The following is a 45032-nucleotide window of genomic DNA, read 5'->3' as shown; positions in this document are numbered from 1 at the left end:
CATCGGCATTCCCCACTGATTTGAATCCATCAAATCACAGCAAGGTCGATGCCAGCGTTTTTACACAGCCTGGGCCAATAGCGGTCCATCGTCAGCAGTTGCAGGCGATCATAAGCAGTCTCTGGCCCCCAGGAGGGAGAGTTGCCTTGGTCATACGGCCGGCCAGTGGGAGCGCATCGAGCGCGCGACCAAGACGCCCCCTTACTTGCTGTACCAACTGGGGCCGAGTCGTGAGCACCGCCCCGAACATGTGGGCTGGGCCCGCATCCTGCTGCGAGCTGATCACCCCTGGTGGGAGGTGTTGGGCGAACTGGATGGCATCGAAGGCTTGGACTAGGAACCCTACCCACTGACATTTGAAGTCAGCCTTAGCCCAGCAAGCGCAGTGCTGATGACAATTTTTAGAGGCCTCTCACGCCAATACACAGAAGCTCCGTTGTGAGCTTGACCTTCTGCATGGGGATCTCCGTCTTCAGGTTTTGCACGCCTTTTATACGAGCCAAGTGCTTCGCCTGGAACAGCCGGTACTCCACCGACAGCTTGCTGATGAAGGCGTACTTCAGCCGGACTCCTTAGAAAGGGCGTTTTCAGACCATCCCTAAAAGGCTGATAGTCACTCATGAGTAATTCTCATGTCTGCGTTCGTATTTAATCCGTTATCAGAAATGATAAGGGCTGCCAGTATTTCAAACGCACGCAGTTCTCCTATCAGTAAGCGCTGAACCTGACTGAACCTGGGTAACCCCCCAGCAGATGCACCGCTCGGTCATTGCTTACTAGCGTGCTTGTACGCCGTCGATCCGAGAGGGAATACACGATGAAGACGCTTCTGGCTTCCGCTGCATTGGCATGCGCCACAACGCTTCCCGCTTATGCTGAAACCATCGAAATCGCTGCCAGTGGGGTGAACCCGACCCGAGCAGGCAATCCCGCCCAGTTCACCGGCCAGGTATTGGTGGACGCACTGACAACCCCAAGCAGCGCAGAGTTTGCAGGTTCTGGGCTGGTCTCCTTCGCTCCAGGTGCACGAACTGCTTGGCACACACATCCAGCTGGACAGTGGCTTTATGTGACTGTGGGTAGCGGCTGGGTTCAGCAAGAGGGCCAGCCAGTTCGTGAAATCAAATCCGGTGATGCGGTTTGGATTCCTGCCGGAGTCAAGCACTGGCATGGCGCAACGGATCAGAACACGATGAGCCACGTTGCAGTGACGCCGTTCCACGAAGGAAAAAACGTTGAGTGGTTAGAACAAGTTAGCGACGCCATCTACCTGAAGCGCTGATCGCTCGGCACCTATTCGATCAAAGAAAGGCACTGACATGAACGCTCATACTCTGCTCGGCATCTCCGTTTCCGTGCTGCTTTGCGCGTGCTCCAGCACTCAGGATACAGCGATGAGCAGCGCCTCGCTCAGCGTCACCGCCGCCTCGCTGGAGGACATCCATTCCGTCTCGCCCGGGTTGGCACGCATCAAGAGTCAAACCATTGATTCTGAGGTATGGAGCCGCCCAGGCCTCTCTCTCCGAGACCGGAGCATCGTCACCTTGTCAGCGCTGATTGCCCGCAATCAGGTCGACACTCTACCCAGTCAGATTGAGTTGGCGTTCAAGAATGGCGTCACGCCAGCTGAAGTGTCTGAAATTATCACACACCTTGCCTTTTACTCAGGCATTGGTAACGCCATGAGCGCCGTGCTCGCGACGCAGCCAGTGTTCGCACAGCACGGCATTGATTCAACCCAGCTACCAGCAGCCCAAGGCAATTTGCTGCCCATGAATGAGCAATCTGAAGCAGAGCGAGCAGCTCGTGTTGAGGCCAGTTTCGGTGCCATAGCACCGGGCGTAGTGGCGCTCACCACGGACGCTCTATTTCGCGATCTATGGCTTCGGCCGGGCCTGAGCCCGCGCGATCGCGGACTAGTCACCGTCAGCGCGCTTGTAGCCGCAGGCAATCTTGCACAGGTGCCTGTTCACCTGAACAAGGCCATGGACAACGGCTTGACCCGCGTTGAAGCCTCAGAAGCCCTAACGCAACTGGCTTTTTATGCCGGCTGGCCAAACGTGTTCTCCGCCATGTCGGTGGTGAAAGACGTCTTCGCCATGCGTCCAGATGCGCAACAGGATCAATAGGAGTTACTCATGAAAGTGCCAGTAATCCTCCTTGCCGCAAGTGCCGCCACAGGAATTGCGACCCTTGCATTGGCGCAGGGTAACGACCGCGTAGAGTTCCCGCAGCACTACAAAGACGGCGTCCACTATACAACCGTCGAGCGAGGGAACATCCGGGAGGAGCTCTACGTTAACCGAGAAGCTATCGAGGCAGCGAAGAACGGAGGGCCATTGCCAAGCGGCACCGTCATTACGATGGAGGACTATCGCGATGGTCGTCTGTTCCGCTACGTCGTCATGGAAAAGCGCGAGGGCTGGGGCGAACGCTATGCCCAGGACATACGTAATGGCGACTGGGAGTTCCAGTCTTTCCAGCCTGATCGAACCGTTAATCAGTCGGAAAACGTTACGCGCTGCATGAGTTGCCACAAGGCAAAGTCGAGCAGCGATTTTCTGTTCACCCTCGACCGCATGCAAAGCGTTCAGTTGGGCCAAGCTCCGTCATCACTTCTCCATGCCGCGTTACTACCCGAAGAAGGCGAGCCTCTATTCGCAGCTAGTGCTCCTGAACAAGGGGCGAAGTGACAACTGATGCCAGCGGCGCCGCCAAACCCCATTCATTCCTATACGTCCGCACCTCAGTAGGTGCAGAAGGAGATTTTTTATGTCTGATACACCTAAACCAAAATCGCTATCGACTGGTCGCAAGTTCCTAGCGGGAGTTGCCGCCCTAGCAGCAGTCGCGCTGACGAGCGAGCCAAGTCCAGCCTACGCGGCAAGCCCCGACATGTCGCGCGGCGCCGACAACTTCTATAAGAGCAACGAAGTCACCTCTGAGGAGGTGCGCTACAAGAATACATACGGCTTAGAAGTCGTCGGCACGTTGTTCAAACCCAAGACCATCGTCAGCGGTATGAAATACCCTGCCTTGGTGGTGGGCCACCCGTATGGGGCTGTTCGCCAGCAGGCCGCCAATCTTTACGCCACCAAAATGGCCGAGCAGGGGTTTGTCACCCTGACGTTTGACCAGTCGTACTGGGGGCAAAGCGCCGGCACTCCCCGTGGTGCTGTTCTCCCTGACGTTTACGTAGAGAACTTCAGTGCGGCTGTAGATTTCCTGGGCACACGTGACTTCGTATCGCGCGAGAAGATCGGTGTGATCGGTGTTTGTGCCAGCGGTGGGTTCTCTCTGGCGGCAGCCAAAGTCGATCCACGGATTAAAGCCGTCGCGACAGTCAGCATGTATGACATGGGCGAATATTTCCGGACCGGGATAAAACACGAACGTGCGCTGGAAACTCGAAACAGCGATCTATTGATCGCGGCGGAGAATCGTTACAAAGAGTTCGAAACCGGAGAGCCCATTTACGGGCCAGGCCAGAACGACCCAGTGTTTCTAGAGGCCGCTGAGTCGAACGACTTCTATCAGACCGAGCGCGGCAAGGTTCCCTCCAACAACCGCAGAACCACACCCGCGACCTACGCGAAGTTCATCAACTTCTATCCGTTCAATGGAATCGAGTCCATCTCACCACGCCCGATCCTTTTCGTCGTCGGTGAGATCGCTCCGTCGCGCGGATACACCGAGGCAGCCTATAAGCTGGCCGCCGAGCCAAAGGAAATGGTCGTCATCAAAGGAGCCAATCGGATTGATCTCTATGACCGGACCGAAATGATTCCGTGGGCCAAGCTGACCGCCTTCTTCGATCAGCACCTTGGCGCTGCCGCAAAAAAGTGACCCAGTTGCCTACCAGGTGGACTTCAGTGCCACCTGGTCAAGTGTTCTGTCCAGGGCCTGCAATACGCAGCAGGCTCGCAGAAGATCAATGCAATAGGAGCGCCCGAATGCTGACGAAGGTGAAGATCACGACAGGCGAGCATGTGCTCACCGCTACCTTGCTCGACAATGCCACAACAAAGGCGTTTGTCGCCAAGCTCCCCCTAACCTTGCCCATGATGGATCTCTATTCGCGCGAACTGGTGTATCGCTTCCCGGAGGCGTTGCCTGCCAACGAGACGAAGACTAGCGGCTATGAAGTGGGAGATATCGTCTATTGGGCCCCTCGCCATAGCTTCGTCATCATGTATGCGCAGAACGGCGAGCGGATCAGTGATTTGCAGAAAGTCGGAACAGTCGACTCGGATGTAGACGTACTCAGGCATGTCGGGGATGTCGATGTCACGTTTGAGCTGTTGAAGGACTGAAGACACTCGCCCTGAGCCGAGCTTGCGTGAGAAACATCAGCGTGATGCTAGGCGGTCAGCTTGGGCAGCGGGTCGTCAAACGGGCACTCGTACTAATGAGATTTTCTCATGTCCGAGTCCCAGCTTAGCTGGATTATCAAACACTCAATCCGTTGCGAAAATGGGCTTCTCGGCAAAAGCCTCCTTCACGGCCTCGCTTTGTAGCACTGTTCGCTCCGGGTTTCGCCGTCTCAGCACGGCGACTGAATAGGTGTCACGAGGCTCGGTGCAGATTGTATACAGAGTTCATTCATGACACACAAAACATCTCTACCGTCGGAATCATCAGGCTCGGTCATCGTTGTTCTGTGGCCAATCATGGCTGCGGTTCTGGCCGGCTTTCTAATCATCGGCCTGGCTCTTCCGGTGCTCCCCCTGCATGTCAGGAGTGACCTCGGATATGGCACCTTTGTTATCGGTTTGGTGGCTGGGGCTCAGTTCGCGGCATCACTGCTCTCGCGGGTATGGGCCGGTTCCTTCTCGGATAAGTACGGCACCAAAAGCGGTGTCATCACGGGGCTGATTGCGGCCTCGGTGTCTGGTCTGCTCTACCTTCTCTCCCTGGCCTTCGTCAGCATGCCGACTATGTCTGTCACGATTCTGCTCATAGGCCGCGCCCTGCTCGGTGGCGCAGAAAGCTTCATCATCACTGCGGGGATTAGCTGGGGGCTTGGCCTCGTCCATAAAGGGCACGCAGGCAAGGTAATTTCCTGGGTAGGTACCGCAATGTTCGCTGCCATGGCCTTGGGCGGCCCATTCGGTACCATGATGTTCTCCTCCTATGGCTTCGTGTCGATCGCCATCGTCACCGCTCTGCTTCCTCTTCTGGTGCTAATCGGCCTACTGCGCTTGCCTGCGTTGCCATCGCTGCCGCAGAAGGCGGATACCACGCTTTGGTCTGTCATGGGGGCTGTTTGGCTACCCGGACTGGGAGCAGCTACAGCAAGCATCGGCTACTGCGCGATCCTGGCATTCAGTTCGTTGTTTTACGCGGAGCAACACTGGCAACCCATCTGGCTTGCATTTACTGCCTTCGGCGTCGCCCTCATCGCCTCGCGCATGATTGCCGGCCATCTGCCCGACAGATTCGGCGGTGCGCAGGTGGCTCTGGTGTTCGTGCTTGTTCAGGCGGCAGGGCTGGCCTTCATGTGGATCGCCACTAGTCCGCTCCTCGCGTCGGCTGGCGCAGCGATAGCAGGCTTCGGCTATTCGCTGGTCTATCCAGGATTAGGCGTAGAGGCTGTGCGCGGTACCTCTGCGGAGAGCCGTGGACTTGCCATGGGCATGTATACAGCGTTCCTTGATGTCGCCATGGCCGTCGGAAGCCCGGCCTTGGGATGGGTCGCTGCTCGGGCTGGGCTGGGCGCCGTCTTCATCGTCAGCGCCTTAGTCGTGCTTTGCACAGCTGGTGTCGCAGTTCGCTTGCTACAGCGTCCAGCTGCAGCCTCATGATTAATCAGGGCTGAAATCGCAGCTCTTCGATCAGCAGCTTCATCGCTTGTGAGGGCTGCCGCCTGCTGGGGTAGTACAAGTGATACCCAGACCAGAGGGGACACCAGTCCTCGAGGATACGTACAAGGTCGCCGTTGGCAACATAAGCCTCCACCATGGGCTCGGGTACATACGCGAGCCCGAAACCAGCCAGTGCCCCGTCAAGCACCTCATAGATGCTATTGGCTACCAATTGGCCATCCACCCTAACCGTAAACTCTCGTCCGCCCTCTTTCTTGAACTCCCAGGCATACAGGCCACCATGGGTGGGCAATCGAAGATTTACACAGCGGTGATGAACCAGATCATGGGGTGACGTGGGGGGTGGGTTTTCGGCGAAGTAGCCCTTTGTCGCAACCAAGGCAAAGCGCATATCGGGACTGACCCTGACTGCAATCATGTCCTGAGCGAGTGACTCGCCGAAGCGCACGCCTGCGTCGAAGCGATCTGCCGCAATATCGCCTTTGGCGTAGTCGCTAACCAGCTCAACCTTGATGTCGGGGTACCTGGGAAGGAACTTCGCCAGTTTCGGCCAGAGGATCGTCTTAATCGCATAGTCCGTAGCCGTGATACGGATGGTTCCACTTGGCTTGTCTCGGAAATCGCTCAGCGCCTGGACCTGGGCATCGATCTCGGCCATCTGCGGGGAAATGTTCTGATACAGGCGCTCGCCAGCTTCAGTGGGCGATACACTGCGGGTCGTACGCGTCAACAGCCGAATCCCAAGATTGGTCTCAAGGTTGCGGATGCTATGGCTCAGCGCCGATTGAGAGACCCCTAGCTGAGCTGCAGCACGAGTGAAGTTTCCTTCACGGGCAACGGTCACAAAGGCCAGCAAACCGCTGTAGTGGTCACGCGCCATTCGTGAGTCTCCTTCATATGTGCGTCCCTATTCTACCAGCTTATCGAATCACTGATCTCCAGCCAAAATGACAAGCACACGCTCCCTCAACAGGCCTCCGAGCAAGCCATTGAGGGGGGCAGGTCTTCAGTCACTTACACCGAGCGATAAAGCACATGCGCCCCAAAATCATCTGCCACATGATCGGCTCCATCGACGGTCGGCTTCTGTCCAATCGTTGGACTCCACTCACAGAAAAGGCGGAGCCAAATACGGTGCTCAGGGTGTACGACGAAGCTGCGCAGCGTTTGAACGCAGACGGGTGGATCGTTGGCAGGAAAACCATGGCCGACCTTGTGAGCGGTACTACTCACTTGCACAGTACTACCGACACTTCAGCGCCCCGCACTGCCTACATCGGTAATCGCCAGAATCGGCCACTGGCTGTTGCGGTAGATCCCAGTGGCAAGCTCCACTACGGCACGGATCACATCGGGAACGAACACCTGGTCGCAATCGTGAGTGAGCAGGTTGCAGATGACTATCTGGCGGAACTGCGTGAGGATGGCGTGTCCTATTTATTTGCCGGCACTGATGGCCTCGATCTTGAGGCCGCAATAGCGACACTAGGCAGCAGTTTTGGCGTCGAAACCCTGCTACTTGAGGGTGGCGGCACGATCAATGGCGCCTTCCTCAAGGCTGATTTGATAGATGAAATCAGCCTTTTGATATACCCAGGCATCGATGGCTTGGCGGGCATTCCCAGTATCTTCGAGTATCACGGCACATCAGCCGATGAGCTGCCAGCGATGGGCCGCTGTCTGCGTATGCTCTGCGTTGAAACCCTGGCAGCGGACATTCTGTGGGTTCGTTACGCCGTGGATCGACTGCCCGCTCCGTAGACACTCGTTTTTATGCTTAACGCTAGGCCATGCCTGGCGTTACTGGCTGTGGGCTGCCTACCATCCGGAAGTAAGCAGCGCTTTTTGGACGTCTGCTGAGTGCTGGACTCAAGCTGTCAGCGATATATGGCTACAGGCTCACCTACTACATCATGATTGATTGTGATGCCCAGTCCTGGAGCCTGAGGAGCGCGAATACGCCCGTCAATAATAGGGACGTCAACGAAAGCGGTCTCCGGGGTGTACATGTCGCGTAGGTCCAGAACACAGCGCAGGTTTCTATGAGAAATAGATTGCCCGAGGTGCACCAAGGAAGCGAATGCAACTCGCGAACCAGCAGTCTCCTGAACGCTCATGGTCAAGCCCGCCGTGATACACATGTCTCGCTGTCGGCGCGCCCGGGTTAATCCACCCTGTTTGGAGACTTTCAAACCGATACCGTCAGCCGCATCTTCAATGATCAGCTGCAGGAGCGAGGCGTCTTCCATCGCCAGTTCATCCATGATCAACGGCACACTCGTCTTACTGCGCAACGACATGTGCTCGCGCCATGTCGCGCAGGGGGCTTCCAGCACGAAATCCAGGCCGGATGGCAGCAGACTGAGCATCCTCAACGCATGCTCTACCGTGAGTCCGCCGTTACAGTCGATGATGAAGTACTCTTCCGGTCGAGCATCCGCCAGGGACGCCGCAATACGGGCGGCATCAAGGGCAGGGCCACCCTCTTCCTGCGACGCGCCTACCTTGACCGAGTGCCCCAGATACCCCTGCTTGCGGGTTTCTGCGATACGGCGACGCATGTCCTCAGGATCACCGGCATACGTGGAATCGATGATCGGCATTGACAGCCCAGTACTGCCGCCGAGCAGTTCGCATACAGGCAGATTTACTGACTTGCCGAGGATGTCCCAACAGGCGATATCGATCGCAGCCTTGGCGTGTAAATGACCGAGCAAAGTGGCATCCATGACCTCGTTGATGCGGTCGACCTGACGTGGGTCGCGCCCAATGAGCATGTCGGCCATCTCGGCAATGCCTGCCCTTACGCCTAGCGCATGCGCAGCAATATAGTTGGGGCCGAAAGGAGTCGACTCGCCCCATCCCTCCAATCCGTTGTCAGTTCGGATGCACACCAATGTCGCATCAAATTGTGTGTACGTTCGCCCCCCCGAAAGCTTGTATACGCCGCCGGCATAAGGAAGATTGACTTGGTATACCTCGATCTCAGCGATTTTCATGGCCATACTCCTGTGGTGGGACGAGAACTAGTTTTCCGGTATGGCGTTTTTCAACGAAGTCCGCTTGGGCCTGCACAATCTCAGACAGTGGGTAGACTTTGCTGACCAAGGGGCGGATGCGGGATGCCTCGATGTGCTCGACCAAGCTGTCGAAGACTTGGTCGTCCTGCCAGGTACATCCGAAGAAGGTGAGGTCTTTGAGGTACAGCGTGCGCAGGTCTAGTTCCACCAGAGGACCCGCGATGGCACCGGCGACGGCGTAACGTCCGCCGGTCCTGAGCACTTGCAACAGCGATGGCCAGTCAGGGCCGCCCACTAGGTCGAGCACGACCGACACGCTGTTTTTGCCGAGGCTTTCAATCAAATCAGCACCCCGGTCCACAACTTGGTCTGCGCCAAGTGAGAGTATTTCTTCACGCTTGGTATTGCTGGCAATCGCAATCACCCGTGCCCCGCGGCATTTGACGAGTTGTACAGCAGCAGAGCCAACGCCGCCGCTCGCCCCTGTGATCAGTACTGTATCGCTGCCTTTGACAGAGGCCCGTTGTACTAGCACCTCGGCGGTGGAATATGAGCAGGGGAAGGAGGCCAACTCAACATCGCTTAATTCACTGTTGATAGCCCAGATGTCGGCGTCGGGAGCCACCGTGTACTGTGCAAAAGCACCATTGATATCAGAGCCATAGGTCCAACATTCGAACGGGCGCCCGTCTACAGGCGTTCTGAGCATGTTGCGTACCAAGACGCGTTGGCCAATTCGAGAAGGGTCGACATCCTCGCCAACTGCCACAACGCGGCCACAACAATCAGCGCCCTGGATCAGGGGGAATTGCAACGCTATACCCGACCAAGAGGCATCTTCATTGTCGACTTGGTCGAAACCTGTGGAGTTGCCAGCCTGAGTCGCACTTTTAACTTGCTTTGAGTACCAACCAATGCGGGTGTTGATATCTGTATTATTAACGGCGGTAGCGCCAACTCGGATAAGAACCTCACCCCGATTGGGCCGTGGCACCTTTACGTCGCTTCTATATTCCAGCTTTTCCGGACCACCGTGACCGGTTAAGAGTACCGCGTGCATGGTTTCGGGTATGTCAAACCGCATGAGCTTATCCTTGTGCATAAATGGAAGATTATTCACTTCGCATGAAGTGTGAATGTGAGCAATCAACACGCACCGGCAATTCACGAACATGCGAAAGCGACCCGTGTTCGAAAACTGCACAAGACGGTACTAAGTTTGTGTTAAATGCTACAGGGAGCTTATAGACTAAGCTTAGAGGAGGGAGTGACCATCACCAGTGACGGTTTTTATATTGCTTGGAATGAAATGCGGGATACGGGCGAGCCCGGCTGAGGTGTGATCTCGCGACTTGCGGTAAATCTTAGTTTTTACAATCACTATCACAGCACTTCTCCCTTGGTAGGTCGATCTCGCCAGCTCTGCTCGCACTCAAGCACCATGTCGTTTTTTTGACATCTGGAAGTTGATCAGACCTTCACACTGGCAAAGGTAGCTTCACCCTGTGCTCGACTCAGGGCCAAACTTGACGTGGATATTTGCTTCCTCGAAAAGCTATCTGGTGCGGGCATTAGCGCCAGCACATCGGCATTTGAAGTGGAACGTTCGTCGCGGGGCGTCATACCAAAATAGCCGCGATAGCATTTTGAGAAATGTGGCGCGGAAACAAAGCCACACACAGCACCTATTTCGAAAATGGACATCGACGTTTGCTTCAATAGCTGACGCGCCCGGACCAATCGCAGCTGGAGGTGATAGCGTGACGGCGAACAGCCTAAATACTTAAGGAACAACCGCTCCAAGTGACGACGCGAGACGCCGATGTGAGCAGCCAGCTCACTGAGATCGATGGGCTCTTCCAGGTTGGCCTTCATCAGCATGACGACTTCCTGCAGCTTGGGTTGATCTGTGCCGAGGGTATGCCTGAGAGGCACCCGTTGATGGTCCTGTTCATTTCGGATGCGCTCATAAACGAACATCTCGGAAATGCCAGCTGCCAGGTCACGGCCATGCGAGCGAGCGATCATGTGCAGCATCATGTCCATCGGCGTGGTACCACCCGAGGAGGTGAAGCGATTTCGGTCTATGGAAAAAAGATGTGTGGTGACCTCCACCCTCGGGAAGACCTCCTGCATCGCCGCGAGGTACTCCCAATGCACGCTACACATACGACCATCCAGCAAACTGGCCTTGCCCAATGCCCAACTGCCCGTGCAAACGGCACCCAATCCACGCCCCATACGAGCCTGATTCTGGAGCCAGCTCAGATGCTCCTTGCTCACGCGGTGCTGGATATCCACCCCACCGCACACTACAACAATATCGAGGATCGGAGCCGCTTCCATGCTGCAATCCGGGGTTATCTGCAGTCCATCACTGGCACATACGGCCCCACCAGCCTTGCTCAGGGTGAACCATTGGTACAGCTCCTTGCCCGCAAGCTGATTGGCCATGCGCAACGGCTCAATAGCTGAAGCCAGGGAGATGAGGGTGAAATCATCCAAAAGCAGGAATCCGATGGATTGCGGGGCTTCCTGTGAGATTGGACAAATCGCCTGATCCAGATATGTCACTCGTTCGGCCCTCGATGATGCTGCGCGGTCTGTACCCTTGGTATTTGAATTATGTGGAGAGACTCACCTCTCACCCGTGCACTCCAAGGGACGACGCCCAGATACCAGTGCCTCAGATCTCACTCCGACAAACACCGCCCAATTACTGACACCGTAAGAGCGAACTGATAGAGAGCCCGTGGCCCAGCATGATCCATCAGCGCACCACATGTGGCCCCAGTACCGAACATCACGACCAACATGCCGGCTACGGGAACTCTGAGTAGCTGGTCTAAGTTCTCGTTCGCGAGGGCGATAGCAAGCGAATAGAAGCAAAACTGCACACGTAGACTTCTCCCATATGGCTGAACTCATCAGTCGATCAGGAAACTCTCATCAAACGGATATGAAGTCAGATTCTCGCAACCATCCTCGGTGACAAGTATCTGGTTCTCCAACTTGATTCCGTCCTTACCCCCCACTGCCCCGACATAAGCCTCAACACAAAGGGCCATTCCAGGCTGCAGCTCACCCTCGTAACCGTAGGACTCCACATCCTCGGGATAGCGAATGCAGGGGTATTCATCGCACAACCCAACTCCGTGGAACATGACACCGTAACGTTGGGCTCGAAACTCTTCAGGCAGCCGGTGGCCTTTCGCTGTAAGCTCGGCGAACTTCATACCTGGTTTCACGAGGCTGGTATTGGTAGTGATGTGCTCGTGAGCTACGCGATAGAGGCGCTTCTGTTCCTTGGTCGGCTCCAGGCCCCCGCAGATCCAACTGCGCGAGATATCCACACACATTCCATAAACGCCGATTAGATCGGTATCGAAAGAAAGCAGGTCACCGTCGCCGATAATCCGTGGGCCCGATTCCTGAAACCAGGGATTGGTACGTGGGCCAGAGCTCAGAATCCGCGTTTCAATCCACTCTCCGCCACGACGAATGTTCCCGGCATGCAGGACGGCCCATACATCATTCTCGGTAGCTCCGGCCCTCAAGGCCTTGTGCATCTCCGCAACCGACGCTTCGCACGAAGCGATGGCACAGCGCATAGCTTTGATTTCGTCAGGGCTTTTAATGACCCGCGCAAACTCGGTTACCTCCTGGCCATTGGAAACCTCAATGCCTAACTTCTCGAGCGCACGCAAACCGGCCATTTCGATCCGATCGACAGCTAGGCGGCGGTTACTTCCCGCGTGTTCTCGCAACAAGCTATCGACCTGCTGGGCGAATTTCGTGGCGTGTTCTTCGGTGCGATTGCCCGACTCAAAGTAAAAGAATGCCGCGCCCCCCCGGAGCTCGCGAACCAGCGGCAGGTGCGCAGAGAGGTGATCACAGTTATGGAAATCCCACAGCACCATGTAGCCATCAGCCGAGACGAAGCAAGCGCGCGCTGGGTTATGGGTAATCCAGAGCTGCATGTTAGTCGTGTCAGTGGCGTAGCGAATATTTAGGGGATCAAACAGCAGGATTCCCCCGAGGTCGCGGGCCACAAGCTGTTCCCGTATCCGCCGCAAGCGGTATTCGCGCATCGTAGGCAGGTGGGGGGCTTCGAGCCCCAGCTCAGCCCATTCGGCCATTGCCAAGGGCGTCGGGCCAATCTCCACCCGATCATTATTGTCTTCTGATCCATCGGGTTTAAGTCCGGTGGACACCCGCTTGCTGGGATCAATCTTGCGCTGATGCGAAGGAATCGAGAATGGAGATGTACTCATCATTAGTTTCCACTGCAGATCACGGCGGTTGTATTTCAGTGGGTTTTGATATATGGCTTATTTAGCGAAAAGTTCCAGTACTACTAAAGGAAGCCCGCAACTTTCCCAACAGGATTATTGGCGGGCTTCTTTTCATAGCTCGATTAGCGCTTGGCCTGAATTTTATCCAGAGCCTCAATGGACTTGCTAATCAGGGGCAGGTACAGCTTGGTCTGGACTTTCTTCATTTTTTCAACATTGGAATAAGACGGTGTGTAGCCTTCGAAATTCTCGAATACCCAGCAGGTACCGACGCTCCACAGAATCATCTTTTGGATGAGTTCACGGCTCAGGCCAATGGCTAGGCCGAGAGCGTAAGCTTCTTCTACAAAGATGTAGTTGGTGTGCTCCATGAACCCGACCAGCGTGTTGGCAAGTTCAAGTTGCTCCGAAGTGGGGGTAAACGCCGGAGCCTTGATGTAGTCTGGCAGTTTGGGAGTCTGACGACCGTGTTGGTCGATCACAACTTCTCCGGACGGGGTGTAGGACTTGTCGATGCCGTAACGCGACGGCGCCTTGAAGTTTGGAATCCGGATTTCGATGTCGTTCGCAGTCTCGGTGAGCTTGATAACCTTCAGGTGGTTGTCCTGCTGGTTATAAACATTTCCGGCAGCAGCGTAGCGCCAGTTGATTACACGGCCGAGTTCCAGGCTCACACCCAACTCATTAGCCAGCGACTCGGTGAGGCTCATGTCCTTCACGCCAATTTCGAGGGTGCAGGACGAGTCGTAGCTACCGTCCAGCAGCAGCGGCATGAACTGGCCCGAAGCTACGGAGTGCCCTTTGGACTTCTTGGCGAATTCCCACATCCAGTAGTTCGGGATACCGGCTTCTTGGGAAATGGCGAAACAGTCACCAACGATCGAGACCGGTCCGTAGAAGAGCAGGTTGGTCAGCAATTTGGTCGTTTGTGCGGTACCGATCTTGTCACCGGTAAAGAACGAAATCTTGGTGACAGTGTTCAGTACTTCCAGGGCCTCGTCATAGCCTTCTTTGTCACCAGCGCAGTAGATGCTGCTGTTGGCAAAGTCCACGCCCATGTGGGACAGGTTGCTGACGGGGCCTTCGATGCTGTACACACCGCGGGCTTTGGCCTCGCTCGCGAGGTAGACAGTGTTGTGATAGTCAGTGGTCGAGGTATCCACCCAGGTGCTGCCAGGCGCCATGCCAGCGAGCGCACCATTCTCACCCATCATGTTCTCCAGGACATGCTCCGGCAGCGGAAGGCAGGTGATTACGATGTGGCTGTCAGTAGCAGCTTCCTTGGGCGAGTCAGTCCAGGTCGCGCCAGCGGCAACGACAGAATCAGCGGTGGACTTGTACTTGTCGTAGACCTTGACCAGGTAACCCTTCTTGAGGAGTTCTTCGATCATCGGGCGACCCATACGACCAGTGCCGATGAAGCCAACAGTTTTCTTATTGCTCATAATAATCTCTCAAACCTAGCAAAATAATGGGTGAAAAGGTCTGGTGCGTTTTACTTTACAGCTAGTTTTGCCTCGTTGATCCACTGGTCGAATTCACTCTGATGCGCTTTAACCCACTCCTCTGCGTGTTTACGAATAGCCGCCTGGCTGTTTTGCCCATCTCTCATTTTGAGGTTCTGCGCATTGATATCGTCGACGGATATCTTGATGCTCTCGAAGAGTTTTTTGGCCGCCGGGTTTTCTTCGATGAACTTCTTATTGGCAACGACATATTGATCGTTTACCGGGAAGCCCAAGTTGCGGCCATCAGGCAAGGTAGTCGGGATGCCCTTCATATCTTCTGGAAGTGCGGTGTGAGACACAGTCAGCCATTCAACGTCTTTGCCCGGAACGAGCACACCGCTCACCCAAAGAGGAGTCCAGGTGTAATACAGGATGGGTTTGCCTTCCTTGAAACGGGAAATGGTATTGGCCATCAGGGCAAAGTAAGAGCCCTGGTTGTGATGGACCGTTGCTCTCAGCCCGTATGCATCCAGCTGCTTCTCAACGATCTTCTCGCAGCCCCAACCAGGCTCACAGCCAGTAAGATCGGCTTTCCCGTCACCATCGATATCGAAGAGCTTGGCGATCTCTGGATTCTTGAGTTGATCAATACTCTTGATTCCATATTTATCCATGGTCTTCTTGTCGATCAGATAGCCTTGCAGGGCACCCTCAGAAAGAGGGCCGAGCTTCACCATCATCGAGTCGCCGCCTGCTTTCTCATAGAAAGTATTGTGCTGCGGAATCCACGCATCGGCGTTGAAGTCGACGTCTCCATTAGCGATGGATAGAAAAGCAATCGGAGTCTGGACCTGGCTCACATCCTTGACTTTATAACCAAGCTTCTCCAGGCCAATCGTGACGACTTGATACTGGAAAATTTCTTCATCGAGTGGGATACCGACCGGGGTGGCGGTGCGCCCTTCTCCCGGCAACGCTGCACACATCGCACTGTGGGACAAAGTAGCCGCGCTAATAGCTGCAACCAGGATCAGGGTTTTCTTGGAACCAATTGCCGACTTGATCAGATCTTTCATGGTGCTCTCCCGCTGTTATGCTTGTTGTTTGCTTGGATACACGGCAGTTTTCTAAGATTTCAGTAGCTGGACGCTTTTTTCAGTCTGAAACAGGCCAGAATCAAACCGATAAAGCCTCCTTCATACCAATGTTTGCGCCCTTTTTTTTCAAACGGCTTGCTCAGTTCCTGAGTAAGCCGATCCAGCATGATGGCGAGCAGGACAATGCCCAGTCCGCCAACTGCTGCTATTCCCATATCCAGACGGCCGATGCCGCGCAGAACCATGAGTCCCAATCCACCAACCGAGATCATTGAAGCGATCACCACCATCGAAAGAGAGAGCATCAAAGTCTGGTTAACTCCGGCCATGATGGTGGGAGCGGCCATCGGAAGTTGAACCTTCACGAGCATCTGCATAGGGCTCGCGCCAAAGGCGATCCCGGCCTCGGACACTTCTGTAGGAACCTGGCGGATGCCGAGGTTGGTCAGGCGAATCAGGGGCGGCATGGCAAAAATGATCGTGACGATCACGCCCGGAACGTTGCCAATACCCATGACCATGACAATGGGCACCAAATAAACGAATGCAGGAATGGTTTGCATACCATCGAGAATGGGGCGAGCGATGGCTTCCAGGCGGTCACTCTTGGCCGTCAGGATGCCCAGCGGAATACCGATGACCATGCACAACAGCACCGAGGTGATGACCAGGGCCAACGTAGTCATCGCGGGATCCCAGCCGCCGATCGCGCCCACACCGAACATCAGCGCAAAGAGGGTAAAACCCAGACGGGGCCCAGAAACTTGCCAGCCGAGCAGTCCGAGGAAGACCAGCATGACCAACGGCGGCACCGAAAGCAGGCCGCTCTCAATGCCATTCAGTAGGTAGTCGATCGGAACCCTGACCACCTGAAAGAACGGCCTGAAATGCTCGGCTGCCCAGTTCACGCCGGATGAGACCCAGTCGCCGAGGGGTATTGATACATAGTCAAATGGGTTAGGAATTTTATCGGACGCGCTCATGAAAATTTCCTGCTGCAGATTCGGTGTGGACGGTATTCCGGTTCTACGAAATTGGCTTCTCGGGACTCGGTGAGTTCCTCTGTACATTGGCAACTATCGCCCTGAATTCCATTCAGGAGGTCCCTAGTAGTGACGACACCCAACGTTTGACCGTCGGCCGCAATCACAATTGGGCTGTCGCTGGACACCGCTAAACGAATGAGGTCGCTAAGGTCGGCGTCAGGTGCAGCAACCGGACAGCCGAGCGGTAGCTCGCCATGCCTTGTGCTGTAGCGCTCAACCGATTGCATCACCGAACTAGCGGAAACCAAATGCAGACGAGAAATACCCTCCACGAACTTAGCCACGTAGTCGTCTGCAGGATTGGTGATGATTTCTTCAGGAGTGCCAACCTGAACGACTCGCCCATCTTTCATGATGGCAATGCGATTACCGATTCGAATCGCCTCATCGAGGTCATGAGTGATGAAGAGAGTGGTCTTCTTCATCACGGCAGCTAACTCTAGGAATTGATCCTGTAGCTGCCGGCGAATCAGGGGATCAAGAGCGCTGAATGGCTCATCCATAAGAAGGACGCGAGGGTCTGCTGCCATCGCACGCGCTAGGCCGACTCGCTGCTGCATACCGCCGGATAGCTCAATTGGGAAGCGATCTTCCCACCCCGCCAGTGAAACCAGAGCCAACTTCTCGTCGGCGATCCGGTCACGGGTGGCTTTATCTACCCCCCGGAGCTCGAGACTGAAAGCCACGTTGTCGCGGACAGTGCGGTGCGGAAGCAGAGCTGTATGCTGAAAGACCATGCCGATTTTCTCAGCGCGCACCCGACGCAGCGCCTTGGCGCTGAGTTTACTGATGTCCGTACCGTCAATGAGAATCTCGCCAGACGTGGGCTCGATCAAGCGGTTGATGTGCCGCACCAGAGTGGACTTTCCGGAGCCCGACAACCCCATGATGCAGAAGATTTCGCCTTCTTTAACGCTGAAGTTGGCATCAGCCACCCCCACAACGCACTTGTACTGGTCTAGGACCTGCTCTTTGCCTAGCCCCTTGGACTTGATAGCGGCAAGAGCCTCGTTGGCCCGAGAGCCGAAAATCTTCCAAATGTTGCGGCATTCGATTGCCGTCGCCACGGGAGCGGTAGAGGTCATCTTCAAACCCTCCTCCAGCACGTAGGTGCCCTAGTTATTTTTTTGATGGGTTAGTACAGCCACGCCGGTTTCCATCATCGCGCCAGATGCGCTTGCGGTACGTCGACGATCAATTTGTAGATCGATGACAGATGATTGTCAACCATTATCAATGAGGCTATTCTCCATTCCAAGCAACCGGGTTTGCTCCTTGGCTCCGTCACGCGGATGCCCGAGCCCCTTGCATGACAGATGCTCCGCCTCGGTGGCGCACTCAAAACCAAGCGAATCGGGAACAGTGCAAATGAAGATTACGAATCTGCGTACCGTGTTAGTCGAGGTACCGCTGGAGAAGCCGATGATCACGGCCATTCACGTGACTCGATCGGTTGGCTGCGTGTTGGTCTATCTGGAAACCGATACCGGACTTGTAGGGGAGAACTACATCTTTTCTCTCAACTCGGCCCGTCTCAGCATCTTCGACACAATGATCAAATCCCTGGCGCACCACGTGGTGGGTCAGGACCCCCACTATGTAGAGCGGATGTGGGAGGGCATGTGGCGTGAGATCAATCCCATTGGTCACGAGGGTATAACCATTGGCGCAATGGCCGCGCTTGATACCGCCTGCTGGGATCTCATCGGCAAGGCCGCCGGGCAGCCGGTCTACAAGCTATTCGGCGGCCACCGAGACTCAGTGAAGGCCTATGCGAGCAGCGGCCTATGGCTTTCGCAGAGCATCGACGAGCTGGTTGATGAGGCGAGGATATTCCTGGCTCAAGGCTTCCGCTCCATGAAGATCCGCCTGGGGAAACCCAGCATGGAAGAGGATGTGGCTCGTGTTGCCGCCGTGCGTGAGGAGATTGGTCCGGACATCGAATTGCTGGCAGACGGTAATCAGGCCTTCGCGGTTCATGATGCAATTCGGCTTGGTCGCCTACTAGAACCCTACAACCTAGGCTGGTTCGAAGAGCCCGTAGCATCCTATGACCACCAAGGCCATGCCGCTGTGGCGGCAGCGCTGGACGTACCGATCGCTTCCGGCGAGACCGAATGGACCCGCCATGGCATTCGCGCAATGATCGAGGCGAAGGCTGCCGACATTCTGATGCCTGACCTGCAGCGAATTGGCGGGCTTACCGAGTTCCGGCGTGCGGCCAGCCTTGCAGCCGCGCATAACATGCCCATCTCCACTCACATCTTTACTGAACAGAGCCTAAGCATCGCCGGATCGGCCCCCAACTGCATTTCTGTAGAGCACGTCTCCTGGTTCTCCCCTCTATACAAAGAAAAGATGGAGATCGTCGACGGCGAAATCATTATCCCCCAACGTCCCGGCCTGGGCTTCACCTTGGATGCTGATGCTGTGGATCGCTTCCGCGTCCGCTGACCTCAATCCTGCAAACAGAGGACGCTTTCATGGCATTGCTGTTCAGTTACGCCGGCGCCAACACCGAAACCTGGCACCTCGAGCTCGAAAAGCACATCCCCGATCTGGACTTCCGGGTGTTTCCCGATGTTGGCGATCCGGCGGAGATCGAGTATGCGGCGCTATGGATGCATCCGCTCGGCGACCTTCGCCGCTACCCGAACCTCAAGATGATTCTGTCGCTTGGTGCTGGCGTGGAACACATCATTCGCGACCCAGACCTGCCTGAAGGAGTGCCCATCGTTCGACTGGTTGATGACTTGGTCGTCCGTGACATGGCCATGCACGCAGTGCATTGGGTCATTCATTTCCATCGCAACTACCACCTCTACCAACAGGACCAACCGCAGAAGCTCTGGCGTCGCCATCCACACCTCGCCCCGAACCGGCGCCGGATTGGGCTCCTCGGCATGGGCGCAATGGGGGCCGTCACCGCGAAGTTCATTCGTGACTTGGGCTTCTCAGTTGCAGGCTGGGCGCGAGACCCAGTAAACATCGAGGGCGTGGAGTTCTTTCACGGCGATGACCATTTCGAGGAATTCCTGCAGCGCACGGATATCTTGATCAACGTACTGCCCCTCACTCCCGACACAGTGGGTCTGCTCAACTCCGCGCGCTTCGCGCAGCTTCCAGCAGGTGCCTGCGTAATCAACATCAGCCGCGGACCTATCCTGGTAGAGGAAGACTTGGTAGCCGCACTCGACAGCGGTCACTTGGAGGCTGCTGCACTGGACGTATTCTGTAGCGAGCCCTTGGCTACCGATAGCCCACTTTGGAGTCACCCGAAGGTATTCGTCACCCCCCATATTGCTGGCATCAATTACGCCCACTCGGCGGCCAAATTGATGACCGACAACATAAAGCGCGTGCGATCCGGCGAGCTGCCATTTCCGATCTACGATCCAGTGCGCGGTTACTGAGCCAGAGAGGACTGATATGAACGGCAAGTTGACTGGAAAGGTTGCGATAGTCACCGGCGGCACCCGAGGTATCGGCCGCGCCATCGCCGAGCGCTTTGCTAGCGAAGGTGCCCAAGTCGTTGTGGCAGGCCGTAGTGAACCCCAAGCACAAAATGACGGCGGCAACATCCTGTTCTACCAAGCCGACATTGCCAACGCAGGCGACGTTCAAGCGTTGGTGAACTTCACCACCCAGCGTTTCGGACGCTTGGACATCCTGGTCAACAATGCTTCAGTCCAACTGGAAAAAACCCTTGGCGAGACCAGCGAAGAAGAGTGGGATTCGCTCATGAGCATCAACCTCAAGGGCGTGTTTCTGTGCTCCAAGGCAGCCCTGAGACCAATGCGAAAAACCGGCTATGGAGTCATCGTTAACATTGGTTCCTACGATGGCTTCGCCGCCGATCCAGGACTCGCCGCTTACTGCGCATCGAAAGGTGGTGTGCACGCACTGACCAAAGCCATTGCAGTGGATTACGGCGCCGATGGCATTCGTTGTAATGCAATTTGTCCGGGCTGGATTCGCACCGAGATGATGGATGCCTACCTGAGCAGCCAGGCAGACGCGGATAGCGCTGAAGAAGCAGTGATAGCCCAGCATCCAGTCGGCCGTCTTGGCGCGCCTCAGGACATCGCAAATCTGGCGTCCTGGTTGGTGTCGGACGAGGCCTCCTTTGCTACCGGCCAACTGTTCGTCCTGGACGGCGGTTTGACTGCTCATGCGCCCTTCATTCAGGGACGCAAGTTGTGATGCAAGCAATCCATTAGGAGACAACCATATGCCGACTATCCGCATTCAAGCTATCGCCCCGAAAGACTGCGATGTCAGTCAATTGCTGACCCGATGCACCGCCGCTGCAGCAGGAGCCCTCTCCATTCCACAGAACCATTGCTGGGTGATCTTCCAGGCGCTCGAACCCGGTACCTATGCCGAAGGCGACTGTGTATGGACTGATGCCAATGCCGGGAATGCTGCGCCGTTGATTTCCATCGCAGCCCTGGAAGGTCGCACAGCCGAACTCAAGGCGGCGATCCTGACAGCCACTGCCGGCGTAGTTGCAGACGTATTCAAGGTTCCTCAGGAACAAGTCTTTGCCGAGTACCGCGACATTCCCAAAGGGCACGCATTGAGCGGCGGGCAGATTTACTGACGGCGCCATCCCCTGAGCCCATTCACTCAAGTCACCTCCAGGACACTTAGCTCTCCGTAGCCCAATTTAGGGTTCAAGTGTTCAGTGGTAGTTGAGGGGGACAGGCAAGGCTATAGAAGTTAGCGAGTCAACCTTGCCTAGCGCAACCATAAGTCCTCTGTTGTCTTGAACAAGCAGGGCGGCAACTCACGCATAGCCATTGGCGCGCCGCACAGCCGCAGTAAGCGTTTCTCCACCAAAACAATACGATTTAAGGAGCGAGGATGAACATCAAGCACAAACTCACCCTGGCATTCGCTGCAATCGCAGGCCTCCCTGTGATTCTGGTCGCGTTGCTGGTGATCCTCAATCTGCGCGACGACGCGCGGCAAGCGTTTCTCGACAGCAGCGGCCGCGAGATTCGCCAGGTCGACAATGCCATGCAGCTCTATTTCGAGGGTATTTCGCAGAACGTCGAGTACCTCGCCAACCATCCTGTGCTTAAGACCATAGATGCGAACCTCAAGCGCTACACCAGCGCTGATCCACGACAAATTCCAGAGGGCGAGCAGGACCGCGCGGTGCGTCAACTGTTCTCCGGTCTGGCGGCTAGCCACCAGGCCTATGCCTACCTGGCTCTGGGTACTCAAGAGGGTGGATACAGCGTCTGGCCAGTCGATCGGAGTCTGGCCAACTACGACCCGCGCAGCCGCCCGTGGTACCAGCGCGCCATGGCTCAACCCGGCAAGACACTGCGCACCGAAGCCTATTACTGGGAGGCCGACGATGTGGTACTCGTGAGCACCGTACGTAGTGTCTCCAATCAGCTTGGAAACCAGGGAGGTGTAGTGACCATCGATGTCTCGCTCAAGCAACTCACCGACATCGTGCGGCAAATCAAACTGGGCGAAAGCGGCTATCTGATGCTGATGGAAAACAACGGTACTGTCCTGGTGGACCCGAATGACCCAGGTCACAACTTCAAAAAACTTGGGGAGCTAGGCGATGGCTACGCGCAGCTAGCGGCAGCGAAGCCTGGCCTGGTAGAAGTGGAGCTAGGCGGCGAGCACTACATGGCCAACGTGTATGCCTCGGGTCCGTTGGGTTGGCAGTTCGTCGGCCTGATTCGCGAGAGCGAGGTGATGGCCGGCGCCAACCAACTGACCTGGGCAATTGGCCTGATCGCCATAATTGCCGCGCTGGCCTTCGCCTTCGTTGGCGCCTTTTTCGCGGGCCTGATCGTGCGCCCCATTCGCGCGGTGGCCAGCGGCCTGGAAGGCATCGCTCAGGGTGAGGGCGATCTCACCACAAGCCTGACCGTGCGTGGGCGCGATGAAACTGCACAGTTGGCCGGCTGGTTCAATCAGTTTCTCAACGCCATCCGTCTATTAATCCAGCGTATCGGTCAGGCCGCAGCACAGATTCACAGCACGTCCAGCAGCTCTACCAAACTGTCCTTGGAAATGGCTGAGGCGGCGTCGCGTCAACGGGAGGCCGTGGATCTGGTGTCTACCGCCTTTCACGAGATGGTGATGACCGCCAACGAGGTCGCGCGCTCCTGCAGCCAAGCTGCCAATTCCGCCGACAGCGGGCAACGCCAGGCCCACGACGGCCAGCTCCAAATCGACGATGCAGTGGCCAGTGTCAGCCGCCTAAGTCACGAGATCGAGCATTCGGCCACGGCCATGCAGCAGCTGGAGCAGGACAGCAATGATATCCAGTCGATCCTCGGCACCATCAGCTCGATTGCCGAGCAGACCAATCTGCTGGCCCTGAACGCAGCCATCGAAGCCGCCCGTGCCGGCGATCAAGGACGTGGCTTCGCCGTCGTCGCCGACGAGGTGCGCGCGCTGGCCAAGCGCACGGCCGACTCCACTGCGGAAATCGACACCCTGTTGGGCAATCTTGCCCGGCGCACCCACGATATGGGCAAACAGATGCACGCCAGCCTGGAAGTTTCGCAGCAGACCGTCAGCTCCATCGACCATGCGCGGGTGAGCTTCGAACAGATCCGAGAGTCGGTGGACGTGATCCGCGACATGAACACACAAATCGCTACTGCCGCCGAAGAGCAGCATCAGGTCGCCGAGGACATCAACCGGCATATCGCCCAAATCCATCGGGACGCCCAGTTAGTCGCCGAGCTGGCTGACTCCAACAGCGGCGATGCGAAAAACCTAACGGTTTTGAGTGAAGAATTGAACCGGCTGGTGATGCAGTTCAGAACCTGACGATGACCCCGTAATCAAAAAAGGCCGCATCGTGCGGCCCTTTTAGTGCTTACCTCTGCCTCTTCTCCCGCACTAACAGTGGAAAAGAGGAAACCTTACGCCTGGCTTTCCATCTGCCGCATATTGCTGATCAGCGCGTCGCCGTGCTTTGCATTATGCTCTTTGGCCAAGCGCTCCGCACCGTCCGCGTCGCCGGAAAGAATCGCGTCGACCAGAGCCTCATGACGGTGACCAATGTTTTGGTAATCCGAGTATCCAGAATCGCACGATGCGATGAAGACGCGAATTTGCTGCTCCGTCAGCTTGTAGTGCTCTTGCAGGCGACGATGGCCAGACAGCGCCACGATGAGCTTATGGAATTCGAAATCTGCGTTGGCGATGTCTTTGGGGTCGCCCACCTCGGAGGCTTGGCACAGGCGCTGATACGCAGCCTGCAGAAGTTTCGCTCCCGCCGGCTCAATTCTCTCGGCTGCAAGGCGTGCAGCCAGCCCATCCAGAACCCGGCGTAGATTGTGCAATTCCCAAGCGTCTTGAGCATCGATAGCGATCACGCTCCAACCGGTGTAGAGGACCTGGGTAACCAATCCCTCGTTGCTCAGTTTATGAAGCGCGGCACGGACGGTGCCCCGTGAGACATTGAACTGCTCGGCGAGCTTGGCTTCTGTCAGCCGAGATCCAGCTTCCAGGTTGCCACTCACGATCATCTCGCGAAGAATATTCGCCGTCTGCACATCAAAGCTTTGCTTTGAAATCGTACTGCTTCCAGGCATTTGGTGACTCCAATAAAAAGGCAGTAAGCGGAAACGTTCACTAGGGCAACTCAGCGCCGAAAACTAGGTGTCTCGTAAGGCTGCATTGGCCAATGCAACGGGCATCCCCGTCGATTATCGCGGTCTCGGTCAGCAAGGAGCTGCGCCCCATGGACGTCATTATACGGCGAGGATTATCGTATAATTGTTAACAATTGTCACGCCATGCATCGCAATTATCGCCATTTGCAACCCCGTCTGCTTGGACGATGCCGCTCCCGCATAATCCTCGACAGCCGGTTTCAAGCAAAAAAAAAGCCCTGGGAGCCAGGGCTTAAAATGCATGCCACTTACGTGGTGTAGCGAGCATGCGAGCCAATAAGGTTTAGCCGCGCAGAGGCTTGCCGTTGGCGTCTTCCAGCAGCTTGACTGCCATCAGGTGCGGCGCTTTTTCGCCGAACTGGCCAACCGCTTCCGCGTAGAGTTTTTCCACCTGCTCGCACATCGGCAATTCAGCCGATACCTGACCAGCCAGCTCCAGGGTCAGGCGCATGTCCTTGAGGGCTAGGCCAAGGTCGAAAGTCGGATCGTAGTCGCCGTTGAGAATGCAGGGACCATAGCGATCGGCCACGTAGCTGCGACCGGTGCTGTTCTGAATGATGGCGAGCATCTTGTCAGCCGGCACCCCACCTTTCACACCGAGCATAAGTGCTTCGGACAGCGCGACGGAGTGCAGGTAGCAGAGCACCACCTGTGCGATCTTGGCGACGTAACCGGCACCAGAATCGCCCAGATATTCGATACGTTTGCCAATGGCTGCGAAGATCGGTTTGCACTCTTCGAAGACCTTTTCATCACCCCCGATCAGGATCGTCAGGGTGCCGGCGGCAGCGCCTTCGGAGCCGCCGGAGATCGGCGCATCGAGGGTACGGATACCCTTCGCGTCGGTCAGCGCACGTACTTCGCGCCAGGAATCCAGGTTGTTGGTGCTCAGCTCAATCCAGATAGCACCTTCGCGCATGCTGGCAACCAAACCATCTTCTGCGCCGGCAACTTTCTTAATGATGGTCGGCGACGGCAATGAGGTCATCACCACGTCGGCGTCTCGAACGGCAGCCTGAATGCTGTCGGCCCACTGCGCCCCCGCTTGCTCCAGCGCCTCCGCTTTACTGCGGTCGACGTCGTGAATGGTGAGATTGAAGCCGGCTTTCACCAGATTAGCGGCCATCGGACCGCCCATGTTACCCAAACCAATAAAAGCGATTTTCATAACGCGCTCTCTCAAGAATCAGACTGCCGTTTTTATTGATCAGTACTTGTAAGACGGATCGACTCGATCGACCTGGCGCAGCAGAGCCGGCCACTCGTATTTCCCCGGAACGAAGGCGGCGTATTGCTTGGCAGCCTTTTCCCACATGGCAGGGGAAGTTTCAGCCAGCGGCAGGCCAGTGGCGGCAACTTGCAGCATGTTGGCGCAGGCACGCACCAAGTAGTGCATGTTCATGAAGGCTTCACCTGCGGTCTCGCCTACGGTCAGGAAGCCGTGGTTACGCATGATCAGGCACTTATTCTCCCCTAGGTTATCGGCGATACGCAGGCTTTCGTCGGTATCGACCGACAGGCCTTCCCAATCGTGATAACCGATCTTGCCGTAGAGCATCGAGGAGTCCTGCACATAGTGCACGACATCCCGAATAGCGGTGGCGGCGAGGCCAGCCGGTGCGTGGGAGTGGAAGACGAACAAGGCGTTCGGGATGGTCATGTGAATACCGCGGTGAATCACGAAACCTGCGGTGTTCACCTCGGGCGGACCGTCCAGCACGTTACCGTGCTCGTCGATCTTGATCAGGTTGGACGCATTGATCTCAGTGTTGTGCAGACCGAAATGGTTCATCAGGAAGTGGTGATCGGTACCCGGCACACGCGCGGTAATGTGGTTCCAGACGATGTCGTCGTATCCGTACATGTGAGCCAGGCGATGCATCGCCGCCAGGTCGACACGGACATTCCACTCTTCTTGGGTAAAACGCGGCTTGGCCGACGTGGCCCGCTCGAACTCTGCCATCGATTAATCCTCCGCTGGTTGTCACTGCACATAGATCCGCTCTCAAGGCGGGATGGGCAAAAACTACCACCGTGGTTAATGGTTGACAATCATTTATCAACAAATAATTATCTCTGGCGACTTATGTTGCCACGGCCCTGAAGTCGCCGTGAGACGACCTTCTGTTGTGCGTCAGAACAGGGCTCGCCCCTGTGGAATCTCGCCGCAGGGGCACGCACATCAGTAGCCATATCAATGTGGGCAACGCCTGCCCGATGTCTACTTGCCTTGCCCTTGGAAAAGGTAGCAAGCCTTTGAAACCAACGATCCATTGTCAGCGAGAGGACAGATTCATGCACATCAGGGCGGCACTAGCCTGAGGGACGTCGCTCAGATCCATTCCTCTGCTCGTGCCGAGGCAGAGCTATATCAATGGATCGTCGCCATAGCAGTGGTGAACGACGGTGGCTATGGCGTGCGGAGCATCCTGGCAGTATCTCTAAGAGCTTCTTCGAAGGGCATTGGCGTTAGGCCAAAAACTTGGGCCGAGGCTGTGGAGTCCAGGATGAAGGGCTGCGCGAACTGATACCTCGTAGCGCGCATTTCGCGCAGCATCGGCATGAACAAACCCAAGGTCCACAGCAAAGGATAGGGAATGGCCGAGAGCCTCGGTGTAGGCAAGTTTTCGACCTCGCAAAATCGCATAACGAGTTCGCGCGCCGTCAACGGTGGGTTGGTGGGCGCGTGCCAGACTTTTCCCCAGGCGCGCTCGTCGGTGGCGACCGCAATCAGCAATCGTGCAGCATCATCGACCGAGGTCCAACTGTGAGGCACGTCCAGCGGAATGGGCGAGACCGCCTTCTTGCCTTCGAGAAGCGGCTTGCAAAGCGCGAGAGCAAACACGGAGTTCGGCTGGATGTGATCGCTGGCACGCACTTCGGTAGCCCGGATACGGCCTGCTTCATGCAAGGCAAGGGCTTGGTGCCAGATGTCCGCCCTGATGCGTAGCTTCGGATGTTGTGCGGCCGTCGGGGTCTGTTCCGTCATCGGTTGGGTGACGGGTCCATAACCATATGCATTACTGTGGCTGACCAGGACGGCACCGGTGCGTTCTGCAGTGGTCAGTAATGCTGAAGCCAAGAGGGGCCAATCCTGCGGCCAGCGATCATAAGGAGGCGCTGCGCAGACGTAGAGGGCCTCGGCATTGCTTGCGAGCCCGGTCAACTGATCCGCGTCCGTGGCGTCGGCAGCGACCTGCTCGACACCATGAAGGTCGGGACCACTGCCTTTGCGACTCACTAGTCGGACATGTTCGCCTTGCGAAACGAGCAATTTGGCGGTTGCGATACCGACAGAGCTTGCGCCTACGATGATGTGTGTTTTTCCCATTATTTTTCCCGCCGCGAGGTTGAGAAGTTAGATCAATGGACTGGCGCTTGTCGGACCGTCCACACCAGCGCAGTAGTCCGATGGAAGCACCATCAGCGCGCTGATACGCCCGGCATCCTGGATGCCGGGAGCGAAGAGGTCGATGCGCCTAGGCGCGGTTGTGCAACTACGCCTTCAGTACTGCGGCGAGAACGTCGCGTAGCGGCGTAGCAGGACGCCCGGCAAGGCGTTCTACATCATTTGTAACGATGTCGAATGCACCGGCCACGAAGTTACGCTTGATATCGAGGACGACACTGACGACTGGTTCCGGAAGGCCAGCCTGGGCAAGGCCACCAGCGAGCTGTTCTTGCGTGAGAACAGCAAAGCCTACGGGCGCGCCGGTGAGTTCTGAAACGATCGCGGCTCGCTCTTCGCCGGTGACGACGGCCGCACCTGTCGCGTTGTAGATGGCGCCAGCGTGGCCCTCTCCGGCCAGAATCCCTGCGGCTGCTGCGGCTACGTCGTCGCGGGACACGTAGGCGACGCGCTCCGGACCTAAGCCCGCCAAGACACCCGCGCCGAGCGAACTCTTGATCTCGTCGGCCATCGATTCGGCGTAGTAGTTCATCCGCAGGATGGTCCAGCGCGGTGCCGTACGGATCAAGTGCTGCTCGCCATCCCAGTACGGCGCGCCGATCGATGGCTCCTCGGCCTCCTTCGTCCCTGCCGCGGAGACGAGCACGACATGTTCGACCCCGGCCTGCCGCGCAGCGTCGATGGCTGCCTTCAGCTGGCGGCCTCGCACACCGGGGCGCAGGTCGGCGCTGGGAATGATGAGCAGGCGGTCAAGCCCCTGGTAGGCCCGCACCAACGATTCCGGATGGTCGTAGTCGCCTTCACGGCCTTCGGCTGGGTCAGCAAGGGTCGCAGGGGTTCGGGAGATGCCGATGACACTATGGCCCGCACCATGTGCGGCCAGGAACGACAACACTTTCTGGCCAAGATGGCCGCTTGCACCACTGATTCCGATCTTCATCTGATAACCTTTCTATCGTAGAGAACAAAATGTTCGTGCCAAAAATGCGCGCAAACGATAGGATTGACAAGAATGCACAAATCCGTTCTCAACGAACAAAAATGTGCCTGTCGACTACTGAGGAACAGGAAGGTGGCCAAAACGCAGATCGTAAATCCGGCTGGATGCGAGACGCCTAACGACGATCACGCAAGATGCAAGGCTCTCGGGCAGGTGCTCGACCGTATCGGGGACAAATGGACCATCGGCGTGGTGGGTGCCCTCTCCAAAGGGCCAACCCGCTTCAATGCGCTGCTTCGTCTGATCGAAGGCGTCTCGCATCGCATGCTGACGCTGACGCTGCGTGGCTTGGAGCAGGATGGGCTGGTCAAGCGGACAGTGTATCCGACCGTGCCACCGAAAGTTGAGTATGAGCTTACCGACATGGGCAGCTCTCTGATCGAGCCCTTGCAGGTGCTCTCGCTGTGGGCTCAGGAACATCGTCCGGCCATTGAAGCCGCGCGTGCCTCTTCGCTAGTTCGTCAAGCGAGTGAGGCCGGGGCCACGTGAAGTGGCATTGTTGAATGGGGCTATCCGAGAATCCATCGACAAACCATTTAATCTGCGCGACCTATGACTTTTGATCATCAATCTGCACGATCACTCAGGGTGTCGCCTGAAAGCCTCAAAGCCATACTTCACGGGCGCTGGCGAGCCGCCAGGCAGAAACAGCCGGCTCGTCGTTTTGGCTAAATTTTCGCACCCACTCGTGGTTAAGGATGGATCGTTCAGAGCCTCTGGCTGGGTGCCTCCTCGACTCGCTCCTCCACACTGACCGCCGGTTCGATAACCGCAGCCAGGGTCGTGCAGGCAAGGGCATTGGGTGTGGCCTGATGCTGCAACGGCGCATCGTCCTGCAGGTGCTCGCCAGTCACACGCCCCTGACCCACGGCAACCGCCAGTACCCCCGCGCTGATGGCAAAGAACAGGTAGAGGTTGGAGGGACCGAAATGCCCCATTAGCGCACCGGCTAGCAGCGGGCCGATGCAGGCCCCCACGCCGAAGGTAGCGAGCAACAACCCCGCCAGCGATACGCGCAGACGTGGCTCCATGTTGTCGTTGGCCAGGGCCACTCCCAGCGGGTACAGGCAGAACTGCAGAAAACCGATGCAAGCGCTGAACAGCAGCAGCACACCGAACGACAGGCCATGGTAGAACGCCAGCGGCAGACAGGTCAGGATCAACAACACCGCCACAGCGCGAATCAGGCTGGCGCGTGGCAAGCGATCCGACAGCCAGCCCAGTGGTAGTTGGGCAAGCAGCCCAGCCGCAATCGCCAGGGCCATGAACTGGCCCACTTCGACCGTGCTCAGGCCCTGTCGGCTGGCATAGATCGACGACAACCCATAGAAACCACCGTTGATCATCCCCGATATCAGTACGGTGAACAGCGACTGCGGCACTCGCTGCAAAAACAGACGCAGATCAACCGGTTCGGAACCCGGTATGGCCGGATGGGTACTGCGGGTCAGCGCCACCGGCACCTGGCTCAGAGCGAAAGCGATGACCACTCCGAGTAACGCATGCAGGCCAAGATTGCCGTCGATGCTCAGCGCCAGTTGACCGAGCATCATGCCGACGTAGGCCGAGACCATGTATATGCCCAGCACCCTGCCACGTTGATCGCTCTGCGCGCAGTCGTTGAGCCAGCTCTCCACCACCATCAGCTGGCACATCATCGCCATCCCGACCACAAAACGCAGCAACAACCAGAGCAGCAATGCCTCAGTGAAGGCATGCGTCAGCACCGCCGCACATATGATGCCAGAGCAGGCCACGTAGGTACGGATATGGCCGACACGACCGATCAGTACCTGGCCAACCTTGCCGCCGATCACCATACCCAAGGCATTGGCGGCCATTATCGCACCACCCCAGAACTCGGCGACGCCGCCGGCAGTCAGGCGCAGCGCCAGATAGGTCATCAACAGGGTCGAGCCGAGCTGCATCAGCAGGCTGGCCAGATAGAGTGCAGAGAACGCCTGGGTCAGTCCGAGCAATTGCTCACCCCTTTATCAACGACAACCACCACGCCTGAGCCGGGCGAGCAGCAAAACGGGATGATCGGCAACCCTCCCAGCGGAAGAACCCGATGCCGATACTCGGCGAGATCTCGTTGCTAATCACCCGCGCAGGATGAACTCGGGGTCGATGGTGATCGACCGGCTACACCAGACCTTTTCTGGAAACGACCTGGCTCATAGCTCGCCCCGACGGTTCCAGGCGCGCCGACACTATTGTAGTAGTCCGAGTCGAGCAGCTCGCCGGAGAGATGGCTGAACAGCACATCGGCCGACTAAGGGCAGCGTGCCAGGAAAGCCTTGCGATGGTCGGTGCGTACCGGCTTGCGCATAGCTCCGCAGTGCTCTTGCCGGTCTTGTGAATGTTGATCTTGCCCGACAGCTGGTAACGGCTGCCACGGAGGTCGAGGTTCTGGCGGAGGCTGCCCCCCCCTTCTACAACTGACTGCATAGAATGCAGTGTGAATAGCCTCGGCTTTCCTAGACACTATTGAGCGGCTGCCATAGATCCAGCGGGGCTATGGCAGCCGCTAACTAGAGGCTTTTCTCCGCCTTTCACTCTCTGACCTTGCCTCAGCTATCGAGCAGTACGCGCCCGAAAGTAGCGTATCAATCGCACGGGTTCTACCCCGTTAGCGCATAGCACTACGGGAAGCAACTCGCAGTTGGCTGGCTACCTAGCCGCTTCTTTGCCCAGCATGCGATGGTCTGCGTTATCAGAGGCTAGGGCTAGTACTAGTACTACTGCTTCTGGCCGTTTTCTGCCCGTTACGACCGGCTGCAAACGGCCCAGACCGTGTAAAAACGCAGCAAGCGATGGCAATCAACTGCCGGGGGATTTTCTCAGTGTCCAGGAGGCCGTCGGAGGCCCAATCGGGCGCAATCGGTGATTCTGGTTGTTATGGCACTTTCGGCTTCGGCGCGCGTGCTGGAGGACGGTAAGAGTCGTAAAACAGGCCTCAGGCCTTCATCGCTGCCATCAAGGCATCGCTGCCCATTAAGCGCAACACGCGTTTGAGATTGTAGGCGAGCACGTGCAGGCTCATCTCGGTACTCACCCGGTCGAGCGTTCTGGTGAGGAAATGGGTGGCCCCCATCCAGGATTTCAGCGTGCCGAACGGATGCTCGACCGTCTGCCGGCGGATCCGCATCATCTCGGGCGCTTGATCCAGGCGACTCTGCATCGCCTCGAGCACTGCCTCATGCTCCCAGCGGCTCACCCGGCGCTGCGGGCTCGGCGTACAGTGCTCTTTCAACGCATAACCTTGGCAGTGCGAACTCCAGTAGCGATGCAGCTTCAGCCCTTTCTCGACGCTTGAATACCGCCAGATCAGACTTTGCCCAGCAGGGCAGCGGTACTCATTCTTGGCTGCGTCATAGATGAAATCACCTTTGCCGAAGCGGCCAGCCGCTGTCGCGCCCGAGGTCAGCGTCTTGGGCACGAAAACGGTGATTCCAGTCTCATGGCACGCCAGGATCTCTTCGCCTTTGAAATACCCTCTGTCTGCGACCGCCGAGAGTTCCTCGACACCCATGGCCTCTAGCGCTTGCTTGGCCATCGAACTCAGTTGGTCTCGATCGACTCCGTTGTTCGTGACCTCGTGCGTCACGATCAGGTGGTGCTTCGCGTCGACCGCCGCCTGCACGTTGTAGCCGACCACGCCGCTGCCCCGGGTCTTCATTGAGCGGGCATCGGGATCGGTCAGGGAGATCTGTTTATCCGGTGTTTCGTTGAGCCGAACCTCGATTTCCTTGAGCTCCTGCATTTTGGCTTTCAAGGTCGCGATCTTGTCGTGAAGGCGTTCGGCTTTGGCCTGCGCCACGGCAGGCTCCTGACGATCTGCGGTATCGAGTGCCGTCAGGTAGCGGTTGATGCTGGACTCGATCTCCTCCATTCGCCGCTGAAGCTTGGCGCTGGTGAAGTTGCGGTCGCGATTGTTGACCGCCTTGAACTTGCTGCCATCGATGGCCACCAGCGCTTCAGAGAACAGGCCAAGCTGCTGGCACAGCACCACGAACTGTCGACAGACGCCGCGGATTGCCTTGCCGTTATCCTTGCGGAAGTTGGCGATAGTCTTGAAGTCCGGCATCAAACGTCCGGTCAGCCACATCAACTCAACGTTGCGCTGAGCCTCACGTTCGAGACGGCGGCTGGACTGGATGCGATTGAGATAGCCGTAGATGTAGATCTTCAGGAGGTCGGCAGGATGGTAAGCGGGCCGACCTGTTTCCGCCGGGACGACACCCTCGAAACCCAGTTGGCCAAGGTCGAGTTCATCGACGAAAACATCGACCACCCGCACCGGGTTGGTGTCCGCCACGTAGTCATCCAAGCTCTCGGGAAGCAGCGTGCTTTGCCCTCGATGCTCTCCCTGGATAAAGCGCTTCATTGGCACCCCCCCGCTGATTTCGAATCCATCAAATCACAGCAAGGTCGATGCCAACGTTTTTACACAGCCTGGGCCAGGAGCGGTCATTCGTGAGGAGCAGCTCTAGACGAAATGCAAAATCGGTGACCGGCACCTATCTGCGTAGAAGCAGCCAAGGTGCTCTCCTGCCAAATCAGGACATCTGCTCTTGGACGCCTCACTCCGCCCAGGAACGCGTGATCTACAGTTTGCCGTCACCGGCGAACCTACCTTCTAGCGAACCCCGGCTCCTAAGCAGAGCCCAAGGGATGAGCTGACGTTACTAGGTAATCGCCAAATCCACAGCCGCAGGCGATCTGGAGCGGATAAACTCGGACTTCTAGCTGACATGGATCGTCGGGAGGGGGGCATCGCCTACCGAGACTCGGCTATTGCCGGCAAAAACCAGCGATGTATCGAGTTTCATCGCGAAAAACTTGAAAGAATCTTTCGCCATTGTGTTGCAGAAGTAGGCTGGCAAAGTCGTCCGCTTATGGCGATAGCGGCCTGGTTCAGTAAGTCTTTTTGAGTATAAAAACTAGGGCCTTCGCCCTTTTCATACCAGGATTTCAAAATGGTTGATAATGGAATAACACATATCCTTAGATCTAGCGCCGCGGAATATAACCATTTCACACAGACAGTACATCTGCATACAGTAGAGCGTGATGCGATGCTAAGGTTTAGGGCTGCATTGCGTGATCCAGAGAATCAGGGGGTCGAAGTAGTGCAGGGGACTAAGGATTTACTGCGGCCTATGGTGCATGAGCTACGGCATTGGGTTGACATGAACTGCTCGATTCGAGGTATGAAAGTTCTTTGGCATATATTTAATCTTGTCAAGAACCCAGCTCCAGAAAATCAGTCCATTGTTCAACTAAAAAAGGATATAGGGTTAAAGTTTTTTATAATGGATCCAGCAGAAGGTATTCCTTTCCCGTGGCGTCATTCGGTAAGGCTTAGCAAGCCTATCTTTGCTGAAAACATTGAGCATTTCTCTGTGTGCTTTTTCAAGCCGGATGACAAGCGCGGTCGTAATCATCTTTTTAAATCACCGATATATTTGGGGAGTATGCTCGAGTGCTGCGCTTATTTTCAGGAGTTGAGAGACGCTGCACCCAATATGCGCAAGGCCGGCACATGGGAGATTGATAAGCATTTATTCGCCAAGGAAGAAATGGCATTTATCTATAACTCTAGCCTTGCTGAATACCACTGTCTTGCCCATGCATTGGCTGCGTCGGCTGAAGAGCCTGATATGTTGGCCACATATGAGTTTGCCGCTTCGCTTTGCTTTTGGTTGCTAAACATGCCAGATGATATGTTAGCGGCGAGCGTAATTGAGGCCTGCGAATGGAATAGGCAGAACAGTGGGGATAATTACCTCGCCGACTACGCGAAAAACTGGCCATACGAATCGATCCTTGTTGCCACGTTGAATAAATTTCGCACAATTCCGCTCTCAGTACGTGGCAGCCTACGTGAAGAGCTGGTCTACGAGATTTTCGACTGCTGGAAATCCTTCAGGGCTGGTTATTTCGAGCGAAGCCACGAAGGCTTTTTAGCGGAGGTAGCTAAGACCGCCAAGGTGGCTCCAGAGTACTTTGAGAGTGCCAAGGAGGCTCTGATTAGCAATAACAAACAGATACTTGAGCGTAAAACACTCACCCCCACAATCTTTCAGCTCAGGTACCCGCCCTTGTATTGCGGAGATTTTACGGTGAACGGTGATGAAGCTTTCAATGGCTTGGAAGACCATTACGCCGGGTTGGACGAGAGTCTTATGGCCTCCCTGATCAAGATCGAGGCACCATAAGCTCTTTGATAGCAAAGGGGCTCTACCGGGTTCTTTCTGTGAGCTAACCCGATCATTGTCATGAGGACATCATAAAGGAGAGTGCTTAGTTCCCAATCAGTGCAGGATGAGCAAGCAGTGGATCAGGTATCCATATCCGAGCCGGTTGTTGCAACCACAGGCGTAAATTACACATCTGAATCTGGATGATCTCCTAGGGGCGCGGTCTGCACGGTGATCTCGTCAAGCCAGATCGGGTATCAGGAGAAGGGAATTGAATAAGAAAAAGCGCAAGAGGTCAGCTCGCTCACCGGCTAAAAAGCCACACCTGTCAGCTGAAATGCAGCGTGTTATGGACGAACGACGGAAGATGTTTGACCAAGCCTTCCAAGTATCCTGCAGCCGGGGGCGTGAGGTTCTCACCCGCTTCCATCCAGGTGACGCGCTCACTGCCGTCAACATCTTGGATCTCTGGCAACCGAATCGTGCTAGCCAGGTCAAGCACCAACTCGCCTTCAGCCTGTTGGTGTCCACACCGGTTGATAGCTTCGCACCTGCCCGTATGACCACTTACGAGGAATTCTCAGAATTCTGCAGCGCACTAATCGAGGCCTTGCCAGATTTCTCCATGCTGGAGGATTACGTGCCGGAGTTGGACTGGGGCGAGGTGAAGATTCTTCTCGGGCAAGAGCCGGTTGCCATTCTGCATGGTGGCCCCGTACAACGCGTCGTCGATCATATTGAAGCATTCCGCATCTGCCACGCGGATGGCACCCAGGCCGCGGCCGATCTGGAGAGCGCAATCCGACTGCAGGGCGAACTTCTTCGTTTAGTTCCTAACAATGGCGGAGATCAAGACGAAACAACTCCTGGGCATGTCGAGGTGCCACCCGTGCCTTTTTGGGAGGTCATCTCGCTGGCATTAAAACAGTTATCGGGGGTTGAGAAGCTTCGAGATCACTACGTCGCAGAGCTGGGGCACCCTGCCTCTTGGCATGATGCAAGTAGCTTCAGCGAAGCGGTGATGACAGGCAAAGCAGTGCCTTGGCTTGCGGCTAGGATCCATGGAGTGCTCTTTGCCGTTTCGCTACGAAACGCAGTGACGGTTGTAATCGACTCCTGGTCCAAATCTGCGCAGGACGCCCCAGCCCGAGTTGCTACGCGCTTGAGCAGCTACGTGGCTAAGCGAATCCAGAGTCATTCCTGCCTGACCGGGCCACTGCTACTACGCTCGAGCAGTGAGCGTGCGCCGCTTCCCATTGCCGCCGCCCTCTTCGACGGTTCACACAACTTCTTGGTAGTCCCCGTACCACCCGGCCAACTAGCCTTGGCCGGCAAGGCTGTGACCGTTATGCGCCGTATCATGCGAAACAAGGACTGGGGTCTCCAGTTCGCAGGCACCTCCGAAGGGTTCCAGCTCCGGGATGCCAACGGCGAGGTACCCGGGCCCCAAGCGGTGCATATCCTATTGGTGAATGCTTCTGTTTCTACTGAGTTTTCTATGGCTAAGCAGCCGAGCCCTGACGCTCGCCTGATGCCCCTAGTAGATGCATGCACGATTTTTGATTCAATTGTATCGGTGGAAGAACTGGCACGGTTCTGGACGTACGTGGATGGACTAGGAGAATTTGGTGGCGGCGCATTCAGCGATTTGGGCGACCTGTTTGGGTCATTCCGGGACGTTCATGCGCAGATCATTGTAGGAGCGTTGATCCCTAACTTCCTTAGCTTAGACCCCCACTGGGGAGCGTCTTGGCGCTACAGACAACTCAAAGAATTCTGGAAGCATGCGCCACTCATCTTTCCGGACGAGAACAGTGTTTGGGAGACACATGAACGCAAGGGTATGAGCTCGCTGGCACGGGTTGTTGCCAAAAACGCTCCCAAACTCGCATGGTCGTCAGTGATCGGGACAACCACTCTGCATTTTATCCTCGATGCCGAGGCAGTCGGGCTAGAACCACAGGATGGCGCGTTACTTGAGCTCTTTGTGCACTGTGCTGCAGACAGCATCTCCGAACGAGCATCGATTATCGCGCCGCTCCTACAGCTCCCATTACGTCGGATAAATCTGCATTGCTTCAGTGCAGACCACCTACTGGCATCCGCTGGGGAAGAACAGACTCAGCAGTCGGTGGCCACCCCTCTCATCACAGGTTGGGCAGATATGCCGAACCCGGACGCTTACAGCTACCAAGCCCGAGTCACTGTCAATTTAGCGAAACTGGTACGGGATCTGGAAGATGCTGAAGATGCGCGTTTCGAAGCTGTCTGTGCATTGGTGATCGTCGAGCATCTGTTTTCAGTAATGGGCAACTCAATGCCGCCCGAACTGCGCCAAGCCTTGGCGGACACAGCCGCTCGCCGACCACGCTTTACCCTCAAGCATATGCAGCGCACAGTGGACGTACCGGACTTCACACGATCGCAGGTGCCGAGAGCTGAGGATTACAAAGTGGCCCGGCGCGATCTAGCCATCCTGCTTAAAGCGCAAGGCGTGGCCCCGGGAGTGTATGAGCTTGATGTCGCCAAGGCGCTGATCAACCCGGCCCGTGTGGCATACCGGGACGCAGTGCACCAGCGCATTCGCGCATTAGATCGCGAAAGCCTGCTGAGCTATTGCGTTAAGCAATACGACGCCCTGATCGCTTCATATGACCGCGACGAGTTGAGAATCACGCAGAGCCTTCGCCATGAGGTTGATTTCGACCGAGAGGAAACGCTAGCCGAGGCTCACGAAAAGTTTGTCCGTGAGAGTAGAAACTACCGCTACCTGCTCGAGAGTGCGTTGGTTTTGACCTCGCCCCAAAATTCGCCGGTACAAGCTGAAGCGGTCCTTTCTATTCTGGCTATGGTCGACTGGCTCTTTGTTCTATATGGCGCCAGCGATGTACTACACCACGGTATTGATGTGGGCGGTCTTCGGGTAGACGACCAGTACGTTCCGGAGGTCTTTTACTCAGAAGTGCGCAATTCGCAGGAAGGCTTGTATGGGCGAGAGATGGCAGCCCTGCGGTTGGGCATCAACGTGGCGGAGGAAGACAAGGTCACGACGGAGCTTTCAGTACAAGCATATATTGAGCTCTTAGACACCGCGTTCTTGAAAGACCTACGGTTCTCTTACTCACATATGTTGCAGGTACTCTCCACTCTCATCCAGTGGGTGTCGGCCGGCGGCGAACAAGAGCTCGCCTGCAGCTACGTCTCCAACCGGCAAGTTATGGCAGAGCGGATAGTGAACGCTTACCCAGAAATGCCTATAGACGCTGCACTAAAGGTAATAGAGTTTCTCCTGCTTACGCCCGACCAGGCCTGGCGCTTGCTAGGCAGGGATGTCACTGAGGACGATGTCCCGGTATGGGAGCACTCCAAGCGAGGCAGTCGCCACACAATACGACCGCTCATTGAGTTACCGGGCGGTCGATTGCTATGGGGGGCAGCAGCAGTGGAAAGGGCTAGACGTATCTGGACTGGATCAATTTCAGCGGGTTATCTGCCTGCTGACTACCCCTGGCCAGCAGTAAATGCCGCCGTAGCTCAGCTTAAGAAGGAGTTGGAGGATGGACTGGAAGACCGCGCATACCAAGTTTGTTCCCGCGTCATCCCCTATGCCATTAAAGGCATAGACTTCAAGCGCCGCTTTCCAAAACAGCAATTTCCGGACGTGGGTGATTTCGATGTACTGGCTTACCTGCCGGAGGAGAACCAATGGCTGACCGCTGAGTGTAAATACAATCAGCCCGCCTTTTGCCTGAAGGACACACGTCGACTTCGGGATCGGATTTTCGGGCGGGGAAGTGATTCCGGCCAGCTGGGAAAAGTCGAAAGGAGGCGCAACTTCCTAGCTAAGAATACAGACACGTTGCGAACCTTGCTTGGGTGGCCAGAACCCGCGGAGAAACCGCTCTTAATGACGGAGCTTTACGTGTCGAAGGACATGCACTTTTGGTTACGATTCCCCCCGTATGAGGTACCAACGTACTTTGTGCAGATTAACACCTTAGACGCCTGGCTACGATCTGCCGACTCACCATTTGTTATCAGCGATGCTAATGCAGAGCACCTTGGAGCCAGCCCTGTGTAACTAGCAGCTTTTGCCGGGACTAATGGCTGGTCTGTCCTCTGCGGAAATTGCGCTGAGCACATGTCCGCTTTTGGCCGGGTGCGGCTGGCCGCCATCGGCTGGAGTCGGCCAAATGCAGCCATTCACCCATGTCTGGGCACTTCATAGACTCCGGCTGACTGTATGGGTTTTTATTACCAGTCTGGTTCCGGTGACGCTATAGGTCTGTGTACTGCACGCTCATACGATTTCGCTCCAGGCAATGGTGCCTAATTATGGAGTATGTGATGGGTGCAATGAATCTACCGCAGCGTCTGAAGACGCTTGGTGTCATCGGGGTTATGGCTGTCGCCACACAAGCGGCAGTGGCGGCTCCGGCTGACCACTACCAGCAAGCAGCAGGCTTTTACCGGCAGATGGTCGGCGACACCGTGGTGACTGCTGTTTATGACGGCTATATCGACCTGGATCCCAAGCACCTCGCGGGTATGTCGCAGGAAAAGATCCAGGAGCACATTCTGCATGAATATCAGAAGGCGGCTCCCTTCGTTCAGACGGCAGTCAATGCTTTCCTTGTCGATGATGGCAAACAGCTGGTGCTTATCGACTCGGGCTCGTCTGATTGCTTCGGCCCAACCATGGGGCGAATGGTCGACAACATCCGGGCTGCCGGCTATGAGCCGGAAGAAGTCGACGCGGTGCTGCTGACGCACATGCATCCTGACCATGCCTGTGGTGTAAGCCTGCCAGGCGGCAAGCGTGCCTTTGCTAATGCAACCGTCTGGGCCGCAAGTCGCGATGCAAGCTACTGGCTCGATGTGAAGCAGGAAGGTTCATTGCCTGAAGATCAGCGCCCCTTCTTCAAGATGGCGCGTGATGCAATTGCCCCATACTCAGCAGCAGGCAAGTTCAAGACCTTCAATGACGGCGACTCCATTACTCCGGGCATTCAGGTCGTTCCGTCGAATGGTCACACCCCTGGCCACACGTCTTACCTGCTCAGCTCGGCAGGCGAAAAGCTGCTGCTTTGGGGAGACATCGTGCACGTACATTCGGTGCAACTGCCCCATCCTGAGGTAACCATAGCAGTAGACGTCGACCCTAAGGCTGCGGTGGCATCGCGTACCCGGCTGTTCGCCGAGGCCGCGAAGGAGCGCTGGCTGGTGGCGGCAGCGCACTTGCCTTTTCCTGGCATTGGACATCTGCGTAAAGAGGAAAAGGGTTACAGCTGGGTGCCTGTTGAGTACCGAAACCCTATTAACTCTGAACGCTGAGTAGCATCTGCGGAATGAGAAAGGCCACGGCTTCGTCGTGGCTTTTTTATTGATATCTAAGCAGCACATTGGTTCTTTATGAATACCAATCTGTGAGCTGGCCAGCGCTCTATCAGCCGCAACAGAGTCAGTAGCATCGACATCACCTCCCAGTAGTAGCTCTTATCTTTTGTCATTAATGAGGTGTGCCATGCCCAAGGTTGTCCACTTTCACCGTACTGGTGACGCTGATGTTCTGGTTCTCGAAGAGGTCTCAGTACCGCAGCCGAAAAAACACGAGGTTCAGATTGAAGTAAAAGCCATCGGCTTGAACCGCGCTGAAATCATGTATCGCACAGGGCAGTACGTTATTGACCCCCAGTTCCCGGCGAAGCTGGGTTATGAAGCAGCCGGTGTTGTCCGTGCTGTAGGGAGTGATGTCAGCGACATCGCGCCTGGTGACTTGGTCAGCGTCGTGCCAGCGTTTTCCTTTGCCGATTACGGCATGTATGGCGAGGTGGTCAATGCGCCTGAGCATGCTGTCGTCAAACATCCCTCTAACCTTAGCTTCGTGGAGGCGGCGGCAAGTTGGATGATGTTTGTAACCGCCTACGGCGCGCTGGTGGAGTACGGTAACCTACAAGCTGGTGATACCGTCCTAATTCCGGCAGCGTCGAGCAGTGTCGGTCTGGCAGCGATTCAGATTGCCAACATGCTGGGTGCCATACCGGTGGCACTTACCCGTACGAGTGCCAAGCGGCAGGCGCTGCTGGATGCTGGAGCAAAGCATGTCATTGCTACCCAGGAAGAGGATTTGGTTGCCGAGGTAGCAGCCATCACCAGTGGCAGGGGCGCGCGTATCGTTTTCGATCCGGTTGGTGGCCCCGAAGCGACCAAGCTGATCAAGTCCATGTCCGACAGCGGGATCTTCTTCCAGTATGGCGCCTTGGATCATCGCGACATCCCTGTTCCGGTTTTCGATATTCTCGGCAAGCATCTGACCGTGCGCGGTTACGAGTTGTTTGAAATCACCACGGATATGCAGAAACTGGCCAATGCAAAGGCATTCGTCATCAGGGGGTTGGCAGGTGGTCAGCTCAAGCCCGTCATCGACCAGGTATTCTCACTCAATGACATCGCGGCAGCACACCGCCGCATGGAGTCGAATGCGCAAATCGGTAAGATTGTCGTTGTGGTTGACTGAGTGAACTCCTACGGCAGTCATCGACTGCCATACGCCGTCGTTGTTTGCTCACGAACAGCGACGGCTTTTTTGTCTCTGCTGCCTGAGAGAGAGCAGCTTCGCTATGATCCTCAGTGCAGAGTAGTTCTGGCGCCGTACGGAGGTGTGTAGAGGATGGCTATGAACCTGATTGAAGCCATGCAAATGTTCGTTGCAGTGGTTGAGCATGGTAGCTATACCAAAGCTGCCGAGGCGCTCAATGTGCATCGTCCCGCACTCTCCAAACTCATCCAGAATCTTGAGCAGGAACTGGGTGTGCAACTGCTACATCGCACTACGCGTAGAGTGAACACCACTCCCGCTGGCGACGAGTTCTATGAACGCAGCTTAAAGTTACTCGCTGATCTAGCGGACACACTAGACTGGTTTTCACCAACTCGTCCGCCGCGAGGAAAGCTCAGGGTCGATATGCAGACAGTACTCGGCCACGCCGTAATCATCCCACGACTGCCTGAGTTGATGGAGCGTTACCCTGGGCTGGAAATATCCCTGTGTGCCTCCGACAATCTGAACGACCTGATTGCTGAAGGCATCGACTGTTCCGTGCGACTGGGGGAGCTGGATGATTCAAGCCTAGTTGCCAAGCGTATTGGCGACATTGCCTTGGTGACTTGTGCTGCGCCTGCCTATGTAAAGAAGCACGGTCTACCACGAACACTGGACGATTTGCGGGCGCACGTCGCGGTCAACTTCATGATTGAACAGCGTCGTCAGGTCATGCCCTGGCGGTTCAGAAGCGACGGCGGAACTATCAGCATAAAGATGCGTAGCGGCATCGTCGTTGACAGCGCCGAGGCATTACTTTACTGCGCATTGGCAGGGATTGGCATGGTGCAGGGACTACGCCCTGCATTGCAGCGCTATATCGATAGCGGACGCTTGGTAGAGGTGCTGCCTGATGTTCCAGTCGAGCCTAAGGCAGTTTCCGTATTGTTCCCAGATCGACGTCATCTATCACCGAATGTGCGGGTATTCGTCGAGTGGGTCAGCGCGCTGTTCCAAGAGAAAAGGCGTTAGTACTGTTTCATTGGTATCGGACTGAATAATAGTCCATGAATCTTTTGCGAATTTATCTCACCTTTCTCGACGAGTACTGTTCTCTCAGCAGCTGCATATTACGCCAGTCGTTGCAATGGGTTGTTGTAGCAGGGCGTTAGCTCTCCTCAATGTGCCTACCCATTTTTGGCAGAGTTCATTTGATGTCAGGTTAGTGAGGCAGTCGTGCGACCGCTTGGCTTACCGGCGCTAACACCTGAGAGAGCGGAGATGTTGGAGAAAAGAGAGCCCCCGTATGGGCTGGCTGAGAGTGTTTTTGCCAGGGTGTTTGTCCCGGAAAAATTGACGTTCGGGTTACTAACGCCATTAGAGGGCTATCCTCTTAGCGATACTCCGACCATGGCAGAGCATACAGAGCTAGCAGCTCTTGCGGACGATCTGGGCTTCGCTGCACTTTGGCTACGTGATGTGCCGTTGCGAGACCCCGCTTTTGGGGATGTAGCTCAGATATATGACGTCATGGTGTATGCGACTTGGCTTGCTGCGGCCACTCGTAGCATTGCAATTGGCACTGCCGGAGTGGTTCTTCCGCTGCGAGAACCTATTGCTGTAGCCAAGCAAGCGCTGTCGGTCGATCAACTCTCCCAAGGGCGATTCATGCTGGGGGTTTCGACAGGAGATCGTCCCTCAGAGTACCCGGCGTTTGGAATCGACTTCGACAAACGAGAGTCTCGCTTTCGTGACGCGCATGCCGTAATTCGTTCCGTCTCGAACGGGTCATTTCCCGTCCACAAGTCGACTCACTTCGGTATGTTGGATGGAACTCTAGATTTGGTTCCCAAGGCATTTCACACACGACTGCCGATGATAGCAGTGGGGCGCTGTGGCCAAGAGATAACTTGGCTGGCAGAGCATATGGATGGTTGGATATGGCACCAGAGCAATCCTGAACAGTTGTCTTCAGTAATTAGCTACTGGCAGTCCGCATGTGGGCCTGCGACGTTCAAACCCTACGGCTATGGAACCTTCTTTGAGCTGGATAGAGACCCCAATGCTCCTATTCGCTGGGGACGCGGACTGCGTGGAGGGCGAAATGCGCTCATCAGTCTTTGGCAGCGACAGCGTGACCAGGGTGTGTCGCACATTGCTTTGAATATGAGGGTGTCGCACCGACCAGTTAAGGAAAGTATTCAAGAGTTTGCGGAGTATGTGCTTCCGCTCTTTGCTTAAAGGAATACTAAGATTAACTGCACGTCCGCTTTTGGCCGGCTAACGCCCCATGCCCTGGCTAATCATCCTTGTCCTCCCGTACGCGGAGGACAAATCTATGAGCACCATCGCTACTTAACCCAGAAAAAACAAGGGCCGCAGTCGCAGCCCTATCATGCAGCTTCAAGCTTACTGCAGCCAGCTCTCAACAGTCTCGGCGCCGTATTGTTCTTTCCAAGCTTTCAGTACCTTGTGGTTGCCGCCTTTAGTTTCTACAACTTCACCGTTATTCGGGTTCTTGTAACGCTTCAGAGCACGCTCACGACGAGCAACTTTCACCGGCGCTGCGGCGGCCTTGGCAGCATTCGGATCGAGAAGGGCGATAACGTTGCGCAGGGAGTAGTTGTAGTCGGCAAGCAGGGCGCGCAGTTTGGTTTCAAACTCGATTTCACGCTTGAGTTTCTCGTCGCCTTTCAAGGCTTCGAGGCGCTTTTGCTGCTCGGCGATTTGGGCTTCCAGAGCTTTGTATTCGGCAATGATTGACATTGATATTTCCCTAGTTTTTTGAGGTGTGTCGAAGAGATATTAAGTAGCTACAGGATATTAGAAACGGTAGGTCGAAAGAAGCCTCCTGAACCGCGCTGACTTTCCTAGACACTTGATCACTGTTTTTGACTGGTTAGAGCGCGGAACTGTAGTGGTCAACCCATCCCGGACAGTGGGTTAAGTTTTTCTTCGACCACCGCAGGCGGTAGCCCCTCGTTGAACTGATGTGGCCTGATCCAGTTGTAGCGGTGCATCAGGTAATGACTGATGTCCCGCTGAGCCTCCTGAGCTGTCAGGTAGCCGGTCGCCGGAATCCATTCGTATTTCAAGCTGCGGAACAGTCGTTCCATTGGCGAGTTGTCCCAACAGTTTCCCCGGCGACTCATGCTCTGCTCCATCCGATAGTGCCATAGCCGCTGCCGGAAAAGGCGGCTGCAGGAGCGTCGGCTAAGCACGTGATGGAAAGAAGCAGGATAAGCGCAGCGGCAAACAATCGTGTCATGAGATGGCGTCAGGCAAAATGCGCATTGTAGAGCGCTTAAAAGGCTAAAAAGGGGATGGCTTTAACCACACAAGTGCTGACTGTTTTTAGCTGGCAGCAATTGGCAGACCTCTGCCAGTCATGACAGTCGGGAGCCGGCCCAGGCTGTGTAAAAACGCTGGCATCGACCTTGCTGTGATTTGATGGATTCAAATCAGTGGGGAATGCCGATGA

Annotated in this window: 36 protein-coding genes and 2 pseudogenes; 20 read left to right on the top strand and 18 right to left on the bottom strand. The window is 56.1% G+C overall.

Translation table 11 applies throughout. The annotated features are described in order from the left end of the window. Nucleotides 1-817 precede the first annotated feature (817 nt). From VC352_RS24335 to VC352_RS24310, 6 genes are all read left to right on the top strand, one after another. Entirely contained in the window at nucleotides 818-1282 is a 465-nt protein-coding gene (locus VC352_RS24335) for a cupin domain-containing protein (protein WP_322982076.1), read from the top strand. A gap of 37 nt (nucleotides 1283-1319) precedes the next feature. Then, nucleotides 1320-2129, top strand: coding sequence for a carboxymuconolactone decarboxylase family protein (locus VC352_RS24330; RefSeq protein WP_322982075.1), 810 nt, complete (start codon nucleotides 1320-1322; stop codon nucleotides 2127-2129). 9 nt (nucleotides 2130-2138) lie between these two features. Continuing rightward, nucleotides 2139-2693: a cytochrome P460 family protein gene (locus VC352_RS24325; RefSeq protein ID WP_322982074.1), complete on the top strand. Its 555-nt coding sequence runs from the start codon at nucleotides 2139-2141 to the stop codon at nucleotides 2691-2693. A 202-nt stretch (nucleotides 2694-2895) separates the two neighbouring features. Continuing rightward, on the top strand, nucleotides 2896-3846 hold the full coding sequence (locus VC352_RS24320; protein WP_322982078.1) for an alpha/beta hydrolase: 951 nt from the start codon (nucleotides 2896-2898) through the stop codon (nucleotides 3844-3846). Between the two features lie 107 nt (nucleotides 3847-3953). Continuing rightward, nucleotides 3954-4313, top strand: a complete 360-nt coding sequence (locus VC352_RS24315) for a cyclophilin-like fold protein (RefSeq protein WP_322982073.1) — start codon at nucleotides 3954-3956, stop codon at nucleotides 4311-4313. A 291-nt stretch (nucleotides 4314-4604) separates the two neighbouring features. Continuing rightward, a complete protein-coding gene (locus tag VC352_RS24310) occupies nucleotides 4605-5804 on the top strand; it encodes an arabinose transporter (protein WP_322982072.1) in 1200 nt (399 codons plus the stop codon). Nucleotides 5805-5808: 4 nt separating this feature from the next. On the opposite strand, the gene VC352_RS24305 is transcribed toward VC352_RS24310, so the two are convergent. Next, nucleotides 5809-6705 (bottom strand): LysR family transcriptional regulator, encoded by an 897-nt coding sequence (locus tag VC352_RS24305; protein WP_322982071.1) that lies wholly within the window; start codon nucleotides 6703-6705, stop codon nucleotides 5809-5811. Nucleotides 6706-6860: 155 nt separating this feature from the next. Between VC352_RS24305 and VC352_RS24300 the strand changes: the two genes are divergently transcribed. Then, nucleotides 6861-7586, top strand: coding sequence for a dihydrofolate reductase family protein (locus VC352_RS24300; RefSeq protein WP_322982070.1), 726 nt, complete (start codon nucleotides 6861-6863; stop codon nucleotides 7584-7586). A 116-nt stretch (nucleotides 7587-7702) separates the two neighbouring features. Here the strand turns inward: VC352_RS24300 and VC352_RS24295 are convergent, their stop codons facing one another. The 8 genes from VC352_RS24295 to VC352_RS24260 form a co-directional block, all read right to left on the bottom strand. Then, nucleotides 7703-8824, bottom strand: coding sequence for a mandelate racemase/muconate lactonizing enzyme family protein (locus VC352_RS24295; protein WP_322982069.1), 1122 nt, complete (start codon nucleotides 8822-8824; stop codon nucleotides 7703-7705). Further along, complete coding sequence (locus VC352_RS24290; protein ID WP_322982068.1) at nucleotides 8811-9929, bottom strand: alcohol dehydrogenase family protein; 1119 nt, start codon at nucleotides 9927-9929, stop codon at nucleotides 8811-8813. The genes VC352_RS24295 and VC352_RS24290 overlap by 14 nt, the downstream gene beginning before the upstream one ends. 386 nt (nucleotides 9930-10315) lie before the next feature. Beyond that, the gene (locus tag VC352_RS24285) at nucleotides 10316-11410 is read right to left on the bottom strand and encodes a GlxA family transcriptional regulator (protein ID WP_322982077.1); all 1095 of its coding nucleotides are present in this window, start codon (nucleotides 11408-11410) and stop codon (nucleotides 10316-10318) included. Nucleotides 11411-11772: 362 nt separating this feature from the next. After that, complete coding sequence (dddP, locus tag VC352_RS24280) at nucleotides 11773-13119, bottom strand: dimethylsulfonioproprionate lyase DddP (RefSeq protein WP_322982067.1); 1347 nt, start codon at nucleotides 13117-13119, stop codon at nucleotides 11773-11775. 143 nt (nucleotides 13120-13262) lie between these two features. Continuing rightward, complete coding sequence (locus VC352_RS24275; RefSeq protein ID WP_322982066.1) at nucleotides 13263-14585, bottom strand: NAD(P)-dependent oxidoreductase; 1323 nt, start codon at nucleotides 14583-14585, stop codon at nucleotides 13263-13265. A 50-nt stretch (nucleotides 14586-14635) separates the two neighbouring features. Beyond that, a complete protein-coding gene (gene proX / locus VC352_RS24270) occupies nucleotides 14636-15664 on the bottom strand; it encodes a glycine betaine/L-proline ABC transporter substrate-binding protein ProX (RefSeq protein WP_322982065.1) in 1029 nt (342 codons plus the stop codon). Nucleotides 15665-15723: 59 nt separating this feature from the next. Next, a complete protein-coding gene (locus tag VC352_RS24265) occupies nucleotides 15724-16668 on the bottom strand; it encodes an ABC transporter permease (RefSeq protein ID WP_322982064.1) in 945 nt (314 codons plus the stop codon). Beyond that, entirely contained in the window at nucleotides 16665-17816 is a 1152-nt protein-coding gene (locus VC352_RS24260; RefSeq protein WP_322982063.1) for a glycine betaine/L-proline ABC transporter ATP-binding protein, read from the bottom strand. The genes VC352_RS24265 and VC352_RS24260 overlap by 4 nt, the downstream gene beginning before the upstream one ends. Nucleotides 17817-18099: 283 nt before the next feature. Between VC352_RS24260 and VC352_RS24255 the strand changes: the two genes are divergently transcribed. From VC352_RS24255 to VC352_RS25635, 6 genes and pseudogenes are all read left to right on the top strand, one after another. Continuing rightward, nucleotides 18100-19185: a mandelate racemase/muconate lactonizing enzyme family protein gene (locus tag VC352_RS24255; RefSeq protein ID WP_322982062.1), complete on the top strand. Its 1086-nt coding sequence runs from the start codon at nucleotides 18100-18102 to the stop codon at nucleotides 19183-19185. 29 nt (nucleotides 19186-19214) lie between these two features. After that, complete coding sequence (locus tag VC352_RS24250) at nucleotides 19215-20144, top strand: glyoxylate/hydroxypyruvate reductase A (protein WP_322982061.1); 930 nt, start codon at nucleotides 19215-19217, stop codon at nucleotides 20142-20144. A 16-nt stretch (nucleotides 20145-20160) separates the two neighbouring features. Beyond that, nucleotides 20161-20934, top strand: coding sequence for a 3-oxoacyl-ACP reductase family protein (locus VC352_RS24245; RefSeq protein ID WP_322982060.1), 774 nt, complete (start codon nucleotides 20161-20163; stop codon nucleotides 20932-20934). Nucleotides 20935-20962: 28 nt separating this feature from the next. Further along, entirely contained in the window at nucleotides 20963-21334 is a 372-nt protein-coding gene (locus tag VC352_RS24240) for a tautomerase family protein (RefSeq protein ID WP_322982059.1), read from the top strand. Nucleotides 21335-21597: 263 nt separating this feature from the next. Continuing rightward, a pseudogene (locus VC352_RS25640) lies at nucleotides 21598-22686 on the top strand (cache domain-containing protein); the annotation flags it as partial. A 90-nt stretch (nucleotides 22687-22776) separates the two neighbouring features. Continuing rightward, nucleotides 22777-23544, top strand: coding sequence for a methyl-accepting chemotaxis protein (locus VC352_RS25635; RefSeq protein WP_416340234.1), 768 nt, complete (start codon nucleotides 22777-22779; stop codon nucleotides 23542-23544). A 95-nt stretch (nucleotides 23545-23639) separates the two neighbouring features. Here VC352_RS25635 and VC352_RS24230 read toward each other — a convergent pair whose 3' ends face one another. From VC352_RS24230 to VC352_RS24210, 5 genes are all read right to left on the bottom strand, one after another. Further along, nucleotides 23640-24314 (bottom strand): GntR family transcriptional regulator, encoded by a 675-nt coding sequence (locus VC352_RS24230; RefSeq protein ID WP_322982057.1) that lies wholly within the window; start codon nucleotides 24312-24314, stop codon nucleotides 23640-23642. A gap of 364 nt (nucleotides 24315-24678) precedes the next feature. Then, nucleotides 24679-25563, bottom strand: a complete 885-nt coding sequence (locus tag VC352_RS24225) for an NAD(P)-dependent oxidoreductase (protein ID WP_322982056.1) — start codon at nucleotides 25561-25563, stop codon at nucleotides 24679-24681. 39 nt (nucleotides 25564-25602) lie between these two features. After that, on the bottom strand, nucleotides 25603-26358 hold the full coding sequence (locus VC352_RS24220) for a class II aldolase/adducin family protein (protein ID WP_322982055.1): 756 nt from the start codon (nucleotides 26356-26358) through the stop codon (nucleotides 25603-25605). A gap of 447 nt (nucleotides 26359-26805) precedes the next feature. Further along, the gene (locus tag VC352_RS24215; RefSeq protein WP_322982054.1) at nucleotides 26806-27726 is read right to left on the bottom strand and encodes an NAD-dependent epimerase/dehydratase family protein; all 921 of its coding nucleotides are present in this window, start codon (nucleotides 27724-27726) and stop codon (nucleotides 26806-26808) included. A gap of 166 nt (nucleotides 27727-27892) precedes the next feature. Further along, complete coding sequence (locus tag VC352_RS24210) at nucleotides 27893-28744, bottom strand: SDR family oxidoreductase (protein ID WP_322982053.1); 852 nt, start codon at nucleotides 28742-28744, stop codon at nucleotides 27893-27895. Between the two features lie 72 nt (nucleotides 28745-28816). Here VC352_RS24210 and VC352_RS24205 point away from each other — a divergent pair, with 72 nt between their 5' ends. After that, nucleotides 28817-29293 carry a helix-turn-helix domain-containing protein gene (locus VC352_RS24205; protein WP_322982052.1) on the top strand — a complete coding sequence of 159 codons (477 nt, stop codon included), beginning with the start codon at nucleotides 28817-28819 and terminating at the stop codon, nucleotides 29291-29293. Nucleotides 29294-29511: 218 nt separating this feature from the next. Here VC352_RS24205 and VC352_RS24200 read toward each other — a convergent pair whose 3' ends face one another. Together VC352_RS24200 and VC352_RS24195 are read right to left on the bottom strand one after the other, a co-directional pair. Continuing rightward, the gene (locus VC352_RS24200; RefSeq protein WP_322982051.1) at nucleotides 29512-30783 is read right to left on the bottom strand and encodes an MFS transporter; all 1272 of its coding nucleotides are present in this window, start codon (nucleotides 30781-30783) and stop codon (nucleotides 29512-29514) included. A gap of 980 nt (nucleotides 30784-31763) precedes the next feature. After that, nucleotides 31764-33194 carry an IS1182 family transposase gene (locus VC352_RS24195; RefSeq protein ID WP_322982050.1) on the bottom strand — a complete coding sequence of 477 codons (1431 nt, stop codon included), beginning with the start codon at nucleotides 33192-33194 and terminating at the stop codon, nucleotides 31764-31766. 826 nt (nucleotides 33195-34020) lie between these two features. On the opposite strand from VC352_RS24195, the gene VC352_RS24190 reads away from it, so the two are divergent. From VC352_RS24190 to VC352_RS24165, 6 genes are all read left to right on the top strand, one after another. After that, the gene (locus VC352_RS24190; protein WP_322982049.1) at nucleotides 34021-35028 is read left to right on the top strand and encodes a hypothetical protein; all 1008 of its coding nucleotides are present in this window, start codon (nucleotides 34021-34023) and stop codon (nucleotides 35026-35028) included. Between the two features lie 253 nt (nucleotides 35029-35281). Then, entirely contained in the window at nucleotides 35282-39091 is a 3810-nt protein-coding gene (locus VC352_RS24185; protein WP_322982048.1) for a hypothetical protein, read from the top strand. Between the two features lie 266 nt (nucleotides 39092-39357). Further along, nucleotides 39358-40344, top strand: coding sequence for an MBL fold metallo-hydrolase (locus VC352_RS24180; RefSeq protein ID WP_322982047.1), 987 nt, complete (start codon nucleotides 39358-39360; stop codon nucleotides 40342-40344). Between the two features lie 190 nt (nucleotides 40345-40534). After that, nucleotides 40535-41527 (top strand): zinc-dependent alcohol dehydrogenase family protein, encoded by a 993-nt coding sequence (locus VC352_RS24175; protein WP_322982046.1) that lies wholly within the window; start codon nucleotides 40535-40537, stop codon nucleotides 41525-41527. A gap of 159 nt (nucleotides 41528-41686) precedes the next feature. Next, on the top strand, nucleotides 41687-42583 hold the full coding sequence (locus VC352_RS24170; protein ID WP_322982045.1) for a LysR family transcriptional regulator: 897 nt from the start codon (nucleotides 41687-41689) through the stop codon (nucleotides 42581-42583). Nucleotides 42584-42832: 249 nt separating this feature from the next. Beyond that, nucleotides 42833-43792, top strand: coding sequence for an LLM class oxidoreductase (locus tag VC352_RS24165; protein ID WP_322982044.1), 960 nt, complete (start codon nucleotides 42833-42835; stop codon nucleotides 43790-43792). Nucleotides 43793-43960: 168 nt separating this feature from the next. On the opposite strand, the gene VC352_RS24160 is transcribed toward VC352_RS24165, so the two are convergent. Continuing rightward, nucleotides 43961-44317, bottom strand: a complete 357-nt coding sequence (locus tag VC352_RS24160; protein WP_322982043.1) for a histone-like nucleoid-structuring protein, MvaT/MvaU family — start codon at nucleotides 44315-44317, stop codon at nucleotides 43961-43963. Nucleotides 44318-44472: 155 nt separating this feature from the next. Beyond that, nucleotides 44473-44754: pseudogene (locus VC352_RS24155) on the bottom strand (integrase core domain-containing protein); the annotation flags it as partial. Nucleotides 44755-45032 lie beyond the last annotated feature (278 nt).

Origin of the sequence: Pseudomonas sp. C11, from assembly GCF_034683865.1 — a bacterium.
In the GTDB taxonomy this organism is placed as follows: Bacteria; Pseudomonadota; Gammaproteobacteria; order Pseudomonadales; family Pseudomonadaceae; genus Aquipseudomonas.
Note: the sequence above shows the minus strand (reverse complement) of the source record. Positions and strands in the feature narration are given on the sequence as shown.

Excerpts from the sequence above, each read along its gene's own strand:
- VC352_RS24335 (WP_322982076.1), top strand. The coding sequence starts at position 818 with ATGAAGACGCTTCTGGCTTCCGCTGCATTGGCATGCGCCACAACGCTT.
- VC352_RS24330 (WP_322982075.1), top strand. The coding sequence starts at position 1,320 with ATGAACGCTCATACTCTGCTCGGCATCTCCGTTTCCGTGCTGCTTTGC.
- VC352_RS24325 (WP_322982074.1), top strand. The coding sequence starts at position 2,139 with ATGAAAGTGCCAGTAATCCTCCTTGCCGCAAGTGCCGCCACAGGAATT.
- VC352_RS24320 (WP_322982078.1), top strand. The coding sequence starts at position 2,896 with ATGTCGCGCGGCGCCGACAACTTCTATAAGAGCAACGAAGTCACCTCT.
- VC352_RS24315 (WP_322982073.1), top strand. The coding sequence starts at position 3,954 with ATGCTGACGAAGGTGAAGATCACGACAGGCGAGCATGTGCTCACCGCT.
- VC352_RS24310 (WP_322982072.1), top strand. The coding sequence starts at position 4,605 with ATGACACACAAAACATCTCTACCGTCGGAATCATCAGGCTCGGTCATC.
- VC352_RS24305 (WP_322982071.1), bottom strand. The coding sequence starts at position 6,705 with ATGGCGCGTGACCACTACAGCGGTTTGCTGGCCTTTGTGACCGTTGCC.
- VC352_RS24300 (WP_322982070.1), top strand. The coding sequence starts at position 6,861 with ATGCGCCCCAAAATCATCTGCCACATGATCGGCTCCATCGACGGTCGG.
- VC352_RS24295 (WP_322982069.1), bottom strand. The coding sequence starts at position 8,824 with ATGAAAATCGCTGAGATCGAGGTATACCAAGTCAATCTTCCTTATGCC.
- VC352_RS24290 (WP_322982068.1), bottom strand. The coding sequence starts at position 9,929 with ATGCGGTTTGACATACCCGAAACCATGCACGCGGTACTCTTAACCGGT.
- dddP (WP_322982067.1), bottom strand. The coding sequence starts at position 13,119 with ATGAGTACATCTCCATTCTCGATTCCTTCGCATCAGCGCAAGATTGAT.
- VC352_RS24275 (WP_322982066.1), bottom strand. The coding sequence starts at position 14,585 with ATGAGCAATAAGAAAACTGTTGGCTTCATCGGCACTGGTCGTATGGGT.
- proX (WP_322982065.1), bottom strand. The coding sequence starts at position 15,664 with ATGAAAGATCTGATCAAGTCGGCAATTGGTTCCAAGAAAACCCTGATC.
- VC352_RS24265 (WP_322982064.1), bottom strand. The coding sequence starts at position 16,668 with ATGAGCGCGTCCGATAAAATTCCTAACCCATTTGACTATGTATCAATA.
- VC352_RS24260 (WP_322982063.1), bottom strand. The coding sequence starts at position 17,816 with ATGACCTCTACCGCTCCCGTGGCGACGGCAATCGAATGCCGCAACATT.
- VC352_RS24255 (WP_322982062.1), top strand. The coding sequence starts at position 18,100 with ATGAAGATTACGAATCTGCGTACCGTGTTAGTCGAGGTACCGCTGGAG.
- VC352_RS24250 (WP_322982061.1), top strand. The coding sequence starts at position 19,215 with ATGGCATTGCTGTTCAGTTACGCCGGCGCCAACACCGAAACCTGGCAC.
- VC352_RS24245 (WP_322982060.1), top strand. The coding sequence starts at position 20,161 with ATGAACGGCAAGTTGACTGGAAAGGTTGCGATAGTCACCGGCGGCACC.
- VC352_RS24240 (WP_322982059.1), top strand. The coding sequence starts at position 20,963 with ATGCCGACTATCCGCATTCAAGCTATCGCCCCGAAAGACTGCGATGTC.
- VC352_RS25635 (WP_416340234.1), top strand. The coding sequence starts at position 22,777 with ATGGCTGAGGCGGCGTCGCGTCAACGGGAGGCCGTGGATCTGGTGTCT.
- VC352_RS24230 (WP_322982057.1), bottom strand. The coding sequence starts at position 24,314 with ATGCCTGGAAGCAGTACGATTTCAAAGCAAAGCTTTGATGTGCAGACG.
- VC352_RS24225 (WP_322982056.1), bottom strand. The coding sequence starts at position 25,563 with ATGAAAATCGCTTTTATTGGTTTGGGTAACATGGGCGGTCCGATGGCC.
- VC352_RS24220 (WP_322982055.1), bottom strand. The coding sequence starts at position 26,358 with ATGGCAGAGTTCGAGCGGGCCACGTCGGCCAAGCCGCGTTTTACCCAA.
- VC352_RS24215 (WP_322982054.1), bottom strand. The coding sequence starts at position 27,726 with ATGGGAAAAACACACATCATCGTAGGCGCAAGCTCTGTCGGTATCGCA.
- VC352_RS24210 (WP_322982053.1), bottom strand. The coding sequence starts at position 28,744 with ATGAAGATCGGAATCAGTGGTGCAAGCGGCCATCTTGGCCAGAAAGTG.
- VC352_RS24205 (WP_322982052.1), top strand. The coding sequence starts at position 28,817 with ATGCACAAATCCGTTCTCAACGAACAAAAATGTGCCTGTCGACTACTG.
- VC352_RS24195 (WP_322982050.1), bottom strand. The coding sequence starts at position 33,194 with ATGAAGCGCTTTATCCAGGGAGAGCATCGAGGGCAAAGCACGCTGCTT.
- VC352_RS24190 (WP_322982049.1), top strand. The coding sequence starts at position 34,021 with ATGAAAGTTCTTTGGCATATATTTAATCTTGTCAAGAACCCAGCTCCA.
- VC352_RS24180 (WP_322982047.1), top strand. The coding sequence starts at position 39,358 with ATGGGTGCAATGAATCTACCGCAGCGTCTGAAGACGCTTGGTGTCATC.
- VC352_RS24175 (WP_322982046.1), top strand. The coding sequence starts at position 40,535 with ATGCCCAAGGTTGTCCACTTTCACCGTACTGGTGACGCTGATGTTCTG.
- VC352_RS24170 (WP_322982045.1), top strand. The coding sequence starts at position 41,687 with ATGAACCTGATTGAAGCCATGCAAATGTTCGTTGCAGTGGTTGAGCAT.
- VC352_RS24165 (WP_322982044.1), top strand. The coding sequence starts at position 42,833 with ATGTTGGAGAAAAGAGAGCCCCCGTATGGGCTGGCTGAGAGTGTTTTT.
- VC352_RS24160 (WP_322982043.1), bottom strand. The coding sequence starts at position 44,317 with ATGTCAATCATTGCCGAATACAAAGCTCTGGAAGCCCAAATCGCCGAG.